This is a genomic window from Shewanella sp. MTB7 (genome assembly GCF_027571385.1).
In the GTDB taxonomy this organism is placed as follows: domain Bacteria; phylum Pseudomonadota; class Gammaproteobacteria; order Enterobacterales; family Shewanellaceae; genus Shewanella.
Map to the genome: position 1 here is coordinate 57672 of NZ_CP085636.1, position 57244 is coordinate 114915.

The 57244-nt window shown below is 44.7% G+C and carries 57 protein-coding genes, 1 tRNA gene and 3 rRNA genes (1 of these 61 running past the window's edge); 21 read left to right on the forward strand and 40 right to left on the reverse strand.

From position 1 onward, the window contains the following. Positions 1-819, reverse strand: the start of a protein-coding gene (locus HWQ47_RS00235) for a collagenase (RefSeq protein WP_269969221.1). The gene continues 954 nt to the left of window position 1, outside the view; the window shows 819 of its 1773 coding nt (coding positions 1-819); its start codon is at positions 817-819; its stop codon lies off the left edge, out of view. 122 nt (positions 820-941) lie between these two features. On the opposite strand from HWQ47_RS00235, the gene HWQ47_RS00240 reads away from it, so the two are divergent. From HWQ47_RS00240 to HWQ47_RS00260, 5 genes are all read left to right on the forward strand, one after another. Next, positions 942-1505 carry a DNA topoisomerase family protein gene (locus tag HWQ47_RS00240; RefSeq protein WP_269969222.1) on the forward strand — a complete coding sequence of 188 codons (564 nt, stop codon included), beginning with the start codon at positions 942-944 and terminating at the stop codon, positions 1503-1505. Between the two features lie 63 nt (positions 1506-1568). Then, positions 1569-2126, forward strand: a complete 558-nt coding sequence (locus HWQ47_RS00245) for an L-threonylcarbamoyladenylate synthase (RefSeq protein ID WP_269969223.1) — start codon at positions 1569-1571, stop codon at positions 2124-2126. Between the two features lie 31 nt (positions 2127-2157). After that, positions 2158-3078, forward strand: coding sequence for an oxygen-dependent coproporphyrinogen oxidase (hemF, locus tag HWQ47_RS00250; protein ID WP_269969224.1), 921 nt, complete (start codon positions 2158-2160; stop codon positions 3076-3078). Between the two features lie 95 nt (positions 3079-3173). After that, the gene (aroE, locus tag HWQ47_RS00255) at positions 3174-3995 is read left to right on the forward strand and encodes a shikimate dehydrogenase (protein WP_269969225.1); all 822 of its coding nucleotides are present in this window, start codon (positions 3174-3176) and stop codon (positions 3993-3995) included. After that, positions 3992-4255 (forward strand): DUF1488 domain-containing protein, encoded by a 264-nt coding sequence (locus HWQ47_RS00260; RefSeq protein ID WP_269969226.1) that lies wholly within the window; start codon positions 3992-3994, stop codon positions 4253-4255. The genes aroE and HWQ47_RS00260 overlap by 4 nt, the downstream gene beginning before the upstream one ends. Here the strand turns inward: HWQ47_RS00260 and HWQ47_RS00265 are convergent. Then, positions 4250-4810, reverse strand: a complete 561-nt coding sequence (locus HWQ47_RS00265; RefSeq protein ID WP_269969227.1) for a gamma carbonic anhydrase family protein — start codon at positions 4808-4810, stop codon at positions 4250-4252. The genes HWQ47_RS00260 and HWQ47_RS00265 overlap by 6 nt on opposite strands. Positions 4811-5522: 712 nt before the next feature. Here HWQ47_RS00265 and HWQ47_RS00270 point away from each other — a divergent pair. The 4 genes from HWQ47_RS00270 (at position 5523) to HWQ47_RS00285 (ending at position 10824) form a co-directional block, all read left to right on the forward strand. Next, a 16S ribosomal RNA gene (locus HWQ47_RS00270) occupies positions 5523-7065 on the forward strand. A 399-nt stretch (positions 7066-7464) separates the two neighbouring features. Continuing rightward, positions 7465-10383, forward strand: a 23S ribosomal RNA gene (locus tag HWQ47_RS00275). A gap of 146 nt (positions 10384-10529) precedes the next feature. Beyond that, positions 10530-10645: ribosomal RNA gene (rrf, locus tag HWQ47_RS00280) — 5S ribosomal RNA — on the forward strand. The 16S, 23S and 5S rRNA genes sit together here with 1 tRNA gene alongside, the layout of an rRNA operon. Positions 10646-10747: 102 nt before the next feature. Further along, positions 10748-10824 (forward strand) — tRNA-Asp (locus HWQ47_RS00285). A gap of 685 nt (positions 10825-11509) precedes the next feature. Here HWQ47_RS00285 and HWQ47_RS00290 read toward each other — a convergent pair. From HWQ47_RS00290 to HWQ47_RS00340, 11 genes are all read right to left on the reverse strand, one after another. Next, complete coding sequence (locus HWQ47_RS00290) at positions 11510-11800, reverse strand: hypothetical protein (protein ID WP_269969228.1); 291 nt, start codon at positions 11798-11800, stop codon at positions 11510-11512. Positions 11801-11837: 37 nt separating this feature from the next. Further along, entirely contained in the window at positions 11838-12281 is a 444-nt protein-coding gene (locus HWQ47_RS00295; RefSeq protein WP_269969229.1) for a hypothetical protein, read from the reverse strand. Next, on the reverse strand, positions 12274-13287 hold the full coding sequence (locus HWQ47_RS00300; protein WP_269969230.1) for a flagellar motor protein MotB: 1014 nt from the start codon (positions 13285-13287) through the stop codon (positions 12274-12276). The genes HWQ47_RS00295 and HWQ47_RS00300 overlap by 8 nt, the downstream gene beginning before the upstream one ends. Continuing rightward, entirely contained in the window at positions 13287-14144 is an 858-nt protein-coding gene (motA, locus tag HWQ47_RS00305) for a flagellar motor stator protein MotA (RefSeq protein WP_269969231.1), read from the reverse strand. Before motA ends, HWQ47_RS00300 begins: the two co-directional genes overlap by 1 nt. A gap of 15 nt (positions 14145-14159) precedes the next feature. Beyond that, a complete protein-coding gene (locus HWQ47_RS00310) occupies positions 14160-14882 on the reverse strand; it encodes an RNA polymerase sigma factor FliA (RefSeq protein ID WP_269969232.1) in 723 nt (240 codons plus the stop codon). 10 nt (positions 14883-14892) lie between these two features. Further along, complete coding sequence (locus HWQ47_RS00315; RefSeq protein ID WP_269969233.1) at positions 14893-15351, reverse strand: flagellar basal body-associated FliL family protein; 459 nt, start codon at positions 15349-15351, stop codon at positions 14893-14895. A gap of 13 nt (positions 15352-15364) precedes the next feature. Then, positions 15365-16363, reverse strand: a complete 999-nt coding sequence (locus tag HWQ47_RS00320; protein WP_269969234.1) for a flagellar hook-length control protein FliK — start codon at positions 16361-16363, stop codon at positions 15365-15367. Further along, the gene (locus HWQ47_RS00325) at positions 16353-16679 is read right to left on the reverse strand and encodes a hypothetical protein (protein ID WP_269969235.1); all 327 of its coding nucleotides are present in this window, start codon (positions 16677-16679) and stop codon (positions 16353-16355) included. Before HWQ47_RS00325 ends, HWQ47_RS00320 begins: the two co-directional genes overlap by 11 nt. Further along, entirely contained in the window at positions 16648-17028 is a 381-nt protein-coding gene (fliS, locus tag HWQ47_RS00330; RefSeq protein ID WP_269969236.1) for a flagellar export chaperone FliS, read from the reverse strand. The genes HWQ47_RS00325 and fliS overlap by 32 nt, the downstream gene beginning before the upstream one ends. A gap of 5 nt (positions 17029-17033) precedes the next feature. Next, on the reverse strand, positions 17034-18428 hold the full coding sequence (gene fliD, locus HWQ47_RS00335) for a flagellar filament capping protein FliD (protein ID WP_269969237.1): 1395 nt from the start codon (positions 18426-18428) through the stop codon (positions 17034-17036). A 295-nt stretch (positions 18429-18723) separates the two neighbouring features. Further along, positions 18724-19530, reverse strand: a complete 807-nt coding sequence (locus HWQ47_RS00340; protein ID WP_269969238.1) for a flagellin N-terminal helical domain-containing protein — start codon at positions 19528-19530, stop codon at positions 18724-18726. Positions 19531-19765: 235 nt separating this feature from the next. On the opposite strand from HWQ47_RS00340, the gene fliB reads away from it, so the two are divergent. After that, complete coding sequence (gene fliB / locus HWQ47_RS00345; protein WP_269969239.1) at positions 19766-20941, forward strand: flagellin lysine-N-methylase; 1176 nt, start codon at positions 19766-19768, stop codon at positions 20939-20941. Between the two features lie 99 nt (positions 20942-21040). Here fliB and HWQ47_RS00350 read toward each other — a convergent pair whose 3' ends face one another. From HWQ47_RS00350 to HWQ47_RS00405, 12 genes are all read right to left on the reverse strand, one after another. Beyond that, positions 21041-22066 (reverse strand): hypothetical protein, encoded by a 1026-nt coding sequence (locus tag HWQ47_RS00350; protein WP_269969240.1) that lies wholly within the window; start codon positions 22064-22066, stop codon positions 21041-21043. A gap of 3 nt (positions 22067-22069) precedes the next feature. Beyond that, a complete protein-coding gene (gene flgL, locus HWQ47_RS00355; RefSeq protein ID WP_269969241.1) occupies positions 22070-22987 on the reverse strand; it encodes a flagellar hook-associated protein FlgL in 918 nt (305 codons plus the stop codon). 73 nt (positions 22988-23060) lie between these two features. Next, positions 23061-24434, reverse strand: a complete 1374-nt coding sequence (flgK, locus tag HWQ47_RS00360; protein WP_269969242.1) for a flagellar hook-associated protein FlgK — start codon at positions 24432-24434, stop codon at positions 23061-23063. Between the two features lie 52 nt (positions 24435-24486). Then, positions 24487-24930 (reverse strand): rod-binding protein, encoded by a 444-nt coding sequence (locus tag HWQ47_RS00365; RefSeq protein ID WP_269969243.1) that lies wholly within the window; start codon positions 24928-24930, stop codon positions 24487-24489. Next, positions 24930-26057 (reverse strand): flagellar basal body P-ring protein FlgI, encoded by a 1128-nt coding sequence (locus HWQ47_RS00370; protein WP_269969244.1) that lies wholly within the window; start codon positions 26055-26057, stop codon positions 24930-24932. The genes HWQ47_RS00365 and HWQ47_RS00370 overlap by 1 nt, the downstream gene beginning before the upstream one ends. A 94-nt stretch (positions 26058-26151) precedes the next feature. Then, complete coding sequence (gene flgH, locus HWQ47_RS00375; RefSeq protein ID WP_269969245.1) at positions 26152-26820, reverse strand: flagellar basal body L-ring protein FlgH; 669 nt, start codon at positions 26818-26820, stop codon at positions 26152-26154. Positions 26821-26842: 22 nt separating this feature from the next. Beyond that, the gene (flgG, locus tag HWQ47_RS00380; RefSeq protein WP_269969246.1) at positions 26843-27628 is read right to left on the reverse strand and encodes a flagellar basal-body rod protein FlgG; all 786 of its coding nucleotides are present in this window, start codon (positions 27626-27628) and stop codon (positions 26843-26845) included. A gap of 62 nt (positions 27629-27690) precedes the next feature. Then, the gene (locus tag HWQ47_RS00385) at positions 27691-28425 is read right to left on the reverse strand and encodes a flagellar basal body rod protein FlgF (RefSeq protein ID WP_269969247.1); all 735 of its coding nucleotides are present in this window, start codon (positions 28423-28425) and stop codon (positions 27691-27693) included. A gap of 11 nt (positions 28426-28436) precedes the next feature. Then, positions 28437-29645 carry a flagellar hook protein FlgE gene (gene flgE / locus HWQ47_RS00390; protein ID WP_269969248.1) on the reverse strand — a complete coding sequence of 403 codons (1209 nt, stop codon included), beginning with the start codon at positions 29643-29645 and terminating at the stop codon, positions 28437-28439. 30 nt (positions 29646-29675) lie between these two features. Beyond that, positions 29676-30350, reverse strand: coding sequence for a flagellar hook capping FlgD N-terminal domain-containing protein (locus HWQ47_RS00395; RefSeq protein WP_269969249.1), 675 nt, complete (start codon positions 30348-30350; stop codon positions 29676-29678). A gap of 1 nt (position 30351) precedes the next feature. Further along, a complete protein-coding gene (flgC, locus tag HWQ47_RS00400; protein WP_269969250.1) occupies positions 30352-30771 on the reverse strand; it encodes a flagellar basal body rod protein FlgC in 420 nt (139 codons plus the stop codon). Positions 30772-30875: 104 nt separating this feature from the next. Continuing rightward, positions 30876-31226, reverse strand: a complete 351-nt coding sequence (locus HWQ47_RS00405; protein WP_269969251.1) for a flagellar basal body rod protein FlgB — start codon at positions 31224-31226, stop codon at positions 30876-30878. An 86-nt stretch (positions 31227-31312) separates the two neighbouring features. Between HWQ47_RS00405 and flgA the strand changes: the two genes are divergently transcribed. The 4 genes from flgA (at position 31313) to HWQ47_RS00425 (ending at position 34061) form a co-directional block, all read left to right on the forward strand. After that, entirely contained in the window at positions 31313-32059 is a 747-nt protein-coding gene (flgA, locus tag HWQ47_RS00410; RefSeq protein WP_269969252.1) for a flagellar basal body P-ring formation chaperone FlgA, read from the forward strand. Between the two features lie 75 nt (positions 32060-32134). Further along, a complete protein-coding gene (locus HWQ47_RS00415) occupies positions 32135-32416 on the forward strand; it encodes a flagellar biosynthesis anti-sigma factor FlgM (RefSeq protein WP_269969253.1) in 282 nt (93 codons plus the stop codon). 3 nt (positions 32417-32419) lie between these two features. Continuing rightward, positions 32420-32878 carry a flagellar protein FlgN gene (locus HWQ47_RS00420; protein ID WP_269969254.1) on the forward strand — a complete coding sequence of 153 codons (459 nt, stop codon included), beginning with the start codon at positions 32420-32422 and terminating at the stop codon, positions 32876-32878. Between the two features lie 592 nt (positions 32879-33470). Further along, complete coding sequence (locus tag HWQ47_RS00425) at positions 33471-34061, forward strand: class I SAM-dependent DNA methyltransferase (RefSeq protein ID WP_269969255.1); 591 nt, start codon at positions 33471-33473, stop codon at positions 34059-34061. 234 nt (positions 34062-34295) lie between these two features. Here HWQ47_RS00425 and HWQ47_RS00430 read toward each other — a convergent pair whose 3' ends face one another. The 9 genes from HWQ47_RS00430 to HWQ47_RS00470 all read right to left on the reverse strand — a co-directional run bounded on the left by HWQ47_RS00430 (position 34296) and on the right by HWQ47_RS00470 (position 42780). Beyond that, positions 34296-34625, reverse strand: a complete 330-nt coding sequence (locus HWQ47_RS00430) for a hypothetical protein (RefSeq protein ID WP_269969256.1) — start codon at positions 34623-34625, stop codon at positions 34296-34298. 208 nt (positions 34626-34833) lie between these two features. Beyond that, positions 34834-35253 carry a hypothetical protein gene (locus HWQ47_RS00435; protein ID WP_269969257.1) on the reverse strand — a complete coding sequence of 140 codons (420 nt, stop codon included), beginning with the start codon at positions 35251-35253 and terminating at the stop codon, positions 34834-34836. Continuing rightward, positions 35250-36617, reverse strand: a complete 1368-nt coding sequence (gene fliI, locus HWQ47_RS00440; protein WP_269969258.1) for a flagellar protein export ATPase FliI — start codon at positions 36615-36617, stop codon at positions 35250-35252. Before fliI ends, HWQ47_RS00435 begins: the two co-directional genes overlap by 4 nt. Next, a complete protein-coding gene (fliH, locus tag HWQ47_RS00445; RefSeq protein ID WP_269969259.1) occupies positions 36607-37365 on the reverse strand; it encodes a flagellar assembly protein FliH in 759 nt (252 codons plus the stop codon). The genes fliI and fliH overlap by 11 nt, the downstream gene beginning before the upstream one ends. Further along, positions 37365-38351 (reverse strand): flagellar motor switch protein FliG, encoded by a 987-nt coding sequence (locus tag HWQ47_RS00450; protein WP_269971627.1) that lies wholly within the window; start codon positions 38349-38351, stop codon positions 37365-37367. The genes fliH and HWQ47_RS00450 overlap by 1 nt, the downstream gene beginning before the upstream one ends. A 74-nt stretch (positions 38352-38425) precedes the next feature. Beyond that, positions 38426-40132, reverse strand: coding sequence for a flagellar basal-body MS-ring/collar protein FliF (gene fliF / locus HWQ47_RS00455; protein WP_269969260.1), 1707 nt, complete (start codon positions 40130-40132; stop codon positions 38426-38428). A 67-nt stretch (positions 40133-40199) separates the two neighbouring features. Beyond that, positions 40200-40538 carry a flagellar hook-basal body complex protein FliE gene (gene fliE, locus HWQ47_RS00460; RefSeq protein ID WP_269969261.1) on the reverse strand — a complete coding sequence of 113 codons (339 nt, stop codon included), beginning with the start codon at positions 40536-40538 and terminating at the stop codon, positions 40200-40202. A 42-nt stretch (positions 40539-40580) separates the two neighbouring features. Then, on the reverse strand, positions 40581-41882 hold the full coding sequence (locus HWQ47_RS00465; protein WP_269969262.1) for a sigma-54 interaction domain-containing protein: 1302 nt from the start codon (positions 41880-41882) through the stop codon (positions 40581-40583). Beyond that, positions 41875-42780 carry a MotY family protein gene (locus HWQ47_RS00470; RefSeq protein WP_269969263.1) on the reverse strand — a complete coding sequence of 302 codons (906 nt, stop codon included), beginning with the start codon at positions 42778-42780 and terminating at the stop codon, positions 41875-41877. Before HWQ47_RS00470 ends, HWQ47_RS00465 begins: the two co-directional genes overlap by 8 nt. A gap of 619 nt (positions 42781-43399) precedes the next feature. Here HWQ47_RS00470 and HWQ47_RS00475 point away from each other — a divergent pair. The 7 genes from HWQ47_RS00475 to HWQ47_RS00505 all read left to right on the forward strand — a co-directional run bounded on the left by HWQ47_RS00475 (position 43400) and on the right by HWQ47_RS00505 (position 49877). Next, positions 43400-44257, forward strand: a complete 858-nt coding sequence (locus HWQ47_RS00475; RefSeq protein ID WP_269969264.1) for a FliM/FliN family flagellar motor switch protein — start codon at positions 43400-43402, stop codon at positions 44255-44257. Positions 44258-44331: 74 nt separating this feature from the next. Next, a complete protein-coding gene (fliN, locus tag HWQ47_RS00480; RefSeq protein WP_269969265.1) occupies positions 44332-44688 on the forward strand; it encodes a flagellar motor switch protein FliN in 357 nt (118 codons plus the stop codon). Between the two features lie 2 nt (positions 44689-44690). Continuing rightward, positions 44691-45419 carry a flagellar type III secretion system pore protein FliP gene (gene fliP / locus HWQ47_RS00485; RefSeq protein WP_269969266.1) on the forward strand — a complete coding sequence of 243 codons (729 nt, stop codon included), beginning with the start codon at positions 44691-44693 and terminating at the stop codon, positions 45417-45419. Positions 45420-45488: 69 nt separating this feature from the next. After that, positions 45489-45758 carry a flagellar biosynthetic protein FliQ gene (locus HWQ47_RS00490; RefSeq protein WP_269969267.1) on the forward strand — a complete coding sequence of 90 codons (270 nt, stop codon included), beginning with the start codon at positions 45489-45491 and terminating at the stop codon, positions 45756-45758. A 2-nt stretch (positions 45759-45760) separates the two neighbouring features. Further along, positions 45761-46537: a flagellar biosynthetic protein FliR gene (gene fliR, locus HWQ47_RS00495; protein WP_269969268.1), complete on the forward strand. Its 777-nt coding sequence runs from the start codon at positions 45761-45763 to the stop codon at positions 46535-46537. Beyond that, positions 46534-47664: a flagellar biosynthesis protein FlhB gene (flhB, locus tag HWQ47_RS00500; protein WP_269969269.1), complete on the forward strand. Its 1131-nt coding sequence runs from the start codon at positions 46534-46536 to the stop codon at positions 47662-47664. The genes fliR and flhB overlap by 4 nt, the downstream gene beginning before the upstream one ends. Before the next feature lie 131 nt (positions 47665-47795). After that, a complete protein-coding gene (locus HWQ47_RS00505) occupies positions 47796-49877 on the forward strand; it encodes a flagellar biosynthesis protein FlhA (protein ID WP_269969270.1) in 2082 nt (693 codons plus the stop codon). A gap of 71 nt (positions 49878-49948) precedes the next feature. On the opposite strand, the gene HWQ47_RS00510 is transcribed toward HWQ47_RS00505, so the two are convergent. The 6 genes from HWQ47_RS00510 to HWQ47_RS00535 all read right to left on the reverse strand — a co-directional run bounded on the left by HWQ47_RS00510 (position 49949) and on the right by HWQ47_RS00535 (position 56616). Next, positions 49949-50944, reverse strand: coding sequence for an alpha/beta fold hydrolase (locus HWQ47_RS00510; protein WP_269969271.1), 996 nt, complete (start codon positions 50942-50944; stop codon positions 49949-49951). Between the two features lie 118 nt (positions 50945-51062). Next, on the reverse strand, positions 51063-52847 hold the full coding sequence (locus HWQ47_RS00515; protein WP_269969272.1) for a DUF885 domain-containing protein: 1785 nt from the start codon (positions 52845-52847) through the stop codon (positions 51063-51065). A gap of 310 nt (positions 52848-53157) precedes the next feature. Next, positions 53158-54534, reverse strand: a complete 1377-nt coding sequence (gene hemN, locus HWQ47_RS00520; protein WP_269969273.1) for an oxygen-independent coproporphyrinogen III oxidase — start codon at positions 54532-54534, stop codon at positions 53158-53160. Between the two features lie 246 nt (positions 54535-54780). Beyond that, the gene (locus HWQ47_RS00525; RefSeq protein ID WP_269969274.1) at positions 54781-55248 is read right to left on the reverse strand and encodes a DUF2489 domain-containing protein; all 468 of its coding nucleotides are present in this window, start codon (positions 55246-55248) and stop codon (positions 54781-54783) included. An 87-nt stretch (positions 55249-55335) separates the two neighbouring features. Then, positions 55336-55890 carry a Der GTPase-activating protein YihI gene (yihI, locus tag HWQ47_RS00530; RefSeq protein WP_269969275.1) on the reverse strand — a complete coding sequence of 185 codons (555 nt, stop codon included), beginning with the start codon at positions 55888-55890 and terminating at the stop codon, positions 55336-55338. Positions 55891-55953: 63 nt separating this feature from the next. Continuing rightward, positions 55954-56616, reverse strand: a complete 663-nt coding sequence (locus HWQ47_RS00535) for a methyltransferase domain-containing protein (protein ID WP_269969276.1) — start codon at positions 56614-56616, stop codon at positions 55954-55956. Positions 56617-57244 lie beyond the last annotated feature (628 nt).

A 57244-nucleotide genomic window follows, 5' to 3' on the forward strand; every position in this document is an offset into this window, starting at 1 on the left:
GGTGTCTTTGGCGTCATCACCTCTAGCGGCCACATCCGCCTTTGCTATATTGGCAACAGCCTGATCTATGCTGTTTTCTGCTACAGTAGGTTCATCATTTTCACTTGTTGGTAAGGCTAAGCGATAGAGTCCCAACGCCCAGTAAACGTTCGCTTTTGGCCAGTCATTTGTTGCTCTTATGCTCGTTGATGACCCAGCAAAACTCAGTAAAGGTTGAGCTAAATTCAATGCTATAATTTGCTTATTTAACTCGCCGTCGGTATCTTTTCTTGCACTATTAAATAGCATGCCATAGGCCTTGAGGGTTTCCCAAAGTCCGTAATCGTTAGTGATACTAGGCTTACTGTTTGCAAGTGAATTAAGTTGAGTTTCGAGCTGGGGGGCCAGTGTTGCTAAGTGTTGCGCGTTGTCATTATCAGCGTAGTAACGGTATAAAGTCACCGCGAAATGCTCTTGCAGGCGAGATGATTGAGTAAAAAATGGCTTAATAATGAGCTGAGACAGACCAAAAGTCAGGGTACTGATGCTATCGCTATCGAGTGTATCGATGGGGCCAAAATAACTAAAAGCACGAAGATAGTAGAGGAGCTTATCGGCTTGCTGTTCATCGGCTATAGAAGCGAGAGATAATCCGACCTGATCAAATGTTTCCTTTGTTAACAACGGGCTACTTGCATCAAATAGTGAAGGTTCGTTAACCTGAATGACTTTATCTATCTGAGCTTGATTTAAACTAATGTTCGGGGCAGAACTGCAGCCAGAGAGTCCAACGAGGGCGGGTGAGATAAGAGCAAGGGCAATGATTGAGCGACGAAACATAACAACTCCTTATTTTTGGATACAATATACTAATATTTTGTAAATATAACTAGTAGTATTAGTGTTTCCCTGTATCGCAATAGCTTGATAAAATATGACCATATAAGGTAAGTGAGATAAGCATGTCTAAGATCGATCAACAGCTATTTAGCTCCCATGAGCATGCACTAGAGAAAGAGTATGAACTCTGTCCTAAATGCGGCAGTGAGCTGTCAGTGAAAAACAGCAAGCATGGTGGTTTCATTGGCTGTAATAATTATCCAAATTGCGACTACACCAGACCATTGGTTCAGCACGAGTCGATAGAGACTCAGGTGATTGAGGGCTCATCTTGCCCTGATTGTGGTAATGAGCTGGCTGTTAAGTCAGGACGGTTTGGTATTTTTATTGGCTGCACTCACTATCCTGAATGCAAACATATCGAAAAGCATGATCAAGAGTTGGCAGGTAGTGAGATCCCCTGTCCTATCTGTAAAAAAGGTCATGTTGAGCATAGAACTAGCCGTTTTGGTAAGACCTTTTATGCCTGTAGTGGATACCCTAAGTGTAAATTCCTCGTTAACTACCCACCAGTAAACGAAGTTTGCCCTGAGTGTGGCTTCGGTATTTTAGTTGAACGTAAAGGTGCGGCTGGTGGAAGGATGGAATGCCCGCAAAAACAGTGCAAATACAAACGAGCCATATAGGCTTTCATCCTGCTATCTATAATTTATATAGATGGCAGCTTATTGGTTATTGAAGGTTTTTATATGTTAGAGCATACGCCTGCTGAAGTTAAACAGGTTATAGAGAGGGGGGGGGTAATCGCCTATCCTACTGAGGCGGTATACGGATTAGGCTGTGATCCCGATAATGACATCGCTATTACTCATTTATTATCGTTAAAGAAGCGGCCTTGGGAGAAAGGTTTGATACTCGTGGCTAGCGATTATCAGCAACTGCTCCCATATATCGATGAAGCTAAGCTTACTGAAGATCAACTTGAGCGAGTGTTGAGTAAGTGGCCTGGACCGTTTACCTTTATCATGCCGATTAAGCCGAGAGTATCCCACCTATTGTGTGGTCGTTTTAACTCACTCGCCGTCAGAGTCTCCTCTCATCCAACGATTCAGGCTATATGTCAACAACTAGGTAAACCATTAGTCTCTACTAGCGCCAATCACTCTGGCGAAGAACCCGCAATGAGTCGAGACGACGTCTTGGCTAAATTTGAGGGTGAGATAGACGCATTGGTTGTAGGCTCTCTGGGAGCGCAAAGAAAACCCTCCACCATAATCGATGCCATCAGCGGCAGCGTATTACGTTAATAAATATAATTAATAATTAAAGGGAAATATTATGCCTGTACCAGACGCCAGTGTAGTAAAAACGTTTTTACTCGATCTTCAACAACGGATTTGTGATGGTCTGGAACAGCTCGATGGTGGAACAAAATTTAAAGCCGACTCTTGGAAACGAGCGGAAGGTGGTGGCGGCACGAGTCGTGTATTAACTCAGGGGAAAGTATTCGAGCAGGCAGGTGTGAATTTCTCACATGTGACAGGATCAGCTATGCCAGCCTCTGCGACGGCTCATCGACCTGAGCTTGCTGGGCGCAGTTTCGAAGCCATGGGGGTTTCTCTAGTCATACACCCTAATAATCCTTATATCCCGACGACCCATGCAAATGTTCGTTTTTTTATTGCACAAAAAGAGGGAGCTGACCCTGTATGGTGGTTTGGCGGTGGATTCGACCTGACTCCTTATTACCCATTTGAAGAAGATGTGATTGAATGGCATCAACATGCCCATGACTTATGTCTTCCCTTTGGTGAAGAGGTCTATCCGAAATATAAGAAGTGGTGTGATGAGTATTTCTATCTGCCCCATAGAGGCGAGACTCGTGGTGTTGGTGGTTTATTCTTTGATGACCTCAATGCTGAAGGCTTTGAAACGAGTTTTGCTTTTATGCAAGCCGTGGGTAATGGTTTCTTAAGCTCATATGCGCCAATTGTAGAGCGTCGTAAAAATACCGAATATGGTGAGCATGAGCGTCAGTTCCAACTATACCGTCGTGGTCGCTATGTAGAGTTTAACTTGGTGTACGACAGAGGCACGCTATTTGGCTTGCAAACTGGTGGCCGAACCGAGTCCATACTGATGTCAATGCCGCCGCTAGTTCGCTGGGAGTATATGTACACACCGGAAGCAAACTCACCTGAAACTTTATTATATACCGACTTCTTAATACCCAAAGATTGGCTGTCGTTGAATAAATAGAGGCCGGTTTTGCCATAGATATATTAATTGCGTCTAAGATCAGTATGAGTAGACTGACAGTTATCACTCACGTTCGATAAGTATAGAGAAGAGTTATGACCGATAGATATGCCGTTTTTGGAAATCCGATATCCCATAGTAAATCACCTCTTATCCATGGGATTTTTGCGGATGAAACTGAGCAACTATTGGAATATGAAACCATACTCGCACCAATAGAGGGTTTTGAGGCCCGCTTGCAACAATTTTGGCGTCAAAACGGCAAAGGGGCTAACGTAACGATTCCCTTTAAAGAGCGTGCATTTAATCTATGTGATGAGTTGAGTGAAGAAGCAAGGTTAGCAGGAGCGGTTAATACGTTAACATTGCTCGATAGTGGCAAAATTCGTGGTGATAATACTGATGGATTAGGCTTGGTGGCTGACTTAGGTAGAAATATATCAGACCTGAGGGGCAAGCGAGTGTTACTTCTAGGTGCTGGTGGTGCGGCAAGAGGCTCTGTGCTACCACTTCTTAATGCGGGTCTCCAAGTTAATATCCATAATCGAACACAAGAGAAAGCGGAGACATTGGCCGAAATCTTTACGTCTTATGGCGATGTAAAGGCATTATCTATTTCAGAACTCTTGGCGCCATTTGATATTATCATCAACTCAACATCTTCTAGTCTTAGTGGTGATATACCGCAAATTCCTACTTTAGTGATTGGCGTTAACACTAGTTGTTACGACATGATGTATAGCAAAGAGATCACTGCCTTTAATCGCTGGGCAATAGAGCATGGCGCATCACAGGCTATTGATGGTTTAGGTATGCTTGTTGGGCAGGCTGCAAAAAGCTTCGAGTTATGGCGTGGTGTTACTCCAGAAGTTAACACGACCATTAAGGTGTTAAGGGAGAAGATAGCAAACGAATGAACCAGAGTATTTTATTTCCAGATCTACAAGAGTGGGATCAAGAACTGCAACAGATCCATTTCCCAGTTCAAGTTCAGGGGGCGAATATTACGTGTCGAGTCAGTTTGTCACGCTTAGCTCTGCTAGAAGGCAGAACAATTCTCGACAAGGAAGATGCCCTGAAAGTTTTTAATACTTATGGTTTCGATATTGAAGATGAAATAGAGATGCTCATCGAACAAGAGATGTTTGATGAGCAAGGAGGCGTTAGCTGGTTATAGTGACTGCTCTGCTAAGTATTCATTTTTCAGTCTGACATAGTTATCAGCAGATTCCGGCAAGAAGGCTAACTCTGCTTCAGTCAGAGCCCGGCTCTGCTTCGCTGGGCTTCCTACATATAGGTAACCACTTTTCAATACTTTTCCTGGTGGCACGAGTGAACCAGCACCTAAGATGATGTCATCCTCTAGGATGGCGCCATCTAATATAATGGCACCCATACCGACAAGAATACGGTTGCCAACAATACAGCCATGCAGCATCGCCTTATGTCCAATTGTGACATCATCACCAATGAGTAAAGGATTACCATCAGGTTTAGCGCTAGACTTACGAGTAACATGAAGCACCGCACCATCTTGTACATTTGTGCGTTTACCAATTCTAATATGGTTAACATCACCTCTGGCAGCCACTAAAGGCCAAATACTCGAATCGTCATCAAGACTAATATCGCCTACAAGCACGCAAGCCTCATCTATATACACTTTGCTCTTCAGTGTAGGAGTGAGCCCTTTATATGAACGCAATGACGCGGCATTTTTCGAAACTGTCATTAATTAAAGTCCTTAAAATAGCTATTTACAACATTATAAAGCCTAAAAAGTAGCTAGTCAGGATGATTTATCATCAAACAGTACTGTAAGAGGGTTTTTATTGATAAAAGCCCTTGCGCTCTTGGCTGATATCCCTATAATCCGCATCCACTGACACGGCACCGCAGGCCAACTACCCAGTCGAAAGGCTAGATAGCACGGGACTTGCAGCGTGATCAGTTCACTCTTTTAACGAAGAGTGAGAGTTAAAACTCCTCGGAGATTTGATTCAGGTGACAACCGCTTTACGAGCTTCGAGTTTTGCTTCTTTTCACATGAGTGATTAAGAAAGCATCGCTTGAAACACCTAGTAAAATAAGCGCTTGACGCCGACACTGGAGAGTGTAGAATACGCCTCCTCAAGCCAATGACCTAGCGTCTACCGGCAGTATCTGAAAGATTGATGCTAACGCTCTTTAACAATTCAAAACAAGAAATCTGTGTGGGCACTCACAGGTGTTGAGTTATTCGAAATTGCCTCTTTGAGGCAATCAAAAATTATCTCAATGAACCACTGAGTGACCATAGCAACGGACTTCAACTTCTTTCGGGAAAATGAGGTTACGGAGCAATAATATGTGAACTTCATGAATCTTCGGGTTTGTGAAAAACAGTATAATTCGTTGAGCCGCTGATTTAGCCTTACTTGTAAGGTGGATGACGCAAAAAACTTTAATTGAAGAGTTTGATCATGGCTCAGATTGAACGCTGGCGGCAGGCCTAACACATGCAAGTCGAGCGGAAACAGGAGAGTAGCTTGCTACTTTTGCTGTCGAGCGGCGGACGGGTGAGTAATGCCTAGATATCTGCCTAGTCGTGGGGGATAACAGTTGGAAACGACTGCTAATACCGCATACGCCCTACGGGGGAAAGGAGGGGACCTTCGGGCCTTTCGCGATTAGATGAGTCTAGGTGGGATTAGCTAGTAGGTGAGGTAATGGCTCACCTAGGCGACGATCCCTAGCTGGTCTGAGAGGATGATCAGCCACACTGGAACTGAGACACGGTCCAGACTCCTACGGGAGGCAGCAGTGGGGAATATTGCACAATGGGCGAAAGCCTGATGCAGCCATGCCGCGTGTGTGAAGAAGGCCTTCGGGTTGTAAAGCACTTTCAGCGAGGAGGAAAGGTTGTCGTTTAATAAACGATAGCTGTGACGTTACTCGCAGAAGAAGCACCGGCTAACTTCGTGCAGCAGCCGCGGTAATACGAGGGTGCAAGCGTTAATCGGAATTACTGGGCGTAAAGCGTACGCAGGCGGTCTGTTAAGCCAGATGTGAAAGCCCGGGCTCAACCTGGGAATTGCATTTGGAACTGACAGACTAGAGTCTTGTAGAGGGGGGTAGAATTTCAGGTGTAGCGGTGAAATGCGTAGAGATCTGAAGGAATACCGGTGGCGAAGGCGGCCCCCTGGACAAAGACTGACGCTCATGTACGAAAGCGTGGGGAGCAAACAGGATTAGATACCCTGGTAGTCCACGCCGTAAACGATGTCTACTCGGAGTTTGGTAACTTAGTTACTGGGCTCCCAAGCTAACGCATTAAGTAGACCGCCTGGGGAGTACGGCCGCAAGGTTAAAACTCAAATGAATTGACGGGGGCCCGCACAAGCGGTGGAGCATGTGGTTTAATTCGATGCAACGCGAAGAACCTTACCTACTCTTGACATCCTCAGAAGAGACCAGAGATGGACTGTGCCTTCGGGAACTGAGAGACAGGTGCTGCATGGCTGTCGTCAGCTCGTGTTGTGAAATGTTGGGTTAAGTCCCGCAACGAGCGCAACCCTTATCCTTATTTGCCAGCGAGTTATGTCGGGAACTTTAGGGAGACTGCCGGTGATAAACCGGAGGAAGGTGGGGACGACGTCAAGTCATCATGGCCCTTACGAGTAGGGCTACACACGTGCTACAATGGTCGGTACAGAGGGTCGCAACGCCGCGAGGTCAAGCTAATCCCACAAAGCCGGTCGTAGTCCGGATCGGAGTCTGCAACTCGACTCCGTGAAGTCGGAATCGCTAGTAATCGTAGATCAGAATGCTACGGTGAATACGTTCCCGGGCCTTGTACACACCGCCCGTCACACCATGGGAGTGGGCTGCACCAGAAGTAGATAGCTTAACCCTTCGGGGAGGGCGTTTACCACGGTGTGGTTCATGACTGGGGTGAAGTCGTAACAAGGTAGCCCTAGGGGAACCTGGGGCTGGATCACCTCCTTACCTATACGACTAACTCAATGCTTGTTGAGTGTTCACACAGATAACTTGTTCTTGTTAGAGCGAGTGGCACATCCTAGCGATGATGCTTGTTCTTTAAAAATTTGGAAAGCTGATAGTGTTAATGTGAAAGGGACTATTGTGAATGATATTTCGAAAGAGATAACGATTGCTTTGGTTTGTAGCATTAATGCGAAAAATAAATAATTGAGTTCTCAAACACTTAAATCAAGTGCCGACTCTTTCTTAGAGCTTCTTGTAATAAGAAGTCTCTAATGATTGGGTCAAGAGTATTCTTTTGGCGAAAGTAAACACCATTAGTTGCGATACGACGACCAAGCTACCCGCTTGGTAGAGTTAGTTCTTATAAACATTAGTTTATGAAACTTATTTGGGTTGTATGGTTAAGTGACTAAGCGTATACGGTGGATGCCTTGGCAGTCAGAGGCGATGAAGGACGTAGTAACTTGCGATAAGCGTTGGCGAGCTAGTAACAAGCATTTGAGCTAACGATGTCCGAATGGGGAAACCCACTAGCATAAGCTAGTATCACATACTGAATACATAGGTATGTGAGGCAAACCCGGGGAACTGAAACATCTAAGTACCCGGAGGAAAAGAAATCAACCGAGATTCCCCTAGTAGCGGCGAGCGAACGGGGATTAGCCCTTAAGCGTAGAGGGTGTTAGTGGAATGTGTTGGAAAGCACAGCGGCACAGGGTGATAGCCCCGTACATGAAAACTAACTTTACGTGAAAACGAGTAGGACGGGACACGTGACATCTTGTCTGAACATGGGGGGACCATCCTCCAAGGCTAAATACTCCTGACTGACCGATAGTGAACCAGTACCGTGAGGGAAAGGCGAAAAGAACCCTGTGAGGGGAGTGAAATAGAACCTGAAACCGTATACGTACAAGCAGTGGGAGCGGTTCAGCTCTTTCGAGAGCGAGAGGCCGTGACTGCGTACCTTTTGTATAATGGGTCAGCGACTTACATTTTGTAGCGAGGTTAAGCGAATAGCGGAGCCGTAGGGAAACCGAGTGTTAACTGCGCGTTTAGTTGCAAGGTGTAGACCCGAAACCCGGTGATCTATCCATGGGCAGGTTGAAGATTGAGTAACATCAATTGGAGGACCGAACCGACTTATGTTGAAAAATGAGCGGATGACTTGTGGATGGGGGTGAAAGGCCAATCAAACCGGGAGATATCTGGTTCTCCTCGAAAGCTATTTAGGTAGCGCCTCGAGCGAATACCATTGGGGTAGAGCACTGTTAAGGCTAGGGGGTCATCCCGACTTACCAACCCTTTGCAAACTCCGAATACCAATGAGTACTACTCGGGAGACACACGGCGGGTGCTAACGTCCGTCGTGAAAAGGGAAACAACCCAGACCGTCAGCTAAGGTCCCAAAGTTATTGCTAAGTGGGAAACGATGTGGGAAGGCTTAGACAGCTAGGATGTTGGCTTAGAAGCAGCCATCATTTAAAGAAAGCGTAATAGCTCACTAGTCGAGTCGGCCTGCGCGGAAGATTTAACGGGGCTAAGCAATACACCGAAGCTACGGGTGTGCACTTTATTGTGTACGCGGTAGAGGAGCGTTCTGTAAGCCGTTGAAGGTGAAGGGGTAACCCACGCTGGAGGTATCAGAAGTGCGAATGCTGACATGAGTAACGATAAAGGGAGTGAAAAACTCCCTCGCCGAAAGACCAAGGGTTCCTGTCCAATGTTAATCAGGGCAGGGTGAGTCGACCCTAAGGCGAGGCCGAAAGGCGTAGTCGATGGGAAATGGGTTAATATTCCCATACCTCTACTAACTGCGATGGAGAGACGGAGAAGGCTAGGCTAGCGCGGCGTTGGTAGTCCGCGTTTAAGGTGGTAGGCAGTATTCTTAGGCAAATCCGGGAATACGCATTAAATTGCAATGCTGAGAGCTGATGACGAGTCACTAAGGTGATGAAGTAGTTGATGCCATGCTTCCAGGAAAATCTCTTCTAAGCTTCAGGTTAGTAGGGATCGTACCCCAAACCGACACAGGTGGTTGGGTAGAGAATACCAAGGCGCTTGAGAGAACTCGGCTGAAGGAACTAGGCAAAATGGTACCGTAACTTCGGGAGAAGGTACGCTCCTGTTGGTGATGAGACTTGCTCTCTAAGCTGACGGGAGTCGCAGATACCAGGTGGCTGCAACTGTTTATCAAAAACACAGTACTGTGCAAACTCGCAAGAGGAAGTATACGGTATGACGCCTGCCCGGTGCCGGAAGGTTAATTGATTGGGTTATCTTCGGAGAAGCTCATGATCGAAGCCCCGGTAAACGGCGGCCGTAACTATAACGGTCCTAAGGTAGCGAAATTCCTTGTCGGGTAAGTTCCGACCTGCACGAATGGCGTAATGATGGCCACGCTGTCTCCAGCCGAGACTCAGTGAAGTTGAAATTGCGGTGAAGATGCCGTATACCCGCGGCTAGACGGAAAGACCCCGTGCACCTTTACTATAGCTTGGCACTGAACATTGAACCTACATGTGTAGGATAGGTGGGAGCCTTTGAAGCAGAGACGCTAGTCTTTGTGGAGGCAATCTTGAAATACCACCCTTGTAGTTTTGATGTTCTAACTTAGGCCCCTGAATCGGGGTTGAGGACAGTGTCTGGTGGGTAGTTTGACTGGGGCGGTCTCCTCCCAAAGAGTAACGGAGGAGCACGAAGGTTGGCTAAGTACGGTCGGACATCGTACGGTTAGTGCAATGGCATAAGCCAGCTTAACTGCGAGACATACACGTCGAGCAGGTACGAAAGTAGGTCATAGTGATCCGGTGGTTCTGAATGGAAGGGCCATCGCTCAACGGATAAAAGGTACGCCGGGGATAACAGGCTGATACCGCCCAAGAGTTCATATCGACGGCGGTGTTTGGCACCTCGATGTCGGCTCATCACATCCTGGGGCTGAAGTCGGTCCCAAGGGTATGGCTGTTCGCCATTTAAAGTGGTACGCGAGCTGGGTTCAGAACGTCGTGAGACAGTTCGGTCCCTATCTGCCGTGGGCGTTGGATGATTGAAGGAAGCTGCTCCTAGTACGAGAGGACCGGAGTGGACGAACCGCTGGTGTTCGGGTTGTTATGCCAATAGCATTGCCCGGTAGCTACGTTCGGAATCGATAACCGCTGAAAGCATCTAAGCGGGAAGCGAGTCCTAAGATGAGTCATCCCTAGGGATTTAATCCCTTTAAAGAGCCGTTCGAGACTAGGACGTTGATAGGCAAGGTGTGTAAGCGTTGTGAGGCGTTGAGCTAACTTGTACTAATGACTCGTAAGGCTTAACCATACAACCCAGATGGGTTTTGTGGTGACTAGTGTGATTACAAAGCGTAAAAGAATACGAACTTGATTTAAGTCGAACCCAATTATATTTATTAAAAGCTATTTAAAAGACTCTTTTAGATAGACTGCTTTTCAAATTTACCAATTTAGTCTGGAAACCATAGCATTGTGGCCCCACCTGATCCCATCCCGAACTCAGAAGTGAAACGCAATCGCGCCGATGGTAGTGTGGGGTCTCCCCATGTGAGAGTAGGTCATTTCCAGGCGCCTATTTAGTTTAAGCTTGAAAAAGTTTAGGCAAGTCTACTGATAGTGACATATCAGCGACTATAAAAGAATTTAGTAATCTGCGTAAGCAATTTACTAAAGGAGCGGTAGTTCAGTTGGTTAGAATACCGGCCTGTCACGCCGGGGGTCGCGGGTTCGAGTCCCGTCCGCTCCGCCAACATTACGATAAGCCCTAGCAGAAATGCTAGGGCTTTTTCGTGCTTGCCTTTTGAGTAAAAATGACGGGAAAGCATTGAGAATACTGAAGAGCAATTTACTAAAGGGGCGGTAGTTCAGTTGTGCTAACAATGTTCCAGACATTGTTATGGCATACACTCCATCCATGGAGATATTAGCCTCTTTGTTAAAATGAGAGCGGCCTGTCACGCGTGCCGAAGGCACACGGGTTCGAGTCCCGTCCAACAGCATTCATGCTTAGCAGCCCAGTTCGGCATCCATGTCTCTCGTTCATGAGCTCATCACTGCGTGATATTCACCCGCCAACATAAAGACGAAAGCCTCTGCACTTTTTACTTTAAAGAGTGCAGAGGCTTTTTTCGTTTGGCGTCACGGATTCTTTTAAAATGAGATAGTCCGCCCCAGATTCGCTAAAGCTACGCGCTCATGAGTATATGGCCGACGCCATACTCGCCTACAAATTTACGATAAGCTCAAACAGAAATGTTAGGGCTTATCGTGTTTGTTTTTTGGTGTCATGATAACAATGAATTGAATGCATAGGCATTTTGCTAAAGGAGCGATCACTCTTGAGCTATTCAAGAGTGCCGACTACCGGAAGAAGACGAGGCTTTTTATGATTTGCACTGGATGGAGTATCGTTTGGCGACGTAAAGCTAAATAGCTTAAAGCATAAAGAAGAAAAAATAGATCATAAGCATAAATGAATACAGTGCTCCGCCTATAACAGGATAAAGCATATAGCTATCCCCTGATCGTCTGGCTCGACGGAAACATAAGTTCATCAAAATTAGATTAAATACAGTGAGCATCATTGATGAAAGAACACCATGCCTAAAAGTCATGTTGTTAATTCCAGTAGTGATGTAAAACAAGATGGTCCAATCGAGCAATATTAGGTACAGAAACACTTTTTGTAAGCCATCAGGCCCTTTTCGCTGATGATTTATGGCCACATTGACCCCCTCTATATCACTTCAATTATTTAGATGACTAGTAATTTTTTAGAGCTTTGTTGGAAGCTTTAAAGTCAGTTGGATGAGTATTGTTGATCATTGCTAGCACTTTATCATCAGCTTCAAGCCAACGTGCCCCATAGAAATGGAGTTTGTTATTGATCGGACTGCTTCTGGTTATCATGATTGATAACCGCAGATTTTGCAGTTGGATTTCAATGGTTTGATTTAATTTTAACGGCACTGATGTGATTAACCCTATCCCACCCATGCCTATATCTTTAATGTTGGCTATGCCAAGCTTTTGATTTTTCCACCAGCCTCTCCTACATAAAGTGACCGTTTTACCGTCACAAGCCAGAGCTAAGTTGCTATCGGTTCTATTCCTTAAGCTAATTCTAATGTGTTGACGATTATTTTCATGGTCGACTTTTACTTCGATACGCTTATTGACACTGACGAACTCTTCAAATTTACTCATCCCTACTCCATTGTTCAGGATAACGGGAGCGAGGCTGATTATCCTCTGCCAACTGTTGGGCTCTCTTTAGCTTTGGATCTGGAGTGCTATTCATTTGAGGTAAACCCGTCATCTCCCTTATCTGCTGTTCCGCTAATGTGGTGAGCACTAGCATTTCAATACGTCTGTTTGCTGCCGCAGCAGGATCTGATTTTATATAGGGAGCCTGATCAGCCATACCGGTTACTTGTATAACTTGATTGTGTTTAATGCCACTGTATTCAAGAACGCGTCTGGCTAATAGAGCCCGTTTACTCGATAACTCCCAGTTGGTAAATGTTTTACCTGCATAGGGGGTTGAATCTGTGTGTCCTGAGATGCTGATTTTATTTTCAACCTTGCTCAGTAAAGGACCCAATGCCATCAAGAGATCTTCGAAGTAAGGTTTCATCTCTGAACCACCTCGGGTAAACATAAACCGATGAACATTGTCATGGATTAGTATTCTAATTCCTTGGGGTACCACTTTAATCTCAACATTGGCACCTAGGTTTACTTTACGACTGATTTCGTTTATTTCTCTAGCTAAAAACTCCAGTTGAGCCTGAGTCTCAAATTGGCCTGGCACTAGAGAGTTGAGTTCAGGTCCCTTGCCCGCTTTGGGATTATCTTCACCTACTGGAATATGATTGTGCATTGCGGGGCCTGTTCTATCTACCCCGGTCCCGATTGCAGGCATTACTGCTTGTTGTAAGGCAATGGAACCTTGAAAATCTATCATCGAGGGATTTTGGCTTAAATCAAAAGGGTTGATGGAGCCTGAAGCAAACATATCCCCCTTCAGATATTGCACTATCATAGTGCGTTCCTGTTGATCGGCAATCTGCAGGATCCAGAGCACCATAAACAGTGCCATCATGGCTAAGGTAAAGTCTGCGAATGCTACCTTCCATGCGCCGCCATGACTCCCGGTTTTTTTCTGGCGCCGACCTCTTTTGATTATGACTGGCTCATTTTTAAGCGACATTAACTTTTCTGCTCCTCCATCCAACGTTCGAGTTCGATAAATGTTGGCCTATTTTCACTCTGGATCTGCTTTCTGCCTGCATCAATGGCAAGCATAGGTGGTTTTCCTTTGGCAAAAGCGGACAACATAGCTGCAACGCAGCGTAATTGCGCTGACTTGCGTTCAACTAGGTGCTCCAATGCTTTAGATATCGGTTCGAATAAGCAGTAACAGGCAAATATTCCGATAAAGGTGCCCACTAAGGCGGCCGCCACTTTTACGCCAATCATAGTGATGGGACCGTCAATATTGGACATGGTGATGATGATCCCCATTACGGCAGCCAAAATACCAAAACCTGGCATCGCTTCCGCAATTCTTGCTAGAGCATGTGAGGGCCTTAACCTGTCTTCTTCAATGCGGTATATCTCCTCCTCAAGTAGATGCTCTAGATCATGGGGAGATATCTTGCCGATAGACTGAAGTCGTAAATTATCGATGAGAAAATTCAATACATTTGGGTGTTCCAATACTACTGGATACATAAGAAATAGTGAGCTTTCTCTCGGGGTTTCAATATGATTATCGAGCACTTTGAGACCTTGAGATTGGATCTGATTCATCAACATACCCATCAAGCCAAATAGTTGAGGGTAGAGTTCAGGATCCTCTTTATCTCCCTGAAGTAATTCTCGAAGCTGTTGATACATATCGCTAAGTACTGCTTTAGGGTTAGCGATAACTAAGGAGCCAATGCCTGCTCCAAAGATAATTAAAATTTCAGCGGGCTGCCATAGAGAGCTTAAGTGACCGCCAGCCCATACATAACCACCAAATACCGATATCAAAATAATAAACATGCCCACAAGCTTACTCATATCACTTTACCTGTCCTACTGCTCCCACTGTTTGTAGATCATCTGAAGTTGTTTCACAGCTTGCTTTTGAAGCTGACAAATCCGTGTTTCAGTGAGTCCCAATGTCGCAGCAATCTCTTTTAAATTGAGTTCATGTTGATAATAAAGCGACAGAATTAGCTGTTCTCTTTTATTTAATTTCGATATCGCTTTGATTAATGTTTGTTTGGCGGAGAATTGCTCAATAGGGTCTAATTTATCGGCGAAATGGCTTCCTGCACTAAGTAGTTCATCTAAGCTTTTCATTGATTCAGATTGAGACGCATAGAGGCGCTCTCTGTATTGTTCCCTGTTTAGACCCATAGACTCAGCAACCTCGATATCTGTGGGATCCCGTGCTAATGAACGGGTTAATTTACGCACCATATCGTTAAGCTCATGGGCTTGCTGTCTGACGGGACGCGGACGCCAATCTTGACGTCTGAGTTCATCGAGTATTGAACCTCTAATTCTTTGTCCTGCATAGGAGAGAAAACTATTATCGTACTCGCCTGGATATCGTCGGGCTGACTCAAGAAGCGCCATCATACCAATCTGTTCCATGTCTTCGATGGAAAGCACTGTGCCGCAGTGACTTCGTAGTTGAGCGATTGAGCGTTTTACCAAGGGGAGGTATTGCTTCATCACCTGATGCTCACTCAGTCTATTGGGTGTTTGCTCTTCAAAAACCTGCTGATAGGCTAACTGTTCTGAATTCATCGTATCGCCCCTATTGAATGACCATACGAGTGAACAGTACTTCTTCAAGCTCAATGGTATAGTGGTTCTCAGCTAGTACGCCTGATAATAGGACTAGCGCCTCTTTCTGCAACGAGTCCAGCTGATCTGAGTTATTGAGATCTTTAAAATGTTTACGAGAAAACATCTTCATTAATGTGTTTCTTACTAAAGGATCAGCTTCTTTTAATGTTGGCGTTACATTGATTGAACGACTTTTTAATGCCATCTCTAGCAGAAGGTAATGGGGGTATTCATCACCAGGGACAGAGATAACAAACTTGTCTAGCGGATAAAACTTTGCGGTTTCAGGTTGCTGTTCTTTAGCGACGAATGGACCTCCTATTAGCTGCGGCGACTGCCAGCCAACAATAAAGATCCCAGTACTCCAGATTAAGAAGATGATGACCCATGAAAATTTCTTGCTAGTGTTACTTGTACCAAATGCCATGATGACTCCTTATTTAAGCTAATAGATCGATGCAGCTACTTGTGCGTTGCTTGTTCTGGCTATTGTGAGACTCCAAGTTATCTTGCTTGGATTCGGCTATGTTGCTTCCGTTGAAGTTAGGTTTTTCTTGCTCTTTTTCACCTTGACCTATGTCGACATCTATCTGCCCACCGTGGTCCATCGCAAGTTCTGCTCGTAAACGTTCCAACCCTATTAGTAGGGAATCTCTGACGGAGGCGTTAGCCGCATGCATCTGAATATGGAGACGATCGCCATCGAGTCGAATACTCAATTCAACCTTGCCTAGCTCCGGGGGATCGAGTCTAATTTCGGCTTTTTTTATCTGTTGATCGATCTGAAACCTAAGTTGTTCTCTTAAAGGGGACAACAGTTCTTGAGCTTGTTGGGCCTGTGGAGCTGAAGGTGTTACCGACACTGGACCCCATTGACTCACCTGAGTTTGGGCTCGAGTGTTGCTTGCTAATAGCGAATTACTACCCTCTATAAATTCCATTGCTTTTGGGTCGGTTAAAGCAAGTGGAAGCCCTAAAGACGTGAAACTCTCTCTGGTTGGCTGCACATTTAGTGGGGGAGTCACTAAGTGTTTTGCTATCGGCAGACTTGTAGTTGGTGAACTTATACTGGCAACAGGCGACGATGGAAGGCTAAGGTTTGCGCTATTTTGTGACTGTGGAGTGGCAGTCCTAGGCTGACTTTGAGTTGGTATACCTGCCGGAGAGTTAAGTTGAAAATCCTGAGCTGCTGTGAGTACCCGAGGAGCATTTCCATTAACTAAGTGACTAGATGTTGCTTTGTCTATATGTGTGTCGGCTCCCTGGAGTATTGTAGATGTATCAGCTTTATTGAGTTGTGAAAAATGCATACCGGTAAACATGGCATAGGGCGTTTCTGAAGACGATTCACTTGCAGAGGCCATCTTCTTAGCATTTATGGTTGGACTATTATTGGCTCCATAAGTCGTAGTGGATGACGAAATGGTATTAGATATCATGACGCTTTCCACTTATTGATGTAAGCTGATACGCTGCTAAACCATCCTGTTGTTCTTTAAATTGAGACATCTCTAACTGCAATCTAGCTTTCTCAATATTGAGACGCTGTAACACTTTTGCATGGGTTTCAGCCAAGGATTTTCGGGCCGCAAGTTGAGAACTTGTTGCCGGCTTACCTGCTTTTTTTAATGCTTGAATCATTAAGGTGTTCACCTTGGTGACTCGCTCCCAGTCTTGAGCATTGGCATGTTGTTGCAGTGCTGTTTCAAATCGTTTCCACAACTCAGTTGAGGTTGGCCCAGCCTTCTCTAACATTTGAAATTACCTTTGTAATGGGTTCTAAAGCTTGTGGGCTATTCTCAACGCTAGCGGTAACAAGTTGTCGACTACAGTAGTCGTAAAGGCGGTTTAGTCCACTTGCTACTTCACCGCCATTTTCGAGATCCAGCATTGAGTTGAGTCCATGCACTATGTTGAGGCACTTATTAATGCTTTGGCCTTTATCTTCAAAACTGCGTCGTTGCATAAAGCCACTGGTACGCTCGATTTCATCCAGTAAACCATCGAGTAACATGCGCACCATTTCATGGGGATTAGCCGCGGCTGCTCTTGCATCCAGACTGGTCTGTTTGTAGGCATTAAAAGGATCGTGCTCATTCAACATAATTATTATTTTCCATAGTAAAACAATGCGCTGGCGGAATTTAGTTGGTTAATTGTGGCTTCCATTGCGGTAAATTGTGCGAGGTAAATTTGGTATCTTTGCTCCATATGCCTATCGTGATTATCCATACTTGTTTCGACTCGCTCGATCTGTTTCTCTAGGTTCTCTTGTTTGAGATCCATAGATCCTTGAAATTTGGTGAAGGGATCGATAATGGTATCGAGTTTATCGATATAACTGCCTTGGTCGGTAAACATGGCTTGTATCGCATCAGGATCATCTTTTAGCGCTTTAGTCAGCTTATCTTTGTCGATATCGAGTTTGCCATCACGGCCCATTTCAACGCCGATATCCGATAAACGCATCCCATTAGGTGCAGCATCGAAGATGGCATCACGCATGCCCTGTTGCAGCATTCTGATGCTTGAATCACCCTTGAGTATGCCTAGCTGATCTTCGGTAATGGAAGAGTTGAAGTCGTCATCTTCATCATCTTTGTCTTCATCACCGTTATCATCTTTATCGGCATTCTCATCATTGAGATCATCTAACTCTTCACTGCCCATAGAGCGAGTTAATTTATTTATTTCATCCATCAAGTCATTGAAGATATCTACGAAGTCCTCAATTGCCTGCTCACTAGAGTCGGTATCTGATTCGATCTTGATGCTGCTGCTTTCGCCTACAACATGGGCTTTATTGAGCTCAATCGAGACGCCATCGATGACATTTACAAGATTGTTGCTACTGCTGGTAATATCGATCCCATTAAGGTTTACCTTGGCATCCTGAGCTGCTTTACGCTCGGTCATTCCCCAGTCTGCGCCATCCATTTTGACATTGATGGCACTGGCTTCACCTGTCTCTTTGGATGTCAGCATTAGTTCGACTTGACCGCCTGTTCTAACCAAAGATGCTTGCACTCCAGGGTTGCCTGCATGGTTATTGATAGCATCTCGTAGATCCGCAACAGTGCGGGTACCATCGGCGTTGAGAACCGCCATATCTATCTCTATGATGTCTGCTGCGTTGGGGCCAACTTGAATGCTTAACATACCTGTAGTCGGTAAAATTTCAGTTTCGCTGGAAAAGCTTTTCGTTAACTGATGTGCTTGTGCTAATTGCTCAACATACAGGTCATAGTTACCTGTTGGTGCGCCACTTTCGACCATGATAGAGGCGTTGTCATCGCTGATAGATGAAGTTTTGCTTTCGAAAGCATCACCATTAATAGTCTCCAGTTTACTGGTCATCTTATCCAGACTGCGCTCGAGGATCTTATAGGCATCGAGTTGAGACTCATATTTGGTCATGTTGGTTTTGAATATTTGATCTTTGCCCATACGCTCTACGATGATTAGCTGTTCGGCGAATGAGGCGCCACCCATACCTGAAATCATTATAACCCTCCAATTTTGTTATTATGGCAATCTCTGTGCCAATAATTAATGCACTGTTTTTAAATGGTTTTTGTTATTTGCGTGGTACGAAATGTTCACTCGCTTTCCGCTATTGCGTCTCTGTGGGAAGCACTACTTCCGCAGATACAGAGTGAGGGTTCTAATCCTGTTTACTGCCTCGTTAAGGCGACCTAATGGCAGGGTGGCTGAAGTGAAACCGTAGAATTTGTAACAATAAGAGATGAAAAAAGGCCCATAAGGCCCTTTTTAGAAAGTGTGTATTGGGGAGGAAGAATTAACCCAATAGGCCCATAACTAAACCTGTATTTTGGTTAGCTGATGATAAGATGTTAGTGCCTGCTTGAACCAGTAGTTGGTTCTTAGTCATAGCTGCTGTTTCTACTGCAAAATCAGTATCCATGATACGACCAGCTGCCGCTTTAGTATTCTCGGTGACGTTGGTCAAGTTAGACGCTGTGTGGCCTAAACGGTTGATGTTAGCACCTAAGTTTGAGCGCTCTGTGCCCACTTTATCGATAAACTCATCAACTTTAGTGATTGCAGCTTTAGCCGCACCGACTGCTGAAATGTCATCAGCAACACCAGCAAGGTTTGCTTTATCAACTTTAACTTTCATCTGCTCAGTTGCGCCTGCACCAATTTGGAACTCTACTTCAGCATTTAATGTATCAAACAGCTTATTACCTGAATACTCAGTGTTCTCTACGATACGAGTCACTTCTTTCGTTAGTTCGGCGAATTCAGTATTCAATGCAACTAAATCTTCAGCTGAGTTCACGCCGTTGGCAGCTTGAGTTGCCAACTCTTTTTGACGAGTCGCAATATTGTTTAGTTCATCGAGTGCACCATCGGCAGTTTGTAGCATAGACGTTGCGTCTGATACGTTACGGTTAGCTGTTTCCATACCGGTTACGTTAGCGTTTAAGCGAGTTGCGATCTGTAGACCGGCAGCATCGTCAGCTGCACTGTTGATGCGAAGACCCGTTGATAAACGCTCCATAGCATTGCTAAGTAGGTCATTGCTTTTAGTTACAGAGTTTTGCGCGATGTTAGACGCATTGTTAGTCATTACAGATAACATGGTATCTTCCTTTAAATTTCAAATTATTGTTTGGTGTCTGAAATTATAAAACGACAAAGCGTTATGAAACTGAAAGCAAAGGCTGATTTTATTTTTAACCTGTTGATTAACATTGTGAAAAATAACAAATGAATATCTGAATCTTTAACCTGATTTAGCAATAAATGACTTTAGTTAATTGTAATATTGGTCGCTTTTAGTCAATATATTTAGGCTTGATTAAAAAGAGAACCAGATGAAACATGTGCTCGTTAGGCCCAGTTTTGTTACTAATTTTAGTTGTATTGGTGGCGAGTGTGAGGACAGTTGCTGTTATGGCTGGAATATTCATATTGATAAGCAAAGTTATAAAAAAACGCTGGCGCATACTGATCTTAAAATCTTGGCAAAAACAGCGTTAAAAAAAATTAAAAAAAGCGAGCAGGTATGGGCTAAGGCGGTTTTGAATGATGACGGAGCCTGTGGTTTTTTAGATGAAAATAAGCTATGTCAAATTCATGCTAAAGCGGGGGAGGCGTTATTGAGTCACACCTGCAAGACCTACCCAAGGGTAGCGCATATGAAAGATGGTGATCGTTATGAAAGCCTCTCTTTATCATGCCCTGAAGCGGCCAGAGTCATTTTGTTAAAACCTAATGCTTTTCATTTTGAGCGTATGGAGGTTAATCACAAGCGTTCGTTTAAGGCGACGCCTATGTGGGCGAAAAAGTCACATGAGTATGTCATTGAGTTGTTGTTAAAATCGGATATGCAGCTTGAGCACGGGCTTACCGCTATCGGGATCTTGATGAAGACGGCTGAAAGTGTGTCACAGGGGCAACTTGATAGCAGCGCCATTGATAGTATGTTTCAGCAGTTAGTGAGTTTGAATGACAGCGGTGAGTTAAAGCGGCACTTCGAGGGCTTTAATGACAATACTGACGATCAACAAATGCATGCTTTTAGCTCAATTCAAATGTGGCTGAACACGAATAAGAATGGCCGGGGCCGCGCACGATTTGAAGAGTTAAATCAGGCGGTTATCGCCATTGCCGATGATAACAAAAATATTACCATGGCAAGCATTAATCAAGCTTGGAAAACACAAGCACTGCCAGCATTGACAGCACATCAAGATCTGTTTACTCGTTACCTTTTATATTACGTGTACCACATGAATTTTCCACAAGTCGATAAGCTTACCCCGTCACAAGCTTTCCGAGTGATGTTGATCGATTTCTTTATGTTACGCTGTTATTTGTCGGTGATGTCAGCCTACAAGCAAGGCTTGTCTGAGCATGACATTATCCTCTGTTTTCAGGTGTACCACACAGGTAGGCAACACAAGGCGGACTACAGTCAATACGTTGTTGAGCTACTTGATAGAGAGAAATTTGACGAACTGGCATCGATTCTAACCTTGTTGTCGTAAGTGGTTGCAGAAAAGAGATATTATTCTCCCTGTGTTGCTATCTTATTAGTGATTGGAACTAAGTGATGAGCTGGTGCTTGCACTTGCACCAGCATTTAATTAACACAATAAAGATGAAACCTGTGAGCGAGTGACGTTTGCCTGTGCCATAACTGAGGTCATCTGCAGTGAGAATGGAGTGGCCTGCATCAAACGCTCTAGGCTCAACAGGGTGCTCTCCAACTCATCAAATGTGTGTTGATTGGCATGTTTAAGTTGGCGGTGTATTTTCTGACTCGCGTCATTGAGTTCCTGCAATTGTTGCTTAAGTTTAAACAGGGATTTATCCACTTTTGCACTGGTCTGTTTGAGCTCTGCATTGGTGTTAAAGCGCCACTCTCTGGGATCTTGCCAGCTAAGTTGCTCCTCAACTTTAATCCTTCTTGCTTCGCCAGCAGGTAATCTTTGCCCTTGTCCGGTCATCATAATTCCTTGGACTATTTTCTGCCAACAAGCCTCATCACAGCTAAATATCGTTGTTGCCGACTGTGATGCTTCTACTGTTATACCTAACTCTGCTAGCGGTTTCGTTAGTTTATCCCTTAGGCGGTATTGAGATTGTTTTGCTGGGAGCGTAATTGCAATTGAGTTGCTCTCTATCTGTATTAATATGCGCTCATCTCTTGATTTAGTTTGGGCTAACTCGATGGAGCGTAAAATAAACTGTCTAGGACTTGATGGACGTTCTGCATAGATAAGATTTAGTTGATGGTCCAATAAGGGTTTATTTTGATACTTGATATTTACTTGAGCCAAGCGAGCTTGCAGCAAGCTAGCCTCATTAATTTTTGCTGTCCGCTTTTCTCCTGTGAGTGTGAGAATATCTTGCACTCGTTTTTTGAGTTGCTTTAAAAGGTGCATGACCTGCTTGATCCCATGATCGGCAACTTGAGAGGCTGAGATATTATGTTGTCCCTGAGTGACTCTGGCCCAGTGAGCATAGACTTTTAATTTGTGGGCAGAGAGTGTGGATACAGGAGGAGCCGTGGGCGTTTTATCTTTATGCCGCTCAACTGTAGCAGCAAGCAGCGGTTGGCTGCGTTGCTGAACATGTAGACTATCGGAAACACCATTAAGCATCTTCATCGATTACAGTTGATCGAACAGTGACAGTTTACTGATCTGTACAAAGGTTTGCTGGGTCACTTTTAAGGCGGTTAGCTTAATATTAAACTCAGCGGTGGCCTGAGCGTAGTCCAGTCCCTCGGTTTCACCGATAACTTCTTTATTGAGCAGTACCATATCTTCATGGGAAGTCTGGATCAGACTAATACTATTTTGCTTACCACCAATATCAGTAATCGCGCCGCTTATGCTGGTTAATGTGTCATTAAGAGTCTCTAGCATACCTTGGCTTATATTATCAAAAGCCGGATCCCCCGGACTCAGGTTAGGGTCGTTTAATGTATCGATAAAATCCTGTGTCTGGTTGAGGATATCTGCACTGCCGTTAGAGAAGATAAGTTCCTGTGCAGTGACATTGGCAGTCATCCAGGATGAGCTCGAGGTTTGTACTTCGCGATGACTATTATCGCCTTGATAGGCAAAATTGCCGTCACTATCAATCGTTATCGGAGCCGTATCAGTTAGGTTACCGGAAAATAGGTAGTTACCGCCTTCATCTTTGGCGTTGAGTGTGTCGGTCACGGCGCTGAGTAGCTCACTTAGCTCGTTTGCGTAAGCGGCTCTATCTTCAACAGATAGACTGCCGTTGCTAGATGATATTGAAATTTCACGCATGCGATTTTGTAATTCGACGATACTGGCAAGGTTGGTTTCTGCGCGATCCATACTGCTGCTGAGTGATTCAGTATTCTTAATATACTGGTCGATTGCTGCCATATCTCGCTCGCTTCCGAGCACTCTAACGGCACCTATTGGGTCGTCTGATGGATTCAGTAATGACTTTCCTGTCGACATCATTTCGTTTAGACGAGCAAGATCTGTCGTGGTATTTTGCAGATTATAAAGGTTATTGCTGTAAAGGGTTTGTGAGCTAACGCGCATGGTGTGACCTTTTATATGCTGTTGGGATTACTGTTGGAAATAGTTTGTGAGCTGACGTGCATAGTATGATCGCTTAAACGGTGTTAAGAATGGTTTGAAATAGTGTGTCGGCAGTAGAGATAACCTTAGCGTTAGCCTGATATGCCTGCTGGTAGATGATAAGGTTTCCTCCCTCTTCATCCATATTGACGCCACTGGTGCTGGCCCATTGGTTTTGTGCTTCCATCTGTAGCTGTTTACTCGTATCAGAGTTCATCTTAGCCTGACGTGATGCAGAGCCTAGCTCGCCTATTTTGCTGGCAAAGGCATCGGCTAAGGTGGTATCAGTGCCAATCGAATCGAAGGTGAAATTCTTGCCTGCAATAGCAACTAACTCTTTGAGGTTAGTGTTATCTCCCGGGGTACCATCTTGACCAAATGCCAACATATCGGCACTAAAATCAGCGGTCAATTTCAGGCTGCCCGCAGGATTAGCTGGATCATAAGAGAACAGATCTTGCGTCGGCTTGTTACCGTTAAGATCGGTTCCACCCGCTAGCACGTTATTGAATTCATCAGCCATGGTCATGGCTAACTCATCGATAAAGGCCATAGAGTCCATCAAACTATTATCGCGGTAATCTAACATTGCACCCAAACTGCCACCTGCACTTTCATCGATTGGAAAGTGAGACTGACCAAACTTAATACTTATCTGGCTGAGTCTTGGGTTCGTGGGATCTGGTGCTACTTGTAGGGTTGAGGCAGTGGTGCCTGAGAGCAGTGGTTGACCTTGAGCTAGAGAGATATTGCTCATGCCGTTGGAATCTTCAATCACATTGATATCGACAAGTAGTGCTAAATCGTCAATGGCTGCATCACGGGCATCGAGCAAGGTCGAAGGCACACTACCTTGGCTTTTTGAGTTTTGAATCTCGGCGTTAAAGCGAGCGATAGTTTGTAGCTGACTATTGATCTCTTTTACTGAAGCGCCTAACTGACCTTCAATTTGATCGAGTTGTGAAGTGACGCCTTCACTAATGGAGTTGAATCTTTGGCTTAGCGCCTTAGCTTCATTCAATACACCTTGACGTTGAGCTATATCACTGGGTTTTTCCATGGCTGAGTTTAGCGAGGAAAAAAGTTGATCTAATCCAAGGGAGATATTATTGCCCTCTGATCCAAAAATTTTCTCTACCTGACTAAAATAGCTGGCTTGTACATTGCTAAAACCAACACTGCTAGAGGCGCTCCATTGTTGTGCGACTTCGTATTGATCTGAAATGCGGCGTACGCCATCGACCATAACACCAGTCCCCCCGCCATAAATACCGCTTGTCATAGAACTTAACATGACCTGTTGGCGTGAATAACCGGGCACCAAGGCATTGGCAACGTTATTTGAAGTCGTTCTCAGGGCAGCCATACTGGCATTTAATCCTGACATACCAATATTTAGCATGCTCATTTCATATCCTTAGTATTCTCAGTTGCTACAGCGTCAGTCATTAGCCGACGAGTTATTCGTTCAGCTTGGCCATGGTTGGCACAATAAGCGCTGGCTGCATTGCCGTCGTTGTGTTTACAAGCTTGTTTGTACCTAATTGAATTTCTGTCTTGGTACTTTGATTAGTAGAGGCGACCGTTTGTGGATCGGACTTAAGTGCTACGGCTAATTGTTTGGTCATCACGCTAGCAAGACCGGTACTCTGCATCTGACTTAATCTGCCAGCTAGCTCGGCGTCATGCCACTCGCGATACATGCCATCATTTTGTGAGGATAACGGGTTATCTTTGTCTGCCATAACATCGGATGCGCTGCGCATCTGTTTAAGCACAGTTTGCAGAAATTGAGCCTCAAATTGCTGGCTAACTAGCTCGAGTGCGCCATATTCGCCGTTGGCTTTAATAAGTTCAGAAGCATTCATCTGCTTCAAATAGCCATGTGAGTTATCTAATTTCATCAGATCACCACCAACTCAGCTTCCAGTGCACCGGCTTCATTCAATGCCTGTAGTATCGCCATCAGATCCATAGGTGATGCACCTAAGCTATTTATCGCTCTGACCACCTCTTCTAGTGCGATACCTTCAGGCCAGACAAACATATGTCCATTGCCAGTGTCGATATTGATTTCACTGTCGGTAGTGACGACTGTTTCGCCAGCAGCTTGGCCTAAATAGGCGCCATTAGGCTGACTGACATTCTCTGTTTCAACTATGGTAACGGTGAGGTTGCCATGACTTACAGCTGCCTTTCTGACAACCACACCACCGCCCATAACAACGGTGCCGGTGCGGCTATTAAACACCACTCTAGGTGATTTTCGCCCCTGTTCTATCTGTAACTCCTCAAGCATTGACATGAATGTTACTCGTTCCCGATTAGATTTGGGGGCTCTAACGATGACCTTGGCGCTACTGTCAGCTTGAGCGACATCGGGTCCGAATAGGGCATTAACTGTACGTTCAATATTACGTGCCGTCATAAAACTGGGATCGCGCAGGTTAAGGACAATATGTTCAGCTTCAGTGAAGTTACTCTTCATGGGGGCTTCAAGCAGTGCGCCATTAGGAATGTTACCTACGGTTGGGACATTGATCGTCACTGAGCTGCCGTTTCGACCTTGAGCGGATACGCCTCCGACCACAAGATTACCCTGGGCAACAGCATAAATCTCGCCATCTACAGCGCGAAGTGGTGTCATCAACAATGTGCCACCTTGTAAACTTTTAGCATCACCGAGTGAGGAGACTGTGATGTCTATAGTCTGTCCTGGACTTGCTAGTGGTGGAACTGTGGCATGCACGGCGACAGCGGCGACGTTTTTTAGCTTAGGATCGGTGTTACCATCAAGTTGAACACCAAACTGTTTAAGCATATTCACGACTGATTGGCTGGTAAATTTGACTTGAGTACGGTCTCCAGTTCCGTTTAGACCAACCACTAAGCCGTAACCGACTAACTGATTATCTCGAATCCCCTGCACATCGACTATGTCCATCAAATAACGGTTCTGCCCTTGAGCAGCAGCATGATGGGCAATAAAGACCAGCAACAGGCTCGTCATAAAGGTTAAGATCTGTTTCATTAGCTTATCCAGGCCTTAAGGGTTTGCTTAAGGCTGTTATCGTGGTGGAACAAAGAGGGTGATGGCTTCTCACTAATGGAGATAAAGTGGTTTATCACAGTGGGAACCAGGGACTGTTGAAGTAACGTGATGCCCACCCCATGGCATTGCTATCTGCGATGGCTCCTTGACCGCCATAGATAATCCGCGCATCGGCAATTCGTTGGGATGAAATAGTGTTGTCGTTGCCGATATCATCGGTGCGGATTAACCCTAAGAGACGCAAATACTCATCTCCCTGATTGAGACGTAACCATTTTTCGCCTCGGATCAGTAACGTGCCGTTGGGAAGGACCTTAGAAACCGTGACGGTAATCGAACCTGAAAGCTGGTTTTGTTGAGTGCTAGAACCTGAGCCTTTAAAACCTTGGTTTAACGAGCCATCAGCACTGCTACTGCCATTGAAGCCATCGTCACCAATCACAGCAGCTAAACCTAAGGCTAGGTTTTGTGCTTTATTCGCTTTGGTATCAGCTCGCTTACTTGAGTAAGTTTTCTCATCTAATGCTACGGTCAGGATATCGCCCTCCCGAAAGGCACGCTTATCTTTAAACAGAGTCAGCATATAACCCTGACGATAAGCACTGCCGTCTTTGGCATCAGGCAAGCTGTAATCAATTTCAGGTGGTGCCCATTCAGGTTGACCTGGCTTAGTTTCCGCTTCGGGGAAGTGGCTGATACATCCCGATAGCAGTAGTAAGATTGTTATCCATAAATGGCGCATGATGATCCTTTAATACTCTTGATTACAGTGACTGATTGAGGAACTTAAGCATGTCATCCGAGGCTGAAACGACCTTGGCATTCATCTCATAAGCACGCTGAGTGGATATCATTTCCACCATCTCCTCGACAACATTGACGTTAGCCCCTTCGAGCGCGCCTTGGCGTAGCTTACCTATGGCCTGATCGCCTGCAACGCCTTCGATGGCGGCTCCGGACGCCCCCGTTTCACGATAAAGGTTGTCGCCTCTGGCTTCGAGTCCTGTTGGATTAGTGAAATTCACTAAGGTAATTTGTCCCAGTTCTTGAGCTTCAGCTTGGCCAGAAATCTGTGATGTCACCACACCATCACTTGCTATCGTGACATTAAGAGAGTCGTCAGGGATCTCAATATTTGGTATCAGAGGTAAACCTTGAGATGTCACCATTAGGCCTTCGCTGCTGCGGAAAAACTGGCCATCGCGGGTATAGCCTAAGTCACCATTAGCTTCTTCTATTTGAAAAAAACCTTGACCTTCGATGGCAAGGTCCAACTGTTGATTGGTGGTCAACATATCGCCTTCGGTGAAGATCTTTTGCGTACCGACGACGCGAGTTCCAGTGCCTAGTTGTAAGCCTGATGGTAATTCGTTAAGTTCATCGACCTGCCCGCCAGGTTGGCGCTGTGTTTGATAGAATAGGTCGTTAAACGCAACGCGATCGCGCTTAAAGCCAGTGGTGTTAACGTTGGCCAAGTTGTTGGCGATGGTCGTCATCTTCACATCTTGAGCCGTTAGGCCTGTTTTGCTAATCCATAACGCTGACTGCATTATTTTGTCCCTAATCTATATGTTGGTTACTAAGCTTTGGCTGCTCAATTTGGTTAGCTTGTTTAAGCATTTCGGAGTAAACGATTACCAGCTTCAGCTAATTTTTCAGCACTCTTCATCAATTTGACTTGAACTTCAAATTGACGGCTGAGATCCATTGAGGCGATCAATTCGCTGACGGCTTTAACATTGCTGGATTCGAGAAATCCGCTGTCGATCTTTACTTCATTGTTAGCTTGTAGCGGCTGGCCATCACGGCTACGAAATAGACCGTCGAGGCCTTTTTCCATCGCCTTGAATTCAGGGTTAACCAGTTTTAGTTGGCCCACCTCTTCGATGATGCCACCTTCGGCGGCAAGCACGCTGACTCTGCCATCATCACCAATAAATAGATCACGATATTCAGGCAGGACGATTGGACCATCAATACCGGCAACCGGACGACCATCAATGGTGAGTTGACCATTGGTGTCAGGAACAATAGTGCCAGAGCGTGTATAGGCTTCACCGAGATCGCTCTGTACGGAAAACAGCCCCTGATCGCGGATAGCTAAGTCTAACTTACGACCCGTTGGATTCAGGGTGCCAGCTTGTAGACTAAAGCCACTGTCCTGTGTCTGTGCCATTACGCGAGTCTGCAAACTATTACCAGTAGCAGCTACAATGGTGGATTTGACCCGCTCAAGATCGGCTTTAAACCCCGTTGTATCTGCGTTTGCTAGGTTGTTTGCTCGGATCGCCTGAGATTCCATAATCCGGGTCGCCCCAGAAGCCGCCGTGTATAACATTCTGTCCATGGTCGGCTTCCTTAGATGGCGTTCAGCAAGGCTTGATGCATGGTCGAGTTAGCGTCCAGAACCTTAGCGTTAGATTGGTAGTTACGTTGAGCTGTCATTAGATTTACCATCTCAGCGGTGGTATCTACGTTAGAACCTTCAAGGTAACCAGCAGTTACTCCACCCAGCGTGCCAGTGGTAGGGGCACCTATTACGGGCTGTCCGGCGGCATTGGTAGCTGCCCAGGCATTGTTACTGACCGGAGTTAAGCCGTTGGGATTATTGAAATCAGCTAATACAACCTGTCCCTGTAGTTGCTCCTGACCATTGGTGTAAGTGCCATAGATCATGCCATTATCGTCCAAGCGTGTACCGTTAAGTTCACCTGAGGTGTAGCCATTTTGACTCATGCTAGAGTTACTGTAATCAGAAGCATATTGAGTGCTCTTTTTATAGCTGAGCTCAATGTTCATTGCTGAAGCACCGTCAATGATGGTGGGATCAGAGATATCTAAGGTTAAGCCATCACCGCTAACAAGGGCGCCGTTAGCATCAAACTTCATGGTGTGGCCACCTGTAGGAGTGACATCTTCGCCATCCATCATGTAATGGACTGACCATGAGCCTTTGCCCGTTTTTACATAATATTGGGTTAACGAGTGCTCTTTACCTAATGAGTCATAGGCTGCAGAAGTGCTTGATGAGTGGTAACTTGATGCATCATTTGGGTCAAATGGCGTCGTGGTTTGATCTATGGCATCGACGCTAGCATCTAAGTTAGACACTAGACTGATTGTCGAGGTTGCTTTAGCGGGAAGAGAGCCTGACTGGATCTGTAGATCGGTGACATTGCCAGTTTGCAACTGTCCCGTAGCGCCAACAGGATAACCTTGTAAACGGTTGCCGCTAGGGTCAGTGATAAACCCGTTGGCATCTTGATTAAACATACCAGCTCTAGAGTATAAGGTGCTGCCATCTTGGCTGTTAAGAACAAAGAAGCCATCGCCCTGAACGCCCATATCCAACTCTCGGCCGGTGTAGGTAAGGCTGCCACCCATGGAGAAGTTTTGGCTGGTGGACATCACGTTCACACCTCCGGCTTGACCGCCATTATAGATGGCTGAAAACTCACTGCGTCCACCGCGGTAGCCAACGGTTGAAGAGTTGGCTATGTTGTTACTGATGGTATTAAGATCTTGAGTTGTGGCTTGCAGTCCACTGAGGGCGATATTAAAAGACATTAAGATTATCCTTGGTTAACAATTAGTAGGTTAAGAAACTTCTGATATTTCAAGCACTGACACAGTTCCGAGTCCATTACCCAGTTCAGCCATCATCATTCCTGATGCGCTGATAAAGTGGATTTTCTCTATCGGAGCCTGAATAAAGGTGTCAGCGATAAGTTCCTCTTCACCTGAAGTCGTTTTGGCTTCAATCTTGTATTTACCGGGAGCGAGTCCCAACGCTTCAGGGTCAATCGTGAAAGCAATATCGCCAGACTCTTGTGGTCCAAGCGCCAATGTGGTGACCAAATCACCCTGCTCATTGAATATCTCGATATTGAGTTCTTCGACTGCATTGTCTACGTAAACCTTGCCATTAATGGATTCTGACTCGCCACCTAAGGTCAGTTCGGAGGCAGGAACCATGGCATTTTTGCCGATGAGTTGTGCCGACTGAACGATGCCGAGATTCTCCATGATGGTCATCTGAGTGGCCTGGTTTAGGCGCATCTGCTCTAAGCTTTCCACTTGAGAGAATTGAGCAAGCTGAGTAACGTATTCAGTGCTATCAATCGGATTGGTTGGATCTTGGTTTTGGATCTGTGCAATCATCAAGGTCATAAACTCATTTTTGATTGAGGCTGCGTCATTGCCGGGTGAATTCATAACATTCGTGGCAGTGCTGTCGCTGTTATTGCTGGTTGTTGTGTTGTTCACATTCATCTTACTTAGATCCTAATTGCAGCAAACCTTGTTGCATAGAACGTGCTTGATTCATCACCTCTACACTGGTTTCAAATGCGCGACTTGCCGCCATCATGTCAGCCATCTCTTCGACGGTGTTGACGTTTGAATAGGCAACATAGCCCTGTTTATCAGCGAAGGGATGATCTGGTTCATAGCGCATATCCAGCGGTGCATCGGTTTTAACTATGCCCGCTATTTGAACTTGTGCCCCAGAGACCTTGCCTTCCTGAGTCTGGTTATAGATGGTGGAAAATACAGGTTTCAATGCGCGATAAGCCGTGTCGGGTGTTTCTGCTGCTGCGCCAGCATTGGCTAAGTTACTCGCCACTGTATTTAGGCGAATAGTTTGGGCATGCATGCCCGCACCCGCGATCTGATATATCTCTGCAAACGACATCGCTAACTCCCAACCTTAAGGACTCTGTTCCAAGCGTCTTCAAGCATCTCTTCACTCCTCGTGATCTGATAATTTTCCCTAAATCCAAATGACATGGCTAACTCCTATTTACCTTCTATCGCCGACTTTAGTCCGGAGATTTTCATATTGAGAAAGGTGAGGCTAGTTTGATAATCCATGGCATTTTGTGAATACCTTGCCTGCTCTTTCCCTAGTTCAACGGTGTTTTCATCTGCAGAGGTTTGATAAGGCACTCGGTAGCCGACTTCATACTGACTACTGGTCGGCATCCCGGCATTAATGCTTGTTATTAACGCTTGAAAGTTAAGGTCTTTAGCCTTATAACCAGGAGTCTCGGCATTGGCCAAGTTACCTGCTAGTATCTTGGTTCGTTCGACTCTGAAATCCAGCATTTGGGGATGAATACCCAGTGCGGCATCGAGGTTGATCGCCATTGTGACTCCTAGTAGTGTGTGCTCATGTTTTTTGTTCTACGGTACAATACAAGTAATGTGCCAATAGTTAATTTTGAGGTTTATCAATGTGTTGCTGTAAGTTTGTACGGTGGGGAGGAACCCGTGTTTCCTATTTTCTGCTACTTGTTTCCTGCCTACTTCCGCTCAACATATCGGCTGAGGAAGTCTCGGGGGCCCAGCAACAGTTGGAAACAGAGCTGGAAAAAGCTTTAAGCCGAGAGATAGCTCAATGGGTCAAGCGTACCGGGATTAAATCGGTGCATCAGGAGATCAAAATCCGGGTACCTTCAGGGGCTGCTAAGTTGGAGCCTTGCTCTAAGTCTTTGAAGATAGATCCTAGTTCAGGCGCTGTATTTGGTAATCTGCAGCGTAAAGTGCAGTGCGAGGCGAAGGGCTGGTCTTTGTTCATTAGAGCAAAAGTCAGTTTGACGGCAAAGCTGCCAGTTGCTAATCGTGCCCTGAAGCGGGGAGAGTTCATTACGGCTAGAGATATCGAATGGCAGTTATTAAGTTTAGGCCGTTCGGATCGGGATTTAATGACGCGGGTTGAAGATATTGTTGGCCGACAGGTGGTCCGCAAGATCCGCAGACATAATGCGATTCAACTCCACCATCTGAGTTCACCACTTTGGGTAAACTTGGGTGATAAGGTGATTATCGAAGCTCACAGTAATGGCTTCTATGCCAATATGGCTGGGAAGGCGCTAGAGTCCGGTGGTGAAGGGCAGGCGATTAGGGTGAAAAATATCAGTTCGGGTAAAGTGATCACCGCGTATCCTACCGGAAAAGGAAGGGTATCAACTCTGTTTTAACTTGGGCAAATATTTAAGTTTAGTGAGCTAAGTGTCGCTTTAAATGAGTAACAGCCAGTATGCGGAGCATTTACGATGGAAATCCAAAAAATTAACAGTGCGATTAGTGCCGATATAGGCACTCGAAAAGGGGCCGTGAAAACGCCTGATTCTCCAGAGAAAGTTCAAATACTTCAGCCAGAACAGAAAGTAGTGAGTGATGACTGTAAATTGCTTGCAAGCTCACTGGAAGAGCTGGAACAGATAGAGGATGTTGATCAGGCTAAGATGCTTGAGATCCGCCAATCCTTGCGTGATGGGAGCTTTAAATTAGACATTGATGTTATCTCTGAGGCTATGTTAAAGCAGCATGGATAGCGTATGAGTAACAAGAGCGAAAGCAAAAGAGAGTTAGTGCAGGAGATTATCCGAGGAGTTCGTCAGGATATCGAAGGCTACAAACAGTTGAGAAGCTTACTTTCTCAGCAAAGAGAGCTGATGCAACGACGTGATAATCAAGGGCTTGAGTTACATAATCGACATCAACTAAGTTTATGTGAGCAGCTACAGTCTCGTGCCAATAAACGTAGCCGTGGGCTGATACAATTAGGTTTTTCTGGTGATGCCGCGGGTATGGATCAGCTTATCACTAAGTTGCCAGTAGATGCCGCCAAGCAGGTAAAAATATTGTGGAATAACCTGTTAATTTTGGTCAAAGAAAGCAAAATGGCTAATGATATTAACGGCAATCTGCTGGTGGATCAGCAAGCGGTGATCAATGGATTGTTAAATCGCGATAAAGAAGTTTGTATTGATTATGGTGTTTCTACACCAAGTTGAGTGGTGAGTTATGGGGTTAACTCACTTTTAACTTTCATCCCTGTGGGCTCTACCAAAACCAATAACCTCCCTGTTAAAGTACCAGTTCGGCATCCCTGTCTTACGTTCGAAGTGTATCACTTCGCGATTCCTCACCCTGTTTTGCTCCTCTGCGTGGTCTTTGTGAACTCCGTGGTGGAAATCTTGTTAGCCTTTATCATTTCTGGTTTTGTTGAATACCAATCAGTATAAGAAGTTGATCTACTCAGAGTGTTTTTTGGCAAACTAATTCAAGGCGAATGGATGACATAATGGCTGTTCCCTTGTGAGTTCATTCAACACAGAAGTAGGCAGCCAAAACACTCCTTACAGGCGAGTTTTAGCGGTTCTGATGCTGTGTTAACGAGCTTAACCGTAGAATAACTATGCTCTTCACTCGCTGCCTTGCCTCAGGACCGCTAAACTCTCGCTGAGCGATCAAATCTTTATACTGATTGGTATAATGTCTTAAACAGTATAAAATCAGTGGTTAATGAAATTTGTCGATGGTAAATTATTGTTGGTAAAGCGAGCTAGTTACGCTGCGTATACACCTTAATGAAGGAGAGATTAATTGACCGATCACAAGACTATTTCAGCATATGACGTTCATGTCGAAAATTATGTGGAGATCATTAATCAGCAAGCTGTCGATACTATATTATTGAATTTTATTGCATGCTTTAAGCCAAATGATTATGTACTTGATCTCGGCTGTGGACCTGGAGTCTCAGCTGCCATTATGCGAGAGCATGGGTTGAGAGTGGATCCTACTGATGCTTCTAAGGAGATGGTCAAACGGGCTAACAAGACTTTTAATATTGGTGCACGACTTGCTGTGTTTGAAGATATTAGTACCAGTAATACATATGATGGTATATGGGCCAATTTTAGCTTGCTCCATGCCACCCCTCAAGATTTGCCGAACATTTTAAAAGCGTTACACAAAGCCTTAAAGCCCAAAGGAATATTGCATTTGGGGATGAAGATTGGCCAAGGTTCAATCCGTGATAAGTTTGATCGTTACTACAGCTATTACTCGGAAGATGAATTAGTGGGTCACTTAAATAAAGTGGGCTTTATCGTGCAAAATGTGGAGCTAGGAGAAGCGTTAGGATTGGCTGGAGAACTAGAACCGTGGATCGTATTGACAGGCTCTTCTTGATTGGAGTGTGCGCTGTGATACCAATCAGTATAAGAAGTTGATCTACTCAGAGTGTTTTTTGGCAAGCTAATTCAAGGCGGATGGATGACAGAATGGTTGTTCCCTTGTGAGTTCATTCAACGCAGAAATAGGCAGCCAAACTCTCGCTGAGCGATCAAATCTTTATACTGATTGGTATGAGTCGCTTCTCGCATGCCAAACAACGCAACACAAATACCAGAACGTTTTGCTATTTCAGGGGATAAGTAAGTTCATCTGTTCTGCATTAAACCCTTTGACTTCATATGGAGATGGCACATTTTGAAAATATTCAACCCAAACCTTATTGCTTCGTGGAAACTCACGGTCCAAGCACCTCTTAGCTTGCTTTCTCGTTTCTGCTAAATCTCCCACAAATGATGCGTTTTCAAATCCTACTTCTACTATTTGAAATTCTGTGGAACTAAAACAGTAAATAATAAACCCACGATCTTTCTTATATGTTTTAAATTGAACCACTTCCTTTGGTTGCAGTTTTTTAAGTTGCTTGTCGATTAATGCTATGATTTTAGAAATATGAATCATGTTATTAAACTCCATTGTGTAAATTGAGAATATATCACAAAGGGGAGCGCATAAGTGATGGCTAATGTAGCTTGTTTGCTTGTTTTAATGATGGCTTTTGATGATTTGCAAGAAAGGAAAACTTAGTGAAATGTAAGTGTGTTCCCTTGGCTACCTTAGAGCACAGGACGGAGAAAATGTGCAACTTGCTCTTCAACAAGTCACAAATTTAGCTGAAAGATAGTCGGCAACGCCCGGCAAGATCATCCAGTTGTTTCTGTTCCTTGATCGATTTTGCATCGAGTTGCTCTTGGTGACGTCGCTTGCAAAACCATTTTATCCCCTGTTGTCTCCCAAGTTGTTTACGCCATAAACCGTCCATTCTCTGGTGCTCGTGCTCAAGTAATCGTTGCTGTCTGGTCAACTGGGTCTGCATCGGTTTTAGCGCTAGCTGCATATTGATATTGTTCTGTAGCAGCAGTGAATTGGCTAGCTGTGGTGAGTGAGCTTGATATTCAGTTAACATCTTTGTTAGTGCTAACTGTTGTTTACTTATCTGAGTGATGCGGTGGTGGGCTTCACTGCGTTGCCTGCCGAGCTCAGAGAGCTTTTTCTCCTCCTGTTGGCAGAGTTTTAAAAGTTGCTTCATCTCAGCTCTCTTTGTGGGTGTGGATTGGCGAAATGTTGTGTGAGTTTATTTAAGGCTTCTAGGCTGTGGTGGAGATCGAATTTTTGCGAAGTCTCCTGTTTAAGAAAACTAGCCATCATAGGGTAGCTATCTACTGCAAGATCCATTTGTGGATCGTGTCCCGCCTGATAACCGCCTAAAGGCAGCAGTTCACGAACTTCGTTATAACGGCTATTAAGGTGCCTGAACTGCTGGGTTTGCTGTATCTGTTCCTGATCGGCGACTTGGCTGGCCAGTCGACTGACTGAGGCGGCGATGTCGATCGCCGGGAAATGGCCCTGTTCGGCTAACTGGCGGCTTAATACTAGGTGACCATCTAAGATGGCTCTAGCGGCATCGGCAATGGGATCTTGCTGATCGTCGCCCTCGGTTAAGACTGTATAGAAAGCGGTTAAGGTGCCTTCTGGGTGCTGACCGTTACCAGCCTGCTCCACTAAGCTTGGCAGCTGAGCAAAGGCTGAGGGGGGATAGCCTTTAGTTGCCGGAGGCTCGCCTAAACTCAGGGCTATTTCACGTTGGGCTTGAGCATAACGTGTGAGTGAATCAACTAACAATAGCACCTGTTTACCCTGATCTCGAAAGGCGGTCGCCACATGATGGCACAGCCGCATAGCACGCATTCTCATAAGAGGTGTGGTATCGGCAGGCGCTGCGATAACCACGGCACGCTTTAGTCCCTCTTCACCTAATGATTGCTCGATAAATTCACGGACCTCTCGGCCACGTTCACCTATTAAACCGACGATGACAACATCGGCTTCAGTAAAGCGGGTCATCATGCCCAGTAGTACACTTTTACCCACACCGGATCCTGCGAAAAGGCCCAGCCGTTGACCACGGCCGATGGGAAGTAGGGCATTGATGGCTCGAATGCCCACATCTAATGGCTCTGTGATGGGTTTACGCAGTAAGGGGTTTGTTGTCTGGTTAGTTAAAGGCTGCCAGTGGATATTACTCAGCGGGCCGAGTGTATCCAGTGGCTGAGCTAATCCATCGAGTACCCGACCTAACAGTCCATTACCTACGGGGATCTGAACCTGACCGATGAGCGGCATGACCCGGGCGCCAGGCATTAAACCTGAGGTGTGTTCCATGGGCATTAAGCAGAGTGTCTCTTTATGAAACCCGACGACTTCGGCCTCGATCTTTCGTCCATCACGACACTCGATATGACAACGATCCCCCATGCCTAGTTGACACCCTATGGCCTCGAGCAGCATGCCGTTGACCCGGGTTAAACGGCCATAGACTTGTGCTACTGGAACTTGGGGCCAATCTAAGTTTTCATAGATTGAAGCTTCGATGGATTCAGCACTATTTTGCATCGACAGCGGACTCAGTATCTTGATTGAGGGCTTTATTTCCGGCCTGTTCCAGCTTAGTCGCTACCTGATCCATACAGGCATTGAGTCTGGTTTCCACTGATGCATCTGCATCGGATTTGTCGCTGACAATGCGACATCCCCCTGGAGATATTGTGGGATCAGCCACTAAGGTCCAATGCTTAATTTTTTCAGCAGCCAACTCTTTTAGCTTATGCACGGCATTCGGTTCAAGATGGATCTTCATCTCAGCGCGTGTGTCGGGCAAGGCTTGCATCGTCTCTTCAACAAGGGAAATGATCTGCTGGGGTTGCAAGGTGAGTTCACAGCGGATCACCTGTTGAGAGACCCGACGGATCAGTTCCAGTATGGTGGTTTGTTGTTGGCGGATCTGCTGGTTATGACCCTCCTCCAGAATCGATTTTAGGGCACTAATGGGAGCGATGATCTCATTGAGTTGCTCATCAATTGCCTCTTTTCCTTTTAGTTTTCCCTCTATACGACCTTGATTGAAGCCGCTAGCATGACCGGATAAACGCCCCTCTTCGGAACCTGAACTAAAACCATCCTCGTGCCCCTTAGATACTCCCTCTTTATATCCATTATCGAAGGCCTCCTGATAGTCATGCCATCCTGCACCATGGTCGCCTTCTACTGGATCGGGCTGGATCAGTGGTGCGAATCTGTGACGTCGGGCAAGCGCGCCTTTAAGACGCCATTTTGAATCTGTATTATCTGAAGATATAGTCATTATTCAACTACCTGTTCTTCGAAGAGTTGTAATTCAATGTCACCGTCATTCATCATCTCTTTTGCTATGTCCATGATCGCTCGTCGGGCGGTGATAGCCTGACTTAGTGGGACTGCCCCGATAGCTTCAACCTGAGTTTCAATGGCAGATGACATACGTTTAGGCAGTGCATTGAGTAGGGTTGATTTTAGCTCTGAATCGATCCCTTTTAGTGCCAATGACAACATATCTGCAGGCACTATTTCCATCAATGCTCGTAGGGTTTCAGGCTTCTGTTTACCTAAAATCATAAAGTCGAACATGTTGTCTGCTACGTCGCTGGCGAGTTTGCGGTCATGGAGTTTTATCATCTCCATTAGCTGCTCACGATCACCTTCGAAACGGTTGAGGATATCGGCCACCTGTTTAACTCCTGCAACTTGTGTGTGGCTTTTCTCCATGGCGATCAACATGCAACGTTCGATAAGCTGTCTCAGCTCATCGACTACATCTCTGTCTAGTTCGCCTAGCTGGGCTATGCGAACCAGTACTTCATCTTGGCCTTCAGCGGGTAAGCTTTGCAGCACTTGCGCGGCACTCTCAGCAGGCAATAAACCTAAGAGCACGGCTTGCAGTTGGCTGTGTTCATGGGTGATCTCTCTGGCCAGCAGTTGGGGATCGACCCACTCTAATCGCTTAACCAATGTTTTGATCTCATCACCATAGATACTGTCAATAAGGCTCTTGGCTACACGATCCCCAAGCGCCATATCTAAGGTTTTTTGCAGATATGAACGCGAGGCGCGTGCAATACCTGATTGTTGTTGATATCCCATAAAAAAACGACTCAATACCGCCTCTGCTTCATGTTGAGTGATGCTGGATAAGCGCGCCATTTTGTGGCTTAAATGTTGAACATCATTTCTGTCGAGGTGGGACATCACCTGCGCCGCGCCTTTCTCGCCCATGCTCAGCAGTAGCATGGCCGCTTGATCTAGATTGTCCATTTGTATTCCGGTTTCACTGTTATTCACTAGATTCATTACCTAATTAATTAAATGGAGATGGTTCAATTGATGACTCACTCTTTGTTTTTATCACCGATCCAGTGAGCTATCACTTCAGCAACGCGCGCGGGTTCCTGATTTGCCAGTAAGCTCAAATGTTCCATCTTCACTGTCAGTGGCGATCCTGGTGCTGGAAGGTTTTGGTTACCGATCCAGTCGCTCCCCATTTTATTTTGATCCAGTCCCATCAACTGATCAGCCAACGCCTGTGAATCACCAAGTTGGGCTGTGTTAGCCATGTTTTCTACCGGTGGTTCCAGTGCCACAGAGGTCTCATTGAAATTCTCTTTGAAGGTGTGTTCTGCTGTACGTGTTAGATGAGAAACTAACGGTCTAAGCACAAAGAAGATGAGCCCTAAGCCTAAAATAGCACCAATGAAATATCTGAGATAAGCCTGATAACCTTCAGCTTGCCACCATGGCATTGGCTCAAACTGGGCGATTTTAACCGGTGCAAACAGAAAACTGTTGATGCTGAATTGATCGCCACGTGCCGCTGAGAAGCCTATGGCGTCTTGAACCATAGTGCCCAGTTGAGCCATCTGAGTCTCATTCCAGCCCGTTGTGCCACCAGTTTGGCTGTTGAGTAGTACTGAGACAGAAAGATTTTCAAGCTGCATCTGCTGAAAACGTGTGTGTTTTACCGAACGACCTACATCAAATTGGCGACTCTCCTGTTTATTCAGATTTCGGCTTGAGTTCTCATTTCCATCTTGATTAGCTGTTGGAGTCTGATTGCTCAATGCGCCAGGGATCCCCATGGCAAGTGTACTGTCAGTATCATTAATGCTTTGTTGTTCCTGAGTAACAACAGATTGAGGATCTAATGATTCGCGTGTCTCTTCAACCTGATTAAAGTTCACTTGAGCAGCGATTTGAACCTGAAAATTCTCTAGTCCCAGTACCGGAGCAAGCATGCTCGATGCCCGATCAATTAAACTCTGCTCAAGTTCTTGAGTATATTTGAGCTGTTTATCTCTGGCTTGGGTAATATCTTGATTGCCCGCAATGCCTGAGCTGAGGAGGTTACCCTCTTGGTCGACGACTTGAACGCGTTCAGGCGTCATGCCACTGACACTACCAGCGACTAAGTTCACCACAGCTTCGACCTGACTTGTTTGTAGGTTCGCGCCAGCGTAGATATCTAACATTACCGATGCTGATGGCAGTTCTGGTTGCTGTCTGATAAACAGTGTTCGCTTGGGAATAGCAAGGTGTACTCTCGCAGTACGAACGGCATTGAGTGCCATGATGGTGCGGGCTAGCTCACCTTCTAGGCTGTGACGATATCTTGCCTGTTCCATAAACTGGCTGGTGCCAATACCCGCTTTATCCAAGGATTCCATGCCCGAAGGCACCTTAGCTTTCACCCCTTTAGCAGCAAGTAACATTCTTGCTTTACCTAGTTTATCTTCCTGTACCAAAACTAGGCCGCTAGTGGCATCGAGACGATAGGCGATCCCTTCTGTTTCCAACACTTCAATGATCTGCGACGTTTCAACCTGTTCTTGGTGGCCATAGAGTGGGCGATACCCTTGGCTGGTGGTCCACAATAGAAGGACTATAACGCAGGCGACAACACTGGCGAGGATTGCCAAGATTAACACTTGGCGATCACCTCGATTAAATTCATGCCATTTTGATTTTATTGAGGAGAGTATCTCGCCTTTATTGCCTGGGTCGATAGTGGTTAGGCTCGGTTGAGTGAGAGTTGTAGACATTAAATATTTTCCCTTACAGAAGACGTTATTTTTCTGCTAATGCTGAGTTCGTTTACCTTGCCAACCTTTAGATTGGCATCTTCATCACATCGTCAAAGGCTTGAACTAAGCGGTTACGGATCTGCATCATGGCTGAGAAGGAGAGACTCGCTTTTTGTGATGCCACCATTGCGCCTACTAGATCATCACTTTCTCCAGCATCGACGGCTCTAACTTTGGCAGAAGAGGTGTTTTGATCTGCGTTCACTGCAACGACTTTACTCTCCATAAGTTCAGAGAAAGAGGGAGCTTGTATACCGTGATCTTTAGGATTCGCGGTGATTTTTATCGCGCCCTTGGCCATCTCTGTATGGATACTTAATGTGTCCATCATGGCTTGAGGACTGATTATGGTTGAAACTGACATGTACATTTCCTATCGATGTTCTGTGTGTTGTGGCAGTTTGGTTTAAGCTGCGAGGCCTAAAGCCTGCTCTATATCTATTCCCTCTTCACGCATCTGCACTAACTTGTACCTGAGGGCTCGGGTGGTCATTCCTAGCGACTCGGCACTTTGGCTGCGATGACCTCGGAAGCGTTTTAGGGTGTCTAAAATATATTGAAACTCTGCTTGTCGCTTGGAGGCTTTAAGTCCCTGCTTAGGGTTATCAGCTGTTACTGTGCAGTGGTTATCTTTGGCTTCTATACCGAGTTCAGCGGCTTGAAGTGCTTGACCTCGGCGCATGACCAAGGCGCGTTGAATCGTGTTCTCTAACTCTCTGACATTTCCCGGCCAGTCGTGGGATAGTAGACGTTGTTGGGCAGGCTCACTGAAGTAGCAAGCTTGATGGTCACAGAGTGGTTTGTATTTTTGTAAAAAATGTTCGGCCAGAGGTAAAATGTCCTCTTTACGCTCCCTAAGAGGAGTGATTTTAAGGGGCAATACATCTAGGCGATAAAAGAGATCTTCTCTAAAGTCTCCATTTTTAACTGCTTGTCTCAGATCTCTATTGGTTGAAGCGATAACACGGATATTGAGTGGAATGGTCTTGTGACCACCTAAACGTTCAACTTCTCTCTCCTGCAAAACTCGTAATAACTTAGATTGTAGTAGAAATGGCATCTCTCCTATCTCATCAAGCAGTAGGGTTCCACCGTTGGCTTGTTCAAACTTACCAGCCTGATCACAGGACGCACCTGTAAAAGCACCTTTTACATGGCCGAATAGTATCGACTCCAGAATACTCTCTGGGATTGCGGCACAGTTGACTGCGATAAATGGCTGTTCTGAACGGTTGGAATGTCGATGAATATAGTGAGCTAAGGGTTCCTTACCTGTACCACTTTCACCTGTGAGTAGAATGCTTGCTTCTGTTGTGGCAGCCCTATGGGCCAACATCAGGAGTTGACGACTAACCGTTGAGGAGACTATAAAATCGGTATCTGGTTGCTCTAAACGGCGAAATCGGTTTAACAACGAAGTTAACTGCTCGAGATCTAATGGCAGTAATAGGTAATCCTGTGCACCATGTTGCATAGCACAACTCGCAAGATCGGTTTGTTCAGGATTTAACAAAGCAACCTGGTTTTTCCCGGGGTACTGAGCCATCTTGACCACTGCCTCATCGCAGCTGCAATTAGACAGGTTGATCATCGTGAGCCAAGGTTTTCCTAGTATAGAATGACCTAGTTCAAATCCTTGTAACTGCAACTTTTGAATATAGTTAGGAGTCAGTTCTGTGTCGACGAATCTAAGATTATAACTACTCATTAGCCCCTCCGGTTTGCAGTTCCGCAGAGCGAGAGTCTGACTTGACTAAGCGCACAGTCACCCTTCTATTTAACTCTCTCCCAGCTTGAGTCTTGTTACTTGCCTTAGGTGAGCGAATACCATGATGCCTGACTTGTACCATCTTTTTAGTGATGCCTAACTCAATCAAGCGGGAGGCAACTTCATCAGCTCTCTCTTTGCTAAGGACCAGATTCGCTAACGATTCCCCGCTTCCATCGGCATGGGCATCGACTAATACTTCTACGATTGAATTGTCGACAAGAACATATTGGGCTATGGCATCTAAGTCAGCCTCATGAGCGGCAATTAATAGACTCGAACCTGAGTGAAATAGAAGATCTATCCGGCGGACGTAGGAGAAGGGCTGTGGAAGTAGGTTTTGCCGGCATAACTTGAATTGGCGAGTGATCGCTTGGGTTGCGATTGGTGCCGTTTCGACTAAGTACGAGTTGCCCTGAGCTCCTGAAATCGCTACTTGCCAGGAGAGCCCTTGTTCTAATCCTTCAAGGAATTGATTTGTCGAGTCTTGACTTCGACCAGTGTTACCTTGCCAATGTAATTGGGTTTCGATTGAACTTAGCTGCTTACCTTGATTCCATGAAGGCGATTGTAGGGTAACAGGGCTCTGTTCATTCTTAAAAGTAAGCCAGTCTGCAGTGAGCTGAAGACTGAGTAGACTGTCAGGCTCTGCAATTAGCTTAAATTCACCAAACCCTTCAACTTTATGTCCTATTTGGCATAGGTAAGGATCTCCAGAATAATGCCATTTTGCTTGTTCAAACTCAGTTTGATAGTGCGAAACTTGCGCAAATGCTGAACTTGGGATTATGAGAGCAATAAACAGAGCATAGATTTTTATATGAACTGATGTTTTCAATGTTTCATTTGCCTTTTAATATCATGTTTATTGTTGTTGGTTTGTATATGTTTTACTTCGTTTTTTATATACGGAATTCTTGCGGTGTATAATTAAGCATTAATAAAACCTTAAGTAAAACTCTTTTTCTATATTTGCTTTTAATTTTATATTTATGATTAGTTGAAAGTATTTTTTTTGACTGATATCTTTTATATGGAACATAGGTAAGCTTAGGTTTTTACTATGGGCTTTCGTCTGTTTCAACTATATTTTTAATGTTTCAACTTAAAATGACATTATTGTTAAGTCGCTGTATTTAAATAGAATGATATTTATTTTTTATATCTGAAACTGTTTATAGATCACAATATATAACTATTTCTAAAAAACGTTAAAGTTTTCAGATTAAATGTCGCACTCTGATTTTATTTTAACGTTACTGCTTTAAATTTGTTCTGTTGATTGTTTTTTGATGTTTTTTGCATTATTAATATTTTTAAATTAATGACGCCTTTCTTTTTTTTTGTTGAACTAATTATTTGTTATTGCCAGTCATAAAATTGTCGAAAGTCATTTAAATGTCAGTTTGAATGCTTAGTTAATATTTTGGCGTTGTTATTTTATCTTTGGATTTTAAATGAAAACTACTGCAAAAGCTTATCTACTTAAAGAGAATAGAACTGAGCGAGTTAGGCCTGTGGCATTAATTCAAGAGAAGTTGGCGCGCAGCCGATTGCTTATTCAAATGGAGTCATGTCAGCGTCCGTTATTGGAAGCTGTAAATCATGTACTCAATCCTATTATTCGTCAGGGGCATCATGCATTGTCGAATGTTTCTTTTTTAGAGAAGGGGAAGTCAGAGGCGTTTGATGTCAATAATGCGTGGTTTTTATTGCGTTATCACAGGTCACCACTGGCTTGGTGGCGCATCGATAAGTGTACCTTAGATCAATTAGCGAGCGGTTATTATGGCAGTTTAACCAGCCCCTTAAAGTCTCCGTTGAGAGAACCGAGTAAATCTGAGTTTAGATTAGTCAAAAAACTTATGTTGGCAGCGCTTGCTGTTTTACCTATGGCTGAACTTGATGAGTCGGCTTTAGAGCTTGAGTTGGTTATCAACAAGGGATCTATGGATGTCGCAACAAGTTGGCAGTTAGGCTTTCCGACAGAGAATATGGCGCCACCTATGCTGTTCTGTATGACAGAACATTTACTGGGTCTGATGTCTGAGTTATCTATGCCATTTATTGCCGGCACGGACTTAGCCGAAAAACTATCATGCAAGTTAAGACAAATACCCATCAAAATCCTGTTTGAATTGGGTCGCCAAAATACGCCTGTTACTTCACTCCAAGATCTAAAAGTGGGTGATATTCTTCCGATGAACCTCCATACCCGATGTCCCGTTACCGTTGGAAAACGTCCACTTTTCTATGCCGCTATCCATACCCACGAAGGGAAGATGGTGGCCAAATTAATTCAAGATGCTTCATAGCAGTAGGGCATGTTTCTAAGCTTGAAGCTTATTCAAAATTACTAAGCAATTTACCTGTTAATAGGAGCCGACTAATGGCTGATCAAACCTTGTTACAAGATGATGATTTTCTACTGGATGATAATTTATTTGGTGAGGAAGATATTGCCTCAGAAGTAAGCAGAACTAAACCGGTTAAAGATATCTCTTTTTTCCATCAATTACCTGTACAGGTGACGTTAGAGTTAGCCAGTGCAGAGATGTCTTTAGGTGAATTGACCCGAATGGGGGAAGGAGATGTCATCGCATTGGATCGTATGGTGGGTGAGCCTTTAGATATTCGAGTCAATGGTGCCCTTCTTGGTAGAGGTGAGGTGGTTGAGGTAAACGGTCGCTATGGTGTGCGTTTATTGGAAGTCGAAGCGATTAGCCTGACAGGGGCAAATGACTGATTATGCTTCGAGCACTCCTGTTATTACTCTGTTTGGCTGTACCTACAGCCTTTGCTAGCGATGGTCTTACCCTGTTTACACTCGGTGATGGGCAGCAGAGTCAGTCGGTAAACATCAAGTTAGAGATATTGGCGTTGATGACGGTGCTCAGCTTCCTGCCAGCTATGTTGATGATGTTGACAAGCTTTACCCGCATCATCGTGGTGCTGGCCATTTTGCGTCAGGCATTGGGATTACAGCAGAGTCCACCCAATAAGGTGTTGATTGGTATCGCGTTGGTATTGACCATTTTTGTGATGAGACCTGTAGGTAAAGATATCTATGAGGATGCCTATCTTCCCTATGATCAGGGACAGATAGAGTTAACTGAGGCGGTTCAAATTGGGATTGTCCCTCTACGTACATTTATGTTGGCGCAAACCCGAGAAACGGATCTTGAGCAGATGCTTAAGATAGCCGACGAACCCGTAACGCTAAAGGCTGAGGAGATCCCTTTCTTTGTACTCATGCCAGCTTTTGTATTGAGTGAGTTAAAAACGGCTTTCCAAATTGGGTTCCTATTATTTTTACCTTTCTTAGTCATCGATCTTGTGGTCGCAAGTGTATTGATGTCCATGGGGATGATGATGCTTTCTCCCTTGATTATCTCCTTGCCTTTCAAGTTGATGGTATTTGTATTGGTGGATGGTTGGACAATGACAGTGAGTACCTTAGTGGCCAGTTTTGGCTAGCGAATTTAATGGTGAATAGAGTTAATGAAACTGGAGCAAGTCAATTGAGCTTAAAGAGTGGGTTTTGCTATGGACGTTAATGAGCTGACATCTATTTTTTCCGATGCCATCTATTTAGTGGTGGCCATGGTGGGTGTTTTGGTGGTGCCGAGTCTGATTGTTGGGTTGATTATTGCTGTGTTTCAGGCTGCTACTCAGGTGAATGAACAAACCTTGAGCTTCTTGCCGAGGTTAGTTCTGACTCTTTTAATGGTGTTGTATTCCGGAGAATGGTTACTGCAACAGATCTCAGATCTTTTTGAGCGCCTGTTTCTCAACATTCCTCATATAATCGGCTAAGCATGCTCTCTCTTACTTCGATAGAACTCAGTGCGTTTATTGGCACCTTCTGGTGGCCATTCTGCCGCATTATGGGGGCATTTATGGTGATGCCATTTTTGAGCAGCACCTATATCCCCGTTATGGTTAGGATCTTGTTGGCCCTGTCGATATCGGCCTTACTCGCGCCTATGTTACCGGCAGTACCAGCGGTGGACGCAGTGTCAATTGGTGCCCTGTTTTTGGCGGTTGAACAGCTCTTGATTGGATTCATGTTGGCGCTATTTTTGAGCATCATGATCCATGTGATGACTTTGCTGGGCGCCATGATGTCGATGCAGATGGGATTGGCGATGGCAGTGATGAACGACCCATCTAGCGGTAGTTCCCCTATCTTAGGTCAGTGGTTTCTTCTTTACGGCACTTTGTTATTTCTGGCATTAGAGGGGCACTTGGTGGCGATTGGTGTCTTGGTTGACAGCTTTCGCTTGTGGCCCATAGGTGCAGGTATTTTTGATCTGCCTCTGATGGGGCTAGTGAGTCGTTTTGCCTGGCTTTTTGCTTCTGCTTTTATGTTGGCGCTGCCTTCGATTCTTGCCATGTTGATGGTCAATATTACTTTTGGCGTGTTGAGTAAAGCCGCTCCTTCATTAAACGTTTTTGCTTTGGGTTTCCCCATGTCGATGCTGATGGGGCTGCTTTGTGTGATGCTCTCTTTTAGTGGGTTGCCAAGTCGTTATAGCGATCTCTGTTTAGATTCACTCTCGGCCATGTATCAGTTTATTGGTGGTGTGGTATGAGTAAAGATACTGGCCAAAGTAAAACAGAGAAAGCGACCCCGCAAAAGCTTAAGAAAGCCCGCGATGAGGGGCAAGTACCGAGATCAAAAGACTTAGCGGCAACCGCGCTTATTGTTGGTTGCTCACTTATGTTGACAGCAAGTGCCGACTGGTTTGCAGACAAAGTATCGCAAGTGACACGATCAAACATGTTATTGACCAAAGCTGAGTTGGATGAGCCGGGTATGATGATGAATCATCTTGGTAGTGCTCTGTTAGAGATCCTCTACATACTTGGACCTATTTTTGTACTTGTTGCTGTGCTTGCTATGGTCGCTGGGGCACTGCCAGGTGGGCCAGTTTTTAACTTTAAAAATGCCTCATTTAAATATAGCCGTATCGATCCCATTGCTGGGCTCGGGCGTATGGCATCAATCAATTCCTTAATTGAACTGATTAAGTCGATACTTAAAATAGTCCTACTAATCAGCATTATGTTTATCTTCCTAGAGAAAAACTTACAGACGCTGCTGAGTTATAGTCAGCTGCCCATAGATGAAGCGGTACGCAATGGCATTGATATGCTTTCAACGGGCATGCTTTATCTAGGATTGGGCATGTTGGTGATCACTTTCATCGATGTTCCGTATCAGTATTGGCATCACCATAACGAACTAAAAATGACATCTCAGGATGTAAAGGATGAGCATAAGCAACAGGAAGGTAAGCCGGAGATTAAGGCTAAAATTCGCCAACTACAGCAGAGAATAGGGCGCTCTAGAGCCGAAATTGCTATCCCCCAAGCCGATGTTTTGCTGGTTAACCCTAACCATTATGCGGTCGCATTGAAATATGACTTAGAGAAAGCCGATGCTCCCTATGTGCTGACTAAAGGCACTGATGAACTGGCTCTGTATATGCGTCAAATTGCTCAGCGTAACGATGTTGAAGTGATTGAACTGCCGCCATTGGCACGTGCTGTTTATTACTCGACCCAAGTAGAGCAACAGATCCCTGCCGCGCTATTTATCGCTATTGCTCATGTGTTGAGTTATGTGTTGCAAATAAAAGCCGCCAGGCAGGGAAAGCAAACTAAACCTGATCCTTTGCCTAACTTCTTTATTCCGCCCCACTTGCGACGAGACTAGCTGATGCATGAATGACATGGGAATACACCAGATTGTGTTTGAAGATTAGCCGCTGCGGCACTTATATGATTTTTTTGTTTTAGTATCGTCGTTCACTATAAGGTGGCGACATGATTTAAGGATATTGCACCATGAATTGGTTTTCGCGCACATTTGCAGGCAATCGTAGCTATATAGGGATCCCTATTTTGCTGCTGGCCATTCTGGGCATGATTATTCTTCCATTACCTCCTTGGCTGTTGGACATTCTATTTACCTTTAACATCGTTTTAGCTGTCATGGTGCTGCTGGTTAGTGTCTCGATTAAGCGGCCAATCGATTTTTCTGTTTTTCCGACTGTGCTTCTGCTCGCCACCTTGATGCGATTGACGTTGAACGTTGCATCCACACGAGTGGTGCTGGTTGAGGGACATCTTGGTGGCGATGCAGCTGGTCGCGTCATTCAAGCATTTGGTGAAGTGGTGATTGCCGGCAACTATGTGGTGGGGGGCGTGATCTTCCTCATCTTGATGATCATTAACTTTGTGGTGATCACTAAAGGTGGCGAGCGTATCTCCGAAGTGTCGGCTCGTTTTACCTTAGATGCTTTGCCGGGTAAGCAGATGGCCATTGATGCGGATCTTAATGCGGGGGTGTTAACGCAAGATCAAGCAAGTCAACGACGTCAAGATGTGGCTCGGGAAGCTGATTTCTATGGTTCCATGGATGGTGCCTCTAAGTTTGTACGTGGGGATGCGATTGCCGGTTTGCTGATCTTAGCGATTAACATGTTAGGTGGCCTTGCCATCGGTATTTTCATGCATGACCTTAGCACTGGAGAGGCATTTAAAACCTACGCTCTACTTACGATAGGTGATGGTTTGGTTGCGCAGATCCCATCTCTATTGTTGGCTACCGCAGCTGCTATCATTGTGACTCGAGTGTCCGACGCTGAAGAGATGCCGACTCAGCTCACTAGGCAACTATTGGCGAATCCAAAAACGCTAGCGACCACAGCACTGGTGATGACGGTATTGGGTTTAGTACCGGGTATGCCAGCTTTTGTTTTCCTATCATTTGCTGTGCTTTTGGCATTTGCAGCTTGGAAACAAAGTCAGCACGTGGGCATAATGCCGGAGAAGAGAGTTGAGCAACAACTGGAAAATAGCCTATCTGAACCGTCAGCACCGAGCTGGGATGCCCTGCCATTCACTGACCTCATTGAAGTGCGTTTGGGCTATCGTTTAGTCCATCTTGTTGAACGCAGTAAGGGAGCTGAGTTACAAAAACGTCTTACTGGGATCAGGCGTACCTTGTCTGAGCAAGCGGGATTTTTACTGGCCGAAGTTAGGGTTAGAGATAACCTATCCCTTGCACCCAACGCTTACCAAATTAATCTGATGGGCAATCCAGTTGTGGTGGCTGAGCTTGAGCCTGATAAATTATTGGCGATAAAGAGTGGTCCTGTTTTTGGTGAGATTGATGGGATTATCACTAAAGATCCAGCCTATCAAATGGATGCTATTTGGATAGACGCTGGGCTTAAAGCCAAAGCGTTGAATTTAGGCTTTTCTGTAGTTGATAATGCCACGGTTATTGCGACCCATGTCAGTAAGCTTATTCGTGAATCTCTTCCTGATATGCTGCAGCATGATGATGTGATTTCCCTAGGCGATCGCCTAGCCAAAATATCACCTAAATTATCGGAATCCTTAAGTACAGCCTTAACACCGATACAGCAACTTAAAGTGTATAGATTGTTGCTCAAGGAGCAGGTTTCACTTAAAGATATTCGCACCATAGCTACCACGCTGCTCGATTGCAGTGAAAATAGTAAGGATCCGGTATTGCTGGCAGCTGATGTACGTTGCGCTCTGCGAAATAGTATCCTGCACTCGATTGTAGGTTCTGAGCAAAAACTCAATGTGCTGACCTTAGCCCCTGAACTTGAACAGACTCTGATGACAGCACTAAATCAGTCCCAGCAGCAGGGGAAGATGGCCTTGGACAGTTTTCCTGTTGAACCTATGTTATTAGCTCAACTGCAACAGAAGATGCCACAGTTGTTAGCTGATGCTAAAGCGCAAGGTCATAGCCCTATGCTGCTTGTTTCACCACAGCTAAGACCGATACTAGCCCGTTATGCTCTAGCATTTGCTAGGGGCTTACATGTGATTTCATACAATGAAATTCCGGAAACTCGTGAGTTAATGGTTGCAGGTCAACTAGGCTAGTTTCAGATGACCGTCAACTAAGAGATAGAAGGGGGCTAAGCCCCTTCTATTGTATCTGCTAGAGTGAATGTTTAAGAGCTGTGCTTTTGAAGAAAATTAATCAGTTCAGTGAGTGCTAGATTTCTGCTCTCATCTTGCTCCATAAAAATTTCATGGCGAGCATTGGGGATACTAATAAGCTGGCACTGTTCATTGACAGTGTGATACTGAGCGAAGTTATCGACGATAGTATCTTGCTCGGCCTGAAGAATTAGAATAGGTGTGGTACTGCGTTTAGCAGCCGCTATTGTTTTCTCTCCCGCATCAATAGATTCATATAGCCAATGATTGGTTGGTGAGCCAAGTTGAAGTTCTGGATGTGCTTGGTAGAGAATGCGGTAATCTTCATAGCGTAACTGGCTGTGGGTTAGATCATTGTTAGCAAATGCTTCGGGATCGTAGTCCTTACCGCCTAGAATATAGTTAGGCTCTCTATGCTCTGATGTGGTGTCTAATATCTTGGCTAACCAACGGATAAAGCGGCGGCTAACTGGCAGCTTAATACCATACATTGGGGCTGAAAATACGGCTGCTTTAAATGTTTGTGGATGCTTATCTAAATAGAGCGTTCCTATAGCTCCCCCCATGGAGTGACCTACCAGAAATAGCATTTTATGTTGCTTAGGTAGCACGACATTATCGATGAAGTAGGCGAAGTCATCGATATAGGTATCGAACTTATCGATGTGTCCTTGTTGAGGATTGGTGGTTGTGCGACTCGATAGTCCCTGTCCTCTGTGATCGATGGCGTAGATGCTATAGCCTTGATGGTAAAGATCGAAAATCAGTTCTTGGTATTTAAGATAAGACTCAACTCGTCCATTACTGATGACGATGGCTTTATCACTCTGAGGATGTTCAATATAGGCATAAGCTAACGTGATATTATCAAGTGTTTTGATGACCGATTGCGTGACGGTTTTCCAGAATACTTGTTGTTCAAGGGTGTTGAGTGCTTGTTCTGATGAGAATGTGAGCGGGGCTGGTTCGATCTGAGATTGGTCTTGGGGATCAAGTGCTAGTGACATGGTATCTACAGGGTAGTTTATGCTTGTTGGCCAGTGTAGCACATTGGATACCCAAGTCATTTACAGATAAGTGAGCCACTAAGTTTCTCGTGACTCACAAGTGTGGGTTGTATACCAATTAGCCAGCTTTCTGGGCTGAGATAAAATCTTGGATCTGTTGCTCTAGTACTAACATGGGCACAGAGCCATTCTCCAGAATGGCATCATGAAAGGCTCTGATATCGAACTTCTCACCTAACTCATCTTCTGCCTGAGCTCGCAGGCGTTTAATGGTCAGTTCCCCGATCTTGTATGAGAGGGCTTGACCTGGCCAAGATATATAACGGTCGATCTCTGTGGTGACATTGTGCAGCGATAAGGCGGTATTGCTCGCCATAAAGTCCAATGCTTGTTGACGGCTCCAGCCTTTGGCATGCATACCAGTGTCGACGACTAATCGTGCTGCGCGCCACATCTCATAGGTTAGACGGCCGAAATTACTATAGGGATCTTGATAGAACCCCGCCTCTAATCCAAGATATTCTGAATATAACCCCCAACCTTCACCGAATGCTGAGATATAGCTGTAACGGCGAAATGGTGGCAAAGAGGTAAGCTCTGTATTGAGGGATATCTGCAGATGGTGACCCGGGACCGCTTCATGAAGTGTTAGAGCTTCCATCTCATAGAGGGGGCGCTTGTCTAAGGCATACGTGTTGACCCAGTAGTAGCCAGGTTCATCATCTCGACTTGAACCTGAGTAACGTCCAGTGGTGTATTTGGGGGCTATCTCTGCCGGTACTTCCTGTATACCGTAGGGAGTACGTGGTAGCTTGCCAAAATACTTAGGCAACATGGCATCGGCCTTCTTGGCAATATAGGCCGCTTCTTTCAGCAGCTCCTCTTTAGTTTTAGGGTAAAATTGAGGATCGGTGCGCAGGAAGTTAAGAAATTCAGCGAATGAACCATCGAAGCCAACGTCGACAATAATTGCTTCCATCTCACCTCGAATACGTTTTACCTCCTGTAGTCCCAGCTGGTGGACCTGATCTGAATTCATATCTAAAGTAGTGTAATACCTGACGCGATTTTCATAGAAGGCTTCACCATCGGGCAGACTCGCTGTGGCTATGTTGGTACGTGCCCCAGGCATATATTCTTGAGTCATAAAATCATAAAATGCTTGATACAGAGGCAATACTTTGTTTTCAACTAAGGTCTGACCCTGTTCGGTTAAAGCTGCTTTTTGCTCATCATTAAAATGCTTGGGGTAATGGATAAAAGGCTTGAAATAACCACTGTCTTCTACAGGAACCATAAAGGCGTTGATGCTATTCTCAAATCCATTGAGGGTAATTTTTGGCGGTGTGATACCTGCAGCTAAGCCTTGCTGTAACCAATAAGTTTGCTGAGCGAAATATTTAGGTAGTGCCTCAAGTTTTGCTAAGTAATTGCTATAGTCTTGCTCTGTGTTAAAGCGAGCCTTGGCTATCGAGGCGATATAGGCATGAAAGCCGCTCTCCGATGAAACGGGTAAGTAGTGGTCTTTATAGCGATAAAGATCAACGTCATTTTGTAGTTGATCCTGCAGGATCTGTGCGTTGATCTTCTCCTCTTTAGAAAGCCCATCTTTGTTTAATGTTTTCAGGATCTCGAGCAGGACTTCACGTCTGTTATTAAGTTTAGCTAAGGTGTCTGGTGACAGATCGCTTAGTTTGCCAGCTTGCAATTGATCGCCTTGGGAATAGGCAAAGTCGGGACTGGCATCTAAGGTGATTTTCCAAGCTTGATCTATCACGCTTTGCAGCGGTGCACTTATTTGTGTTTGGGCTGGTGGAGTGTTTGTTGCTGTTTCTGGAGTCGTGTTGATTTGGCAGGCTGTTAAGCCGATAGCCAATAAGCTAGGTACAAGTATTCTGTACATGTAAATGTCCTTTATCGATTTTTTATTGGTTTTTATATTCGTTTTTGTAGGGACGTATTGCGCTAAACATATTCAATTTAGGCTGTGTGAATTTAGCATTATTTTTACATTTTGTATGCAATCTTGTGATTTGAAGATAAAGCAAAGAAGAGGTCAGCGAATTGCAGATATAAAAAAACCGACTAGAGTCGGTTTTTTTATATCTGCAATTCGAATTTTAAATAACACGCGAGAACTGTTGCTGACGCGCTTTTTCACGGTAGATAAAACATTGAGAGCCGTCAAAACAGATAGCTCTTTGGTCAATGATTTAGATAACTCGCGAGAATTGTTGCTGACGCGCTTTTTCACGATAATAAACGTCAAAACAGATACAGATATTACGGATCAGTAAGCGACCAGTAGGACTGATGGTGATCTTTCTGTCGGTGATGTCGACTAACTTATCATCGATGAAAGTCTGTAATAGCTTAAGGTCTTCGCTGAAATACTCTTCAAAGTTAATGCCCAGCTTCTCATTTATCAGCGCCATGTCTAAATCGAAGTGACAAATAAGTTGTTTAATCACCACGCGGCGAATTTCGTCGTCACGGTTTAAACTACAACCTTTCCATAATGCATGGCCTGATTTGTCAATGGACTCATAGTATGGGCGAATATCTTTCTGGTTTTGAGCGTAACAATCACCAATTTGGCTGATTGATGAAACGCCTAGACCCAATAAGTCACACTCTTCTTGGGTAGTGTAACCCTGGAAGTTTCTGTGTAGGCGGCCTTCATTTTGTAGAATCGATAATTCATCATCAGGTTTAGCAAAATGATCCATGCCGATATATTGATATCCTGCACCGGTCAATGTTTCGATAGTCTGGTGTAGCATATCCAGCTTCTGCTGAGGTGAGGCTAGATCTTCATCTTTAATCTTACGCTGGGCCGCAAAACGTGCAGGCAAGTGAGCGTAGTTAAATACAGAAAGACGGTCTGGATTGAGCTCTAGCACTCGTTGCATGGTCTCTGCGAAGGTTTCTGGTGTCTGATGTGGCAAGCCATAGATAAGGTCGATATTAGTTGAAACAAAACCTAACTCCTTTGCTTTAGCCATCAGATCAAAGATGAACTGCTCATCTTGTTCGCGATTTACCGCTATCTGAACTTTCTTATTAAAATCCTGCACACCAATAGAGATACGGTTAAAACCAGCCTCTTTTAGTGTGTCTAGCATAGCTAGCTCAATCTCACGCGGATCGACTTCGATAGAGTACTCTCCCTTATCAGCAACATTGAAGTTTTCTTTGATAAGTGCTGAAAGCTTAAGAATTTGATCTGGATTTAAGAAGGTCGGTGTTCCTCCGCCCCAATGGATCTGGGTAACAAGATAGTTTTTAAATAACGGAGCGCGTTTAATAATCTCGGTCGCTAAATACTCGATATATTGATCGGCTTTGTGCTGGTGACGGGTGATCACCTTATTACAACCGCAGTAGTAGCAAAGCTTAGCGCAGAAAGGAATATGAATATAAAGAGATAGCTTATCGCTCTTGCTGTTTGCAATTGAAGTCAATAATTTCTCTTCGGTAAAAGAATCATCAAATTCCAGCGCTGTAGGGTAAGACGTATAACGGGGACCGCTGTAATTGTATTTTTCGATCATTGACTGATCCCAACTAATTTGGGTGGGCTGCTTCAAGGCGTGTCCTCCGGGGTAGTAGTTTAGCAAGGTGTAAAGTATGCATCCATATTCGTTGGATAACTATGATCCATGTTACAAAAATGAGACCTGCATAATTAAAGAGTGAAAGAATATCCCTGAAATTGGGGCCGTTGTCAGTGCCCATTTGACTTTTTTGTGCACAGACTCACGCCATTGTGTTTTTTACTTGATTAAATTCAACGGTCTTGTGTCTTTCTACCTTTTTTAGGTCGCGTTATAGGCTTAATGTAATGGGCTGAGAGTGAATCTGGTTAATCGTTTAGCTTCTTCAAGTATTTCGGGCTCAAGTTCTGCTTCTGAGCGCATACGGGCATAGTCGAGTTTCATGCGGGCTCTTTTTTCCAGTTGCTTGCGCTCTGTCATGATGGGGTGGGCTTCAATAATAGCAAAGTGTTTAAACAGAGCTGGGTAATCGTTAACGACTAACTCAGACATAGAAAGTAAACCGAAAAGCTTAGCAATTCGCATCACACCTTCAGATAACTCACACCTATCATCTAACATTGCAGCGGCGATATACCGAATACTGTCTAGATGTTCATCGAATTTAGCTTTATTGGCGGCATTGAGCTCTGCTTGCTTGGCTAGCTTGTCAGCAGTCTGCCTACGCAGCTTTAGCATGAGTATGGTGGCATAGCAGGTAAGGGTTACCACTATGATAAAAGCAAATATAAGCAGCGCTATTGTCATCGTCAATCCAAATGCTAAATGGTAGATATAAAGATGGCATCGAAATTGATGCCATCTAATTGGTATAGTCGTATTTTGGCTAAAGATTTAATCTTTATTTTGGAAATCTTTCAGTAGATCTGCACCGGATTCAAATTTGTCGAATAGGTCATCGTCACTGTTAGTGGCAGATTTGGTGACAGACTGCATAACATGTTCTAGGTCATCTTCTTCAGTGATACCTAAGCGTTCCATTAGTGCTTCGATTAGATTAAGCTGATTTTCCAGCCAGTTCTGATCGTCTTTAGCAAGCTCTTTACCCTCTTCAAGCATATCGAGAAGTTGGTTTAGTCTAGGATCATCTTCCATCTTCAGTAACTTCTGCTCATCGCTAAGCTTTGGCCCTTTCTCTTTTTCTTTCTTAGGCGCAACAACCTTAGAGGGAAGATCTAATTTAACCGCAACCTTACTGCCGTGGCGTGGATCTTTTCTCTGTGAGCCAGTGCTATTGACGTTACCCACAATGTTTTCATTGTGACGGCTGCCAGCCTTATTTCCTGAGTCTTTCTTTTTACCAGCTAGAACACGTTCGTTCTTTTTGGTTCTTGGGGCTAATTTAGGCCCGTTTTGATTCGCTTTACGTGATTTTTTAGAGTGTGCCATGGGTTGTTCTCAATAACTGGTAATACAAATTCGGTATAGAAGTGCCGATTACATATCAGCAAGCTAACTTTGGCCGCGTGTTATATCAGATTCTGATGGTTTTTGCACCAAAATGAGATCATTTGCTGCGAATAATAGCTTAAAACCTGCCTGCTCGGCTAGATACTCGAATGTTGAACGTTGATAAAAGCTCACATGAGTAAGATTATTCTTATGATGCCATTTATCGAAGGAGCCAATATCTGTGAGTAATTTAGTGTTAATGGCTAGCCAGCCGCCGGGTTTAAGCATGTCGCCTAATAGAGACCACTCTTTAAAGGGAAAACGAAAATGTTCGAAGACTTTATAACAACAGATGTAGTCATAGTTTCGCTTTAACAGTTCATGATCGGGTGCAAAAAAAGGATCGTATTGGGAAATTTTATGTTGGTGATGGCTTATATTCGACAGTGAACTTGGCTCTAATACTCTGCCAAAATTAAGGCCAGACAAAGGGCTATTGGAATCTTGTTCACATTGTGCAATTAGACTGATAAGAAATTGAGTCAGGGCTGGCTGCTTTTTTCCTCCGCTTTCTTGATACCTTTGCTTCTCGACTAAGGGGGGAAGGTGAGAGGCGGCGTCAGAGAAAACTAACTGACAATGGTGACAAGTATACATATCGCGTTTTTTATTGCGGTGAAATAGAGAGGTTTGTGTGCTGTGGCAAAGGGGACATCTGCGCATTTTCAACATTCACCAATGGAAAAGAGAAGCTATAAAAATATCATAAAAAAAGGCGACAGTATGACTGTCGCCTTCAAAAAGTGTCAAAGACACCAATTCTTATTCCAAGTATCCTTACTTGCTATGCGACTTTCCCGGTCAGTATCCATCTTTTTTTTGACTGCTTTCCCTGCATAGTATTTTTAGTTGTCGGTCATCCAGACGCTTTCTTAATATCCTGAGTCATCCTGACTACAGCTTCCGTAGATGGTCTTCATGACACATCACTATCCAAATCGTCATCTTTGACGTTGATTAAACCATCCCTGTTATTTTACTCTTTGTTTAGTGAACACATACTCAAAACAGCAAGCTGCGAAGTGATGGTCTCTAAACATGTAAGGGAGTGCTATTAAAGCTATTTGGTCTTCCTAACCAAGTTCCTTACAAAAAATCTTGCTGACCTGGATCTCAAGAGAAATCACGACTCTTATTATTTTTAGAGAGTGGTCTTAATTATATTATTGTTATTGAATATATTTATTCTTATATCTTAAATGTAAACGTAGCCGAAAACTGTCAGTTGTTATTAGATATCTTATACAAACAGATGGGTTCATCTCGGTACGGGCTTAATTAAACCTAAATC

Excerpts from the sequence above, each read along its gene's own strand:
- flgK (WP_269969242.1), bottom strand. The coding sequence starts at position 24,434 with ATGAGCATGCTAAATATTGGTATGTCAGGATTAAATGCCAGTATGGCT.
- HWQ47_RS00260 (WP_269969226.1), top strand. The coding sequence starts at position 3,992 with ATGAACCAGAGTATTTTATTTCCAGATCTACAAGAGTGGGATCAAGAA.
- aroE (WP_269969225.1), top strand. The coding sequence starts at position 3,174 with ATGACCGATAGATATGCCGTTTTTGGAAATCCGATATCCCATAGTAAA.
- HWQ47_RS00370 (WP_269969244.1), bottom strand. The coding sequence starts at position 26,057 with ATGAAACAGATCTTAACCTTTATGACGAGCCTGTTGCTGGTCTTTATT.
- fliD (WP_269969237.1), bottom strand. The coding sequence starts at position 18,428 with ATGATTTCAGGTATGGGTGGCGCCTCATTCGCCGAACAGCTAATCATC.
- HWQ47_RS00325 (WP_269969235.1), bottom strand. The coding sequence starts at position 16,679 with ATGTTAGAGAAGGCTGGGCCAACCTCAACTGAGTTGTGGAAACGATTT.
- HWQ47_RS00535 (WP_269969276.1), bottom strand. The coding sequence starts at position 56,616 with ATGCGCAGATGTCCCCTTTGCCACAGCACACAAACCTCTCTATTTCAC.
- fliP (WP_269969266.1), top strand. The coding sequence starts at position 44,691 with ATGCTTCGAGCACTCCTGTTATTACTCTGTTTGGCTGTACCTACAGCC.
- HWQ47_RS00245 (WP_269969223.1), top strand. The coding sequence starts at position 1,569 with ATGTTAGAGCATACGCCTGCTGAAGTTAAACAGGTTATAGAGAGGGGG.
- HWQ47_RS00515 (WP_269969272.1), bottom strand. The coding sequence starts at position 52,847 with ATGTACAGAATACTTGTACCTAGCTTATTGGCTATCGGCTTAACAGCC.
- flgH (WP_269969245.1), bottom strand. The coding sequence starts at position 26,820 with ATGCGCCATTTATGGATAACAATCTTACTACTGCTATCGGGATGTATC.
- HWQ47_RS00435 (WP_269969257.1), bottom strand. The coding sequence starts at position 35,253 with ATGAAGCAACTTTTAAAACTCTGCCAACAGGAGGAGAAAAAGCTCTCT.
- HWQ47_RS00365 (WP_269969243.1), bottom strand. The coding sequence starts at position 24,930 with ATGAAATTAGATAACTCACATGGCTATTTGAAGCAGATGAATGCTTCT.
- fliF (WP_269969260.1), bottom strand. The coding sequence starts at position 40,132 with ATGTCTACAACTCTCACTCAACCGAGCCTAACCACTATCGACCCAGGC.
- fliB (WP_269969239.1), top strand. The coding sequence starts at position 19,766 with ATGAAACATGTGCTCGTTAGGCCCAGTTTTGTTACTAATTTTAGTTGT.
- flgG (WP_269969246.1), bottom strand. The coding sequence starts at position 27,628 with ATGCAGTCAGCGTTATGGATTAGCAAAACAGGCCTAACGGCTCAAGAT.
- HWQ47_RS00475 (WP_269969264.1), top strand. The coding sequence starts at position 43,400 with ATGAAAACTACTGCAAAAGCTTATCTACTTAAAGAGAATAGAACTGAG.
- HWQ47_RS00265 (WP_269969227.1), bottom strand. The coding sequence starts at position 4,810 with ATGACAGTTTCGAAAAATGCCGCGTCATTGCGTTCATATAAAGGGCTC.
- HWQ47_RS00385 (WP_269969247.1), bottom strand. The coding sequence starts at position 28,425 with ATGGACAGAATGTTATACACGGCGGCTTCTGGGGCGACCCGGATTATG.
- HWQ47_RS00315 (WP_269969233.1), bottom strand. The coding sequence starts at position 15,351 with ATGGCATTTGGTACAAGTAACACTAGCAAGAAATTTTCATGGGTCATC.
- fliH (WP_269969259.1), bottom strand. The coding sequence starts at position 37,365 with ATGACTATATCTTCAGATAATACAGATTCAAAATGGCGTCTTAAAGGC.
- HWQ47_RS00300 (WP_269969230.1), bottom strand. The coding sequence starts at position 13,287 with ATGTCGCTTAAAAATGAGCCAGTCATAATCAAAAGAGGTCGGCGCCAG.
- HWQ47_RS00415 (WP_269969253.1), top strand. The coding sequence starts at position 32,135 with ATGGAAATCCAAAAAATTAACAGTGCGATTAGTGCCGATATAGGCACT.
- fliR (WP_269969268.1), top strand. The coding sequence starts at position 45,761 with ATGCTCTCTCTTACTTCGATAGAACTCAGTGCGTTTATTGGCACCTTC.
- HWQ47_RS00430 (WP_269969256.1), bottom strand. The coding sequence starts at position 34,625 with ATGATTCATATTTCTAAAATCATAGCATTAATCGACAAGCAACTTAAA.
- HWQ47_RS00340 (WP_269969238.1), bottom strand. The coding sequence starts at position 19,530 with ATGTTATCTGTAATGACTAACAATGCGTCTAACATCGCGCAAAACTCT.
- HWQ47_RS00505 (WP_269969270.1), top strand. The coding sequence starts at position 47,796 with ATGAATTGGTTTTCGCGCACATTTGCAGGCAATCGTAGCTATATAGGG.
- HWQ47_RS00465 (WP_269969262.1), bottom strand. The coding sequence starts at position 41,882 with ATGAGTAGTTATAATCTTAGATTCGTCGACACAGAACTGACTCCTAAC.
- motA (WP_269969231.1), bottom strand. The coding sequence starts at position 14,144 with ATGAGTAAGCTTGTGGGCATGTTTATTATTTTGATATCGGTATTTGGT.
- fliN (WP_269969265.1), top strand. The coding sequence starts at position 44,332 with ATGGCTGATCAAACCTTGTTACAAGATGATGATTTTCTACTGGATGAT.
- flgA (WP_269969252.1), top strand. The coding sequence starts at position 31,313 with ATGTGTTGCTGTAAGTTTGTACGGTGGGGAGGAACCCGTGTTTCCTAT.
- flgE (WP_269969248.1), bottom strand. The coding sequence starts at position 29,645 with ATGTCTTTTAATATCGCCCTCAGTGGACTGCAAGCCACAACTCAAGAT.
- flhB (WP_269969269.1), top strand. The coding sequence starts at position 46,534 with ATGAGTAAAGATACTGGCCAAAGTAAAACAGAGAAAGCGACCCCGCAA.
- hemF (WP_269969224.1), top strand. The coding sequence starts at position 2,158 with ATGCCTGTACCAGACGCCAGTGTAGTAAAAACGTTTTTACTCGATCTT.
- HWQ47_RS00310 (WP_269969232.1), bottom strand. The coding sequence starts at position 14,882 with ATGAATTCAGAACAGTTAGCCTATCAGCAGGTTTTTGAAGAGCAAACA.
- HWQ47_RS00525 (WP_269969274.1), bottom strand. The coding sequence starts at position 55,248 with ATGACAATAGCGCTGCTTATATTTGCTTTTATCATAGTGGTAACCCTT.
- fliS (WP_269969236.1), bottom strand. The coding sequence starts at position 17,028 with ATGTTGAATGAGCACGATCCTTTTAATGCCTACAAACAGACCAGTCTG.
- flgL (WP_269969241.1), bottom strand. The coding sequence starts at position 22,987 with ATGCGCGTTAGCTCACAAACCCTTTACAGCAATAACCTTTATAATCTG.
- HWQ47_RS00395 (WP_269969249.1), bottom strand. The coding sequence starts at position 30,350 with ATGAATGTGAACAACACAACAACCAGCAATAACAGCGACAGCACTGCC.
- HWQ47_RS00490 (WP_269969267.1), top strand. The coding sequence starts at position 45,489 with ATGGACGTTAATGAGCTGACATCTATTTTTTCCGATGCCATCTATTTA.
- HWQ47_RS00510 (WP_269969271.1), bottom strand. The coding sequence starts at position 50,944 with ATGTCACTAGCACTTGATCCCCAAGACCAATCTCAGATCGAACCAGCC.
- HWQ47_RS00405 (WP_269969251.1), bottom strand. The coding sequence starts at position 31,226 with ATGGCGATCAACCTCGATGCCGCACTGGGTATTCATCCCCAAATGCTG.
- HWQ47_RS00320 (WP_269969234.1), bottom strand. The coding sequence starts at position 16,363 with ATGATATCTAATACCATTTCGTCATCCACTACGACTTATGGAGCCAAT.
- HWQ47_RS00295 (WP_269969229.1), bottom strand. The coding sequence starts at position 12,281 with ATGAGTAAATTTGAAGAGTTCGTCAGTGTCAATAAGCGTATCGAAGTA.
- HWQ47_RS00240 (WP_269969222.1), top strand. The coding sequence starts at position 942 with ATGTCTAAGATCGATCAACAGCTATTTAGCTCCCATGAGCATGCACTA.
- HWQ47_RS00450 (WP_269971627.1), bottom strand. The coding sequence starts at position 38,351 with ATGGACAATCTAGATCAAGCGGCCATGCTACTGCTGAGCATGGGCGAG.
- HWQ47_RS00420 (WP_269969254.1), top strand. The coding sequence starts at position 32,420 with ATGAGTAACAAGAGCGAAAGCAAAAGAGAGTTAGTGCAGGAGATTATC.
- fliE (WP_269969261.1), bottom strand. The coding sequence starts at position 40,538 with ATGTCAGTTTCAACCATAATCAGTCCTCAAGCCATGATGGACACATTA.
- fliI (WP_269969258.1), bottom strand. The coding sequence starts at position 36,617 with ATGCAAAATAGTGCTGAATCCATCGAAGCTTCAATCTATGAAAACTTA.
- flgC (WP_269969250.1), bottom strand. The coding sequence starts at position 30,771 with ATGTCGTTTGCAGAGATATATCAGATCGCGGGTGCGGGCATGCATGCC.
- yihI (WP_269969275.1), bottom strand. The coding sequence starts at position 55,890 with ATGGCACACTCTAAAAAATCACGTAAAGCGAATCAAAACGGGCCTAAA.
- HWQ47_RS00350 (WP_269969240.1), bottom strand. The coding sequence starts at position 22,066 with ATGAAGATGCTTAATGGTGTTTCCGATAGTCTACATGTTCAGCAACGC.